This window comes from Neobacillus niacini NBRC 15566, from assembly GCF_001591505.1.
Taxonomy (GTDB): Bacteria; Bacillota; Bacilli; order Bacillales; family Cytobacillaceae; genus Neobacillus; species Neobacillus niacini.
The window spans coordinates 57672-115342 of record NZ_BCVA01000010.1 but is presented as its reverse complement, the minus strand read 5'-3'; the positions used below and the strand labels follow the sequence as shown (position 1 = coordinate 115342).

Below are 57671 nucleotides of genomic sequence, written 5' to 3'. Positions count from 1 at the left end.
TGGCACCGTCTCTCGTTCATGCTCTCCATGATCGTTTTGGAATTGGTCTGGTTCAAGCGTACGGGATGACCGAAATGGGACCAGCGATCACCTTCCTATCAGAGAAAGATCAGTTAAGAAAAGCAGGATCTGCAGGGCAGGCTGCTATTAATCATGATATCCGTGTGGTTCGTACAAGAGAGAATGGACCGTCTGATCCGGATGATGTCGTTCCAGTTGGAGAAACAGGAGAAATTATTGTCAAAGGTCCTTGCATGATGATTGGCTACTTTAATCGAGAAGAAGCGACTGAAAAATCGATGTATAAAGGCTGGTATCATTCTGGTGACATTGGTTATCTAGACGATGAGGGCTTCCTCTATGTCAATGACCGAGTCGATGACATGATTATCAGCGGTGGGGAAAATATTTATCCACGTGAAGTCGAAGATGTTTTGCATGCACATGAGGGAGTATTAGATGTTGCGGTTGTCGGCCAGCCAGATGACCGCTGGGGTGAAACTGTGACTGCTTTTGTCGTAAGAAAAGATCCTAAGTTGACGGAAGAAGATTTAGAAGACTATTGTAAAAAAAGTGATAGTCTCGCAAATTACAAGCGGCCGCGCAAATATCTATTCTGTGAAGCCCTGCCGCGTAACGCGAGTGGGAAAATCCAAAAATTCGTATTGCGGAAGCAATTGGAGGAACTTTTTACACAGGGATAATAAAGTGAAAGGCCGCTGAGTCTGACTCAGCGGCCTTTCACTTTATGACCTAGCTGCATATTGCATAGGTTTACTTGCGAATAGCGATAAATTACTCTCGGATAGCCGAATTTACTCTCAGATTGACCAAAAAAGAGTTATAATGATAAAAGACTAAATAGCAGAAGGGGGAGAATTATTTGTTGTTTGAAAAAGCTCAACAGTTACTGGAATCTCATTTTGGTTATTCATCCTTTCGAAATGGACAGGAGCGCGCTATCCAATCCGTTTTAGCTGGAGAAAATACAATTTGTGTTATGCCAACTGGCGGAGGAAAATCAATTTGTTATCAAATTCCTGCACTTGTTTTACCAGGTACCACGATTGTAATATCCCCGTTAATCTCACTCATGAAGGATCAAGTCGATGCCCTCGTTCAAGTAGGAATTCCAGCAGCTTTTATCAATAGCTCACTAAGTTACAATGAAGCAAATGAACGAATGTGGGAAGCAAAACAAGGAATGTACAAGCTCCTATATATAGCCCCCGAGAGATTAGAATCCCGTGAATTTATCGAGGATTTAAAACAAATGGATATTCCATTGGTTGCAGTTGATGAAGCCCATTGTATTTCACAATGGGGACATGATTTTCGTCCAAGCTACCGTCATATCCAGAAAATGGTCGATAGTCTGCCACAAAAACCTAATGTATTAGCGCTGACTGCAACCGCTACACCAAGGGTTCGGGAAGATATTTGCGAAACACTCGATATCGACGAAGAGAATTCAATCATAACAGGTTTTGAACGCGAGAATCTTACTTTTGCTGTGATTAAAGGACAAGACAGGCTTCACTTTATAAGAGATTACTTAAAAAAGAATGAAAAAGAAGCAGGTATCATCTATGCAGCAACTCGGAAAAACGTGGATCAACTTTACGAAAGACTCAAAAAGGGGAATATCAATGTTGCCCGGTATCATGCAGGAATGGGAGACGCTGAGCGCATACGTGAGCAGGACCGATTCTTGAAAGATGAAGCCTCCGTTATGGTTGCAACATCAGCTTTTGGGATGGGAATTGATAAGTCCAACATTAGATATGTCCTCCATTTTCAACTGCCAAAAAATATGGAGAGCTATTATCAAGAGGCTGGCCGTGCGGGACGAGACGGACTTGATAGTGAATGTATCCTGCTTTATTCCTCCCAGGATGTGCAGGTTCAGCGCTTCTTAATTGATCAATCCAGTGATCGATCACGTATTCATGCGGAATTGGAGAAGCTGCAGCAGATGGTGGATTATTGCCATACAGAAAACTGTTTACAAGAGTTTATTTTAAAGTATTTTGGTGAAACAGAAACGGAGTCATGCAGACGCTGCGGTAATTGCCTTGATTCCCGTTCCAGCATTGATGTAACGAAGGAAGCGCAAATGGTAATGTCTTGTCTAATCAGGATGGGGCAGCGATTTGGAAAAACACTTATAGCCCAAGTTTTAACCGGTTCTAGAAATAAAAAAGTTATTGAACTGGGCTTTGATAAGTTAACCACGTATGGAATCATGAAGGAAAAAGGAACGAAAGATGTCAGTGATTTTATTGAGTTCTTAATCTCACAAGAATTAATTGCCATTGAACAAGGTCAATTTCCAACCTTATTTGTCTCTCCTAAAGGAAAAGATGTCTTGCTGGGGAATACCAATGTCCATCGCAGAGAAACCGTTAAAGTCAGAGAAATTTCAAAGGATGATCCATTATTTGAAGCTTTACGCGAGGTAAGAAGAGCAATAGCCGAAGCTGAAAATGTGCCGCCTTTTGTAATATTTTCTGATGCTGCGCTTAAAGATATGTGTACCAAACTGCCAATGACAAATGAAGAATTCCTAACGGTAAGCGGTGTTGGGGAACATAAGTTAAAAAAATATGGACTTGATTTTATCCAAGCCATTCGCACATTTTGCGAAGCAAACCCTGAGCGAAAGCCAGAGAGAATGATAGCCGCTGCTCCCAAAAAGCCCTCAAAAAAGGCAGTTGGCGATTCTCACTTAGAGACATTTCAGTTGCACCTGCAAAACTTATCCATGGAAGAGATTGCAGAAAAAAGAGAGTTGGCACTAAGCACCGTTGAGAGCCATTTAATTCAATGTGCTCAACAAGGAATGGAAGTAAATTTCACTGTGCTTATCCCTGCAGAGTATATTCCGCTACTGGAAGAAGCGGTTAAACAGGTTGGCAGAGACCGTTTAAAACCGCTTAAAGAACACTTACCTGAAGAAGTTAGTTATTTTATGATTAAGAGTTATTTATATTTTTTAAGTAAAAGACAATAGAATGAATTTATTTTTAGAATATTCGAAAATCAATTGTCGTCTGCCGTGTTAATTTGTTGATATTTCCCGGGAATTTGTCGATAAAGAAACAGCCGTATGAAAATAATACGGCTGTTATTGTTCTTTATACTCATCTAAAAAAGGCTTATTAACAAAATGATACATCCAGGCCATTAATATGCCTCCGCCAATCAAGTTACCAATAGTTACTGGTATTAGATTATGGAAAACTCCGCCCCATGAGATTGTTCCCGGATGGTTTAGCACTAAAGCAATGGCAAATGTACACATATTGGCAATGCTATGTTCATAGCCGGAAATAAAAAAGCAGAACACAAAAAGCATCATCGAAAACATCTTTGGTCCGTCACCTTTTAGACCCATTGGAATAAAGAAAGCTAGACAAACGAGCCAATTACATAGAATTCCTCGAAAGAACAATTCCATTGTTGGAACCTGCATTTTCTTTTCCACAACACTCAATAAAAACCCATTAACCGATGATTCTTCATAAAGACCTGTTGTGAAAATTAATAGTGCGAATACTGCTGCTCCTAAAATATTTCCAATGTAGCTGCTAACCCAGAGCTGGGTTACTTCTAACCAAGCCATTTTTCTTCTGAGGGCTGCATAGGTGTAATAAAAAGTATTACCAGTAAACAAATCTCCTCCGCCGTAAGCGATTAAAATAATTGCTGACCCAAAAGTGAGAGCAGCCATCGGGTAGGCAAAAGGAGAATGTTCCAAATAAAAGTAGTTTCCAGTCTTAAATGCAACAATTACACCAAAACCGATAAACATACTTGCAAGCATTGCTCTTAAAATATATCGTAACAGGCTTTGTCTAAAGATTTTTACCTTCTTTAAAGCCAGTTTTTCGACTTCGCTTAAGAGTGACATTTCCATTTTGTACATCACCATCCATAAATAACAAATTCTATCTTTTTAGTCTCAATCATAGTACATTAAATTATGCATGTATAGAATAATAGATAAATTACTAACATAAGGTTTTAAAAAAGCATTAAATTATCCATAAAAACCATCTATCAGCTATAATGAAGTGATTTTTCTAATACTGATTTAAGGAGTTTACTATGTCTCAATTGAAAAAAATAACCCCTGAGTATGATCCCTGGGAAGCTTATAATGATATAAAGCAATACGGAAAACCGATGCTTACCAATATTGAATTCACGACAACTCACCTTTGTAATATGCGCTGTGAGCATTGTGCAGTAGGTTATACCCTTCAAACAAAAGACCCCGAAGCAATTCCACTGGATTTGCTATTAAATAGGTTAGATGAAATTCCAACCCTTCGGTCCCTTAGTATTACAGGCGGCGAGCCGATGCTTTCGCTGTCCTCTATAAAAAATTACGTAGTGCCAATCTTAAAATATGCTCATGAACATGGTGTTCGGACTCAGATTAATTCCAATTTAACACTTGAATTAGCGCGTTATGAATTGATTATTCCTTATTTAGATGTTTTACATATCTCGCATAACTGGGGAACAGTGGATGATTTTGTTGAGGGTGGATTTGCCAGGATGGCAAACAAGCCTAATTACAAACAACGTGAAAAGTATTTTGCTAGAATGGTAGAAAACAGTAGGGAGTTAGTGAAGGCCGGTGTAATGGTATCTGCTGAAACCATGCTAAACAAACGTACCTTGCCGCATTTGGAGAAGATACACCGCCAAATTGTTGACGAAATGCTCTGTCAGCGTCATGAGATTCACCCAATGTATCCGAGTGATTTTGCTAGTAATCTAGAGACGTTGTCACTGAATGAAATAAGGGAAGCTATTCATCATCTTTTAGATATTCGTGATGAAAACGTATGGATGCTTTTTGGGACACTGCCTTTTTATGCTTGCAGTCATAAGACAGAGGATTTAGAGCTTTTATCCAGACTTTATAAAAGCCGAAAGGTAACGGTCAGAAATGACCCTGATGGCAGGTCCCGTCTAAATGTTAACATCTTTAATGGTGATATAATCGTTACGGATTTTGGTGATACGCCGGCATTAGGGAATGTGCTAAATACCAAGCTCACCGACGCGTATGAAAACTGGCAATCCTCTGTAATCTCTAAGGAATTGAGTTGTCATTGTCCAGCTGTATCCTGTTTGGGTCCTAATATTTTAGTTAAAAATAGTTATTATCAGGATTTGGATTTTTCCATTCTCCAAAACAATATAAGCAAATAAAAAAAGCAGGAGCTCCTGCTTTTTTCTATGCTGTATGTTTCACAAGGTTTGGGTGTTTATGCATTGAGATAGATAATATAATTCCGCTTATGATTAATAAAGCACTCGTGCTGATAAATACAGCAGAAAATCCTAAATAACCTGAAATAAATCCGCCCAACATTGGACCAACGATATTTCCAAGGAACCTTAAACTAGTGTTATAACCTAGAACTTCACCCTGCATGGCGATGGGTGCCTCTTGTCGTATATACGCAATACGGACGGGAATAATTCCGCCAATAGCGATTCCAAGAATAAAACGAATGATTACTAATTGCCAATAATCGGTGACGATTGCTGCAGGAAGATAGATAACTCCAGATACAAAAAGCAGAATCACAAGAATCTTAATATATCCGTGTTTATCTGCAATTTTTCCCCAATTTCTTGACATCAGCAAATTACCTAACCCAGCGGCTGAAAAAGCCATACCCGAGTAAAAGGCTATATCTGTGTGCCCGTGGAGTTCTGTAACAAATAAAGATAAAATGGGCTGAATGCTAAAATGGGCAATCTGAACTAATGCAGAAATGAGTAAAACAGTTAATAATACTGGATTTCTAATTATATGTAATATTACTTCCTTGCTACTATAATGTGATTTTGCACCCTTCTTCGGTTCAATTTTGTACTCCTTTGTTGTAAAAACCAGCAGACCCGAGACAAAAATAGCAATAGATGTCCACTTAAAAGTCAAGGAGTATCCGAGTGAATCCGCTAATACGCCGCCAAGCATCGGCCCGAGAAGGGATCCTGTGATACTGCCTGTTTGTAATGTACCAAGTACCCTTCCTGCTATTTCCTTCGGGGTTTGGGTAGAAATAAATGCTTGTGACATGGGAATAAAGCCTGTAAAGAATCCCATCAACAGCCTTAAGAGGAATAGCTGCCAAACGGTTTGCACATAGCCCATTAGAAATATCGAAAACGCCATTCCGATGCCTGAAATTATCAAAACCTTTTTTCTTCCGAAACGGTCGCCGATTTTCCCCCATATGGGAGAAAAAATAAAGGCGGATACAAATGTAACGGCAAAGGTTATTCCTGACCAGTGTTGAACATATTTTTCAGAAAAATCTCCGAAGGTCTCTATGTACAACGAAATAAAGGGCAGAACCATCGTCATACTGCCGGCAACAAAGAAGTTTGCGAACCACATGATTACAATATTCCGTTTAGCCATTTCTGAATTAGTCATGTCCGTCCACTTCTTTCTGAAAAATATTTCGCTTTCCTAAATATAATAATAGCGAATTTTTAAAATAATGACAGTAATAAGGCCTGTTGTGCAACATCTTGTACTTGCAAAAGTATTATAATATGGCTACAAATTAATTATTCTATTAAAAATATTTAGATAATACTATTGACAAAATGTTAATAGGAGATTAAATTTAGTTTAATACTTTAAACAAGTAAATAATACGTTCTCTTATCAAGAGTGGCAGAGGGACTGGCCCGATGACGCCCAGCAACCGTTCCGTTGGAATTGGTGCTAAATCCTGCAGAACAAGTAATTGTTTTGAGAGATAAGAGAGGAGTAGTCCTTCTTTTTGTGATGAAACCTCTCTTTTCTGGAGAGGTTTTTTGTTTTATTACAGAAACCCTCCTAGGAGCAACGTTGGTAGGAATGCACGTAAAACAAAAAAGGGGAGCTTTTAACATGAAAAAGAATTTATTTAAGAGCACGTTTGTATCTGCGATTGCAGCCACACTATTGCTTACAGGCTGTGCTTCTGGGGGAGAAACAAAGCAGGCGACCGGAAATACAAAAATTGAGGGAGTTCCAGAAGTTTTCTCAAATGGTGAGCAGCCAAAAATTAAGGTAATTCGAAAAATCGGCGGGGACGATCATACAGCTCAATTCTTAGCTGGTGCTAAACAAGAGGGTGAAGCGCTGGGTTTCAAAGTAGATGTGTTTACTGCCAATGGAGATACAGCAAAATTTCATGATGCCATTAATCAAGCGTTAAATCAAAACTATGATGGATTTATTATTTCTCATGGTGATGATGATGCTACGATCAATGATGTTAAAAAAATCGTGGAAGCCGGAAAAAGTGTTGTGGCATTTGACTCTAATGCAAACCTAACAACGGTGGATGGAGTTACGCTAACATCACAAGATGATGAAGCGCTTGCGACGCTGGCACTTGATCAATTAGTGAAAGAAACAAATGGTGAAGCGAATATTGCTTATTTATGGGTGGATGGATTCCCGCCAATGGTTCGTAGAAATAAAGTTTACCAAGATGTCTTAGAAAAGAACCCAGGAATCAAGGAAGTGGAGCGGTTTGGTGTGGCTTCTGCTGACACAAGCACTCAAACACAGAATGCAGTTGCGGCTATGTTGAACAAATATCCAAAAGGTAAATTGGATGCCATTTTTGCAACATGGGATGCTTTTGCGATCGGCGCTGCGCGTGCACTTAAAGAAGCTGGAAGAGAAGAAGTTAAGCTATATGGAATTGATGTCTCAAATGCGGATTTACAAGAAATCCAAAGAGATGGCAGTGCTTGGAAATATACAGCAGCGGTTGATCCAAAGTTAATCGGAGCTGTTAACATGAGATTATTAGCCAAGAAACTTGCAGGAGAAGAAACTCCACAAACGTTCGATCTCGAAGCATCATTGATCTCACAAGAAGATCTTCAAAAATCAAAAGAACCTGTTAATATGGTGAACCTGGCTGATATTATTCCGGGCTGGGGTCAATCTGCTGCCTTTGAAGAGGAATGGATGAAGAAGTTAAAAGAACATTATAAAAAATAACCTATTATGACGCCTGCCTATACGGTTGGCGTCTATTTTATTGATAAACAGAAAGTTTTTGATTAAACTTAGGAAATCATATTAAGAAAGAGTAATAGTGGTGAAGGCTTGATGGAAAATGAAAAAACACGTACATATGAAATAATGGAAGTTTGTTTGCTTGCGGGGAAAATTATGCTGCAAAGCGGAGGGGAAACCTATCGAGTTGAGGATACGATGATGAGAATGGCCGCTGCTTTTGGGATTGAGAACTCACACAGTTATGTAACACCGACAGGAATTATTTTTTCTGCAGAAGGTGCCGAGCCGACCAAAACGAAGTTGATTCGAATATTAACAAGATCAACTGACTTGAAAAAGGTGGCCATGGTAAATAGTATTTCACGAAGGATTAGTAGTGGTGAATTAGATCTAGAATCAGCTCTAACACTTCTAAAAGAGCTTGATTCATTAAATGTGACCTTTCCATTTATGGTTCAGGTTGCGGCAGCCTCGATTGCAAGCGGCTGTTTTATGATTATGTTTAGGGGTGAGTGGATCGATTTTATCCCAGCCATGTTAACTGGAGGAGTAGGGTATTTCGGTTTTTTATACTTTCACCGATATATACCAATAAAATTTTTCTCTGAATTTTTGGCCTCATTCATCATTGGTTTACTGTCGTTTTTTCTTGTAAAAATAGGGGCAGGACAGCAGTTAGATAAAATTATTATCGGGTCCGTCATGACGTTAGTTCCAGGACTTTTAGTCACGAATGCTGTAAGAGATTTAATGGCTGGGCATTTAGTGTCGGGATTATCTAAAGGTGCAGAAGCATTCTTAACTGCTTTTGCTATTGGATCAGGAATTGCGGTAGTATTATCTTTTTTGTAAATGGAGGCTTAATGTGGACATCATTGGACAATTAGTCACAAGCTTTATTGCCACAGCCGCTTTTGGCGTAATTTTTAATGCACCGAAGGAGACGTTAGTAAAATGCGGATTTGTTGGAATGGGTGGATGGATTATCTATTATATAGCGGAAAAGTATTCAGGAGATTCCGTTTTAGCTACACTAGGAGCCACTCTTTTTGTTGGGATTGTTAGTCAAGAGTTAGCTAAATTTTATAAGACGCCTGTTATAATTTTTAGTGTTGCAGGAATCATACCTTTAGTTCCTGGCGGTTTGGCGTATGATACAATGAGGAATTTTGTCGAGGACGATTACTATCAAGCTTTGGCTTTAGGTGCAAAAGTAACGTTACTCTCAGGTTCAATCGCTTTTGGTCTTGTATTTTCAGAAGTTATCAATCAGGTAGTACGTAGAATAAAAAGAGCAAATCTCTAAAAACACATAATTTTGATTAAAGCAGAGGGCAGCCTTTGCTTTTTTTCGTTGTTGCCTAGATGATTGTACCTTGTGCCAGTGCTTAGGTGAAAGTTGGATTTGATTGCATATCCTTCCATATAAAGATGCAAACTAACCTATCTTATTCCATAATAGGTGGGTTTTCTTTATGCTTTTTTTTCGAAACTATCGTAATAAACAGAGACAGCAAAGTTCATTCAAAATGCAGAACAATGACCTCACCGAAAAAGTGATAAGTCCTCTATTATTGGAGAATTTGGCTGAAATACAGAAGATTTTTAGTGAGACTACCGATTTGATTGTGAAGAACTTTGTTATAAAACAAACAAAATGCCCAGCTGCTCTTGTTTATTTAAGCGGGCTCACCGATACAAAGACGGTTAATAATCATGTCTTGCGCCCATTGTTATTCGAAGCGAATAAGGAGGAGCAAGACTTTGAAGTACAGGTATCGCTGGGGTTGGTAAAAGAGAATAGTACTTGGCAGGAAATAGAAAATGCAATTTTACAAGGAAATAGTGTTTTATTTATTGATCAGCGGCATATAGCATTCATCTTTGATACACAGGGATGGCCGCAAAGAGGAATTGAGGATACGAACATTGAGTCTTCTTTAAGAGGTGAACATTTAGGGTTCACAGAAACAGGAAGTAACAATATTGCGATGATCCGCCGGCATATTCCAAACCGAGAATTGAAAATGAAGGAAATGACCGTTGGTGCAAGAGGGAACTTGAAGCTTACGATATTGTATTTAGCAGATGTTGCAAATCCTGATGTATTGAAGGAGCTTGTAGACCGAATAAACAAACTCGAAGTCGATGGTATTTTAAATGCCGCTTCTTTAACGGAATATATTGAGGACAACCCCTATTCTCCTTTTCCACAACTATTTTTAACAGAACGTCCTGATTTTGCTGCTGGAGAAATTTTACAGGGGAGAATTGTGACAGTAGTAGATCGATCTCCAAATGTCCTAATTGGACCAGCAACGTTTGAAATTTTTTTCAAGAGTATGGATGATTATGGTGCACGTTGGATAGTGGCATCCTTCATTCGCCTCATGAGATATTTTGGATTTTTTATTGCCATATTTCTACCGGCCACCTATATTGCTGTCATTGCCTTTCACTTTGAAATCGTCCCTTTAAAGCTGCTTTTATCCATTGGTGCATCACGAGAACGAGTTCCATTTCCACCTTTTATAGAAGCAATCATTATGGAAATAACATTAGAAATGCTGCGTGAAGCAGGTATACGTCTTCCTGCAAAAATTGGTCAAACAGTTGGTATCGTTGGCGGTATTGTCATAGGGCAAGCGGCTGTACAAGCAGGAATCGTAAGTAATATCATGGTGATTGTCGTTGCCTTAACTGCAATTGCTTCTTTTATTATTCCAAATTATGATATGGGCGCAGCCATTCGGCTGCTTCGATTTCCAATGATGATTGCAGCAGCAATATTCGGATTTGTGGGACTCGCAGTTGGATTAATGACATTAATTGCTCATGTTATTGCACTCGAATCTTTAGGTACACCTTATGGCAGTCCATTCGCTCCATTACGTTTTCCAGATTGGAAGGATCTATTTATACGGTTTCCAGAATGGTCGATTGTCAAGCGCCCTGAAAGCACTAGAGCTATTCAAAGGAAAAGAGCTAATTCAAATCGTCCAAAGGGTGACGAACATTGATGAAATATACACAAAATCCAATTACGTTCATGCAATATATCTTTTTAATTCATGGTGTCCAGGTTGGGGTCGGTCTTTTAACATTGCCGCGTGAATTAGCTGAAAAAGCAGGGACAGATGGCTGGATCGCTCTTATTATTGGCTGGTTATTTTCTACACTAGCGAGTTTAATCATTATACAAGTGATGAAGAATTATCCTAATGGAACGATTATTGATCTAATCACCCATTATTTCGGAAAATGGTGTGGAAAAATCGCGGCTGTTATTTTTATTTTGTATTACGCTTTTATAGGCTCTACCATTTTTGTTCGGGAAGGTCTGTTTATCCAATTTTGGATTTTACCGCAAACAAATATGGTTATCTTACTATTGCTCTTATCCATTCCCAGCTACCTGATTGTTCGAAATAATATAACGATAGTAGGCAGGTATGCTGAATTGGTTTTTTTTATGACGATATGGATGTTCTTCTTTTATTTCAATCCATTAAAAGAGGCTCACTGGCTTCACCTGCTTCCTATTATAAAAGAAGGATGGTTTCCGATACTTAAAGCAGTAAAAACAACGATTTTTTCCTTTTTAGGATTTGAAATTGCTTTTTTCCTGTATCCTTTTTTGCAACAAAAACATAAAGCATCCATCGGAATAGTCATTGCTAATACACTTACATTGATTGTATTTTTAATTGTAACGATCGTTGCTTTTACATTTTATAGTCCAGATGAAATTACCCAGTATAAAGAACCAACCATAAATCTGTTAAAAATTGTTGAATTCAAATTTTTGGAACGGTTAGAAATTGTCTATTTATCTTTCTATATATTTGTCATATCTACGACGGTCCTGCCAATCTTTTTTGTTACTGTGTTTTCTGTCAGTCAATTATTTGGTAAGCAAGATCACAGTAAATATGTAGGATGGTTATTACTTCTTAACCTGGTCTATGTTTTTTTCTTACCTCAATCTTTTGACAGGAATACACATTTTCAAAAAATGGGCGAACCCATTAGTTTCCTACTTGGATATGCTTTTCCGCTATGTTTATGGGTATATCTCCTGCTTTATTCTCACCTCAAAAGGAGGGCGATAAAATGAAACGGTGGTTATATGCGACTCTTTTTATTTTCCTTATCGTCATCCTTTCTAGCTGCGGCAAGAAAGCTCCTTTAGAGGATTTGACGCTTGCTTTAATCCTTGGTATTGATCTAGATGATAAAAATAACCTTGTCTTTTATGAAATTAATCCAGTTTTTAGTAAAGAAGCAAAGAAAGGAACTGAATCTTATGAGGTAAAGGCGAAAACAATACGAGATTCAAGAAGACTTTTTGATGCTTTGACAACAGGAGAGGTAACTGCTGGGAAAATTCAAGTATTATTAGTGGGAAAACGTGTCCTGCAACATGAAGATTGGTTTCCAATATTGGATACTGTTTATCGAAACCCTACATTTTCCATGAGTACAAGAGTAGTGACGGTTGATGGTCCTGTTTCAAAAGTTGTTGTTCATAATCCAGAAGAGAAACCACAATTATCTTTACATCTGAAAGCTTTGATCGATAAGAACTATGATCGAACGAGAGCGGTAAAAGGTACACTTCAAGAACTGCATAGGGAGATTTACGAGAAGGGTATGACCCCTTTTATTTCGGAAGTGAAAAAAGAAAAAAATATCGAGCTGGCAGGAATATCTCTTCTTGATAATAAAGGGAAATATGCTCAATTTCTTAATGTGCCTGAATCCACTCTACTATTGATGTTACAAAATAAAAAGAGGCATGAAATCACTCTAACGATTCCCGTTCTTCCTAATAAAGATGAGAAAAACATCTTCCATAAAAATGTGATAAGTTTTGCCGTTAACAAAGTAAAAACCAGGATAAAACCTGGATATAAGCAGAATAAATTTCAATTTAATATTAGCATTACATTGACCATCAATATTGTAGAACGTTTATTTCCGGAAGAGAAACTAAACAATGATCAATTAACGGCGGCGATTGAAAAAGTGTTAAAAAAACAAATCGAGGACCTCATAAAGAAAATCCAAAAAAAGAAAATAGACCCTATTGGGCTTGGCCTTTACGCCCGTGCGTACCAATATACTCATTATAAAAAAGTAGAAAATAAATGGGGAGAAGCTTTGGCCGAATCGGATGTCAATGTATCTGTAAAAATAGACATAAATTCGAATGGAGCTGTCATTCAAAAATAAAACACTATAAAATTGGACGAAGGCAGAGGATTTAATTCCTCTGCCTTCTTTTGCTTTTGATCCTAGAGGATCACTATAGTAACTTGTGAATGGTTGTTTCGATGATCAGCCATCGCAAGGTAAAAATTTATATATAATAAATGGTATTAAAAGACCAATTTGCCGCGGTTACTCTTCCACCTGATGGTTTTATACCTAAACGACGTAAGCCCTACCTCTCTTACATCCTAACGGCTCCGAAGCCGATCCAGTGTGAATAAGTTTTACTTTTAAAACATAAGCAGAATGCCAGAATAAAATTCTTACATTGCGTTATCTCGTCTATTACAAGTTACATAAATGCTAAGCACAATTAATAATAATACATCAAAAAATATTGTGTGTCAACAATATATTTTGAGAGAGTGTTTATACTCTTAAAGGAATAAATGAATAATTAATAGAAATATAAATAAAAAAGGATTAAGTAAGGAGGGGAAGAATGCTTTTTTTTCGTAAATTGTTTCTAACAGCTTCACGATACCGTTATCGAACCGTAATTCTGTTTACCATGCTTTTTATTATTGTAAATGCAGTAATCATTCGATTCTTAGAGCCGAAGACCTTTGAAAGCAGCTTACATGCAGTGTGGTGGATTCTCACGACAATGACGACAGTAGGTTATGGAGATGTATACCCTACTACGGACGCAGGAAGAACCTGGGCGATGATTGTCGTTTATACATTAGGGATAGGCTTATTTGGAACAGTTATTGGGGTGATTGTAGATAGTGTTTCACAATATAAAAAGCGGAAGGAGGAGGGGAAATTGTTATATAAAGGTGAGAATCATTTTGTCATTATTGGCTGGACTGCCAAAAGTAAGAGTACTACTAAGGAACTATTATTATGTGATGAGAAAACGGATATCGTATTGATAGACGAATTTGAAAAGACACCATTTGAACATGAACGATTTCATTATATTCAGGGGAGTCCGACAGATGTTGAGACATTGAGAAAAGCTAAAATTGAAAATTCCCAAGCTGTTTTGTTATTCGCAGCCGAAGGGATAGCAAATCCTGATTTAGTAGATGGCAAGACACTGTTAACTGCTTCCTCGATAGAACGCTATGACGAAGGGACGGAAAAGAATATTTATACGATTGCAGAGATCATCAATGAAAAACATGTTGATAATTTTAAGCATGTTAAGATTGATGAGTTTATTTTATCAAATGGGTCCGTGTCGAATCTAATGGCGAAATCTGCACAAATGAAAGGAGCCAGTCATCTATTTACACAATTGTTAAGCAGGCAGGATGGAGATGGAGGAAGTGATCTGTGGGAAGTAAATATTAAGCCAGAGTGGAAAACATACGGTGCTGCTTACGAATACCTAAAGGAGAAAGGGGCTCAGCTTATTGCTGACCGACATGATTTGAACATACTAAATAAATGGAATGAACCTATCCCAAAGGAAGCTAGATTATTTGTCATATGTGATAAATATACATATCAAACTCTATAAAAAAACCAATCATAACGATGCGTCAGATTGTCGAGAAGAGTATCTTTCTTGGAAGTGGTTTTTTACTATTTTGTGATTTGAGGACGTATTACATGAGCAGCGAGCAAGGATTTGTCCTTTATACAGGATCTTGAGGACAAATCGAGTGAGCACCAAGCAAGGATTTGTCCTCAATACAGGGTCTTGAGGACAAATCGTACGGGTCCCTTTTTAATCATAGTCAAAATAAAGGCTGTCGAGACTTTCTCGACAGCCTGACGCATCATAACGATGCGTTTTTCTCAATAGGTTAAACATCCTGCAATAACAATCCCGATAGAAACGGAAAGTAAAAGTAGAAATAGACCAACAGCACGGTTATCGTCTTCAATACTTTGGCTGATGTTAAACCGGGGTGTAAGTAATTCGGCAAGATAAAACACGATAATCTGTGCTACAATTCCAATTGCTCCCCATATCACCATATCTAATAGAGAGATGGAATTAGCTAGGGCTGAATATAAGACAATGGCAAGCCCCAGCAGTCTGCCTCCTAATACATAACTTGCGGCTTTGTTTCCCTTTGCCATTAAAGAAAATTCCTTTACCTTTGTGGTGATTTCCATTAAAAAGAGTCCAACGATTAATAATGCAATAGAAACACCTAAATATATCAAGAAATCTAACAATTAAACCCCTCCTTTTTTATTCCTACCGGTAAGAAATAAGACTCATTCCCTGTGATTTTACCTCCTGCTCGAATCCCAATACTGCTTGGTTTCCCAGCAATCAGGAAGGAACCAAATACTATAGATAATTCTTCGATACCTTTTTCTGTCTCAAGTGAAACAATTGGAAGTGGAACATAAGATTGGTAGACAGGCAGTTCCTTATGGTAGGTTTGAAAGGAATTTTGAGCGTCTATTTCGCTGTGTTGATCCCATATGGTAATGGTATCTCCTTCCCTGCCGAAGGATGGTTTCTGGACAAAGGCAGTGGTACCTGCAAATTCATCTGCCTCAAGAAAGGTAGGCAGCATGTATGTGTTTATCCAATCCCGTTCTTCCTTTGTATAAAATTGTTCATTTTCTGCCAATCCCCAAATCAAACATTGAATGGATTTAGGTTGAAGCAGAAATGCTGAAACTGGATTTACAATGGATAATTTCCGGTCTTTAGCAAGCTGTAATAAGTCAACTCCTACGAGATCCCCTGTATTTGGATCACGGTCCTCAAGTAAATGTTCAAGAGGGTAGGTCTGGCGATATAATACATCAATGGGTACACCATTTGAATCTAAAAGTGCATCATCGGTAAGCCGCAGTTCTGAAAGAGGGAGGATTTGATTAGGAACCTTACATAACTGACTTAAATATACCGTGGTATTCCAATCCTCCATATGGTCACGGTGAGCTGTGAACACAACATTTGGTGATATATAGCCCTTTGAGGATTCAAGGACAGCCTTAGTGATACCAGAAGCGAGGAGCCGTTCTTGGTTCTCATTCGGGTTAACAAAGCCAAATTTTGAACAAGCTTTCCCGTTGATTTGGAAGCATTCAACGATAAAGGTAGGAGTGTCAGCATTAAACTCAAGCATTTTTATCCCGGTGTTCGTCAAAGCAAAATCAAATCGAGAGATGACGGATTCAGGAAAAGGACTTTTCATCCGAAGAAATGGAAGACTTGCTGCAGGGAAACCTAGTTCAAGTAGCTGTTCGTCTTCAAGACTGCGAAGGAGACCTGCAGTTTTGAAAAATACCCTGCCCATTCTTTCTGTGGCTTCCTTCAACAGGGTGTGTGTCTGCTCTGTAATACTATAAACATGATATAAACTGTATTCACTTCCATATAAATTCGACCAAAAGTCAGGAAATTCGGAGTAAAATTCCTCTCGTTTATTTGCGTATGTGGTCATGTGCAATTAACCTCCAAATCCACCTTTCGATCCGCTCCCAAAACCTCCTTTGAAGCTTGAGGAAGACTTGTAAGATTTGGAAGACCTGTAGGACTTGTAGGCGGAAGAATTTAAAAGTGCCGACCTGCTATGGAAAAACATTCCGCCGTAAAAGAAGTGGCCATAGTGACTCGAGCGATTATCGTCACATTGCCAAACTCCTTCATCATCATCCCATTCCCAATCAGCACAGTCTGTATCTTCTGGTACTGGGGGTAAGTCCTGTGCCTGGGAACAACCGGCAAGGGTAGTTCCAGCCATAAGAGAAGTAAGAACGCCAGAGATTAACCATTGGGTTTTCTTCACCTTCCCACGCTCCTTTTGTGAGTTATAATATTTATTATAAAAGTAAATTTCAGGAAAACAATGGTAAGATAAAAAGAAAACGAAAAGAGGGATGGATAATGAGGTTGGAATATCGACTTGATGACAATATAAAACAATATCCTGCCTTGTGGAATTATCAAAATATTACTCCTGTTGAGGCAGTGGCAAGAATGACCTGCGAATATTTCGTAAAAGAAGGAGAGACATACGCGGTAAGCGCCACAGCTATGGACCCAGATGGAACAGCTGTTTTGTATGTAACAAAAGAAAGTTACATCAACGATTCCGCCGATACCATCTATTCTCACATTGGTTTTGAAGTGAGGGAACTGAATGGTACGACATCTAAATTAGTAGAAGGAAAAGATGTTTGGGACCATGAAGAGATTTTGTCGACGCTTCATTCCGATTTCATCTACCTTCAAAAGGATGGTAAGTTTATGGAGTTTGAACTTGATTCACGGGAGATAGATGAGGACCGAAGATGTTACATCTTTTACGGAACATTTTCTGGTAAAAATCGATAAAAAATCGCAAAAGAAAAGCTAGCCACTTAATTGTGGTAGCTTTTTTTTGTGACAAAAGAACTATCCAGGGTGAATAAATATTTTTTGAATGTAGCTTTTGTAGGAGTGAAACTACTTGTAAATATTGGTTATGATGGTCCGATTTGGAGTGAATATAATTATATATATATATTTCTTAGAAAAATAAAGCAAATCATTACAAAATGATGTTTAAAAAGGCTTGGGGTATTCAAATGCTTTTACGCACCCAAGTTTTTTGTCGAATATCATCGAATTCCAAAAAAAAACAACAGGATTTTTCTTGGAAAGGTGGTAGAATGGTAGGAGACAATTTGTATTAGATTGTAAAGGAATATCTAAGGGAGTACCACCTATGAAAGAAGATAACATAGTTCATAAATTATTTTATGAAGAAACGAAAGCAACAAACTTATTTTTGTGGTTATTTTATATTTTTTATATTGCTTTTGAATTAATTTATTATTATCTATTTCCCAATTTGTATAGAGATGGGGGGATTAGTAAATATAAAGAAGGCTTAGGAATATGGTACTACTTCTTTATTTTCGGCTTATTCCCTCTTGCCATTTACTATTTTAAAAAAGGGAATCCCTACATTATTAAGTATCTCTATATTTATACCTTTATAGTTATCGACACTGTCCATAACTTAATCATTTATTTAGGAACGGACAAACAATTTGCTGCAGGAAGTATCGTTGAAGTTGTATTTATTCTTTTCTCTCCTATTTTTGTTAATAAAAAATATTATTGGACAGTTTCTTTAGGGATGGTGTTAAAGTATGGTCTAATTGGATTCATTATTCATGATGTACAGGTTGTAGCTCCTATGATCATATACATGATCCTTTCAGCCATTGCTTTGATTATTTTAATACGTTTTAAGTCCTATTTACATTCCTTAACGAAAGCTCATGAAGAGCTTCGAAGGAAAGAAAAACTTGCTGTTATAGGTCAAATGGCGGCTGCTATTGCTCATGAAATACGAAATCCACTTTCATCCTTAAAAGGTTTTACACAACTGCAGCAAGAAAGATATCCAAATACAAATGATTTTTATCCGATTATGATCCAAGAAATTGATCGGATTAATTCAATTGTGGAGGATTTAATGACACTTGGAAAACCTAAGGAAATCAAATTTTCAAAAGCAAGTATAGAAGAAATCATTGCCTACACTCTATCAATTACGCAACAAGAGGCAGAGAGACAGGGTGTTTCGGTCGAAACAACGATGACTGGACCTTTACCTCCACTCGATTGTGACAGTAAGCAGTTAAAGCAGGTTTTTATTAATTTAATAAAAAATGCAATTGAATCTATGTCTGAGGGCGGAAAAGTAAAAGTTAATGTGAAGGTTTTAGATGGGACTAAGATGAATATATCGATTCAAGATGAAGGATCCGGAATAGATGAGGAAAGTATTCCAAATCTAGGTGAACCATTCTTTACAACTAAAGCTGATGGAACAGGCCTTGGATTAATGGTTTCAAACCAAATTATTCAAGACCATCAAGGGAAAATTACGATTAAGAGCAGTCTTGGAAAAGGCACAACGGTTAATGTAATGCTACCAATTTCCCAGATATATAGGAAAAATTAATTCTATAATTATACAAAAACTATCAATATAATATGTTACAACGTTATCTCCAATAAGATATAATGTAGAGGAATACAGAATTACAGAGGTTTTTGTTGGAAAATGGAAATAAATATAGGTTTAAAAATACTTATATCTTTTCTAATCCTAACGAATTATATAACATACATGTGTGAGAAATACGGAGGATTCTATGATACCACATGAAGAAAAACAAACCGTAAAATGGTATTTATTAATATCATATATTTTAATAATTGGCTGGGATGTATTTTACTACTACTTTAATCCTAAGTATATTGAAAAGCATGAAGTGATTGGGCTTCCTGATTTGTGGAAACTTAACTATATCGTGTTATTGCTCATACTGTTTATTGCCTATTATTTTAATAAGGTGAAAAAACAGAACTGGATTAAATATGTATTTATTATCAGTTATTTAAGTGTATCTTGTCTTGTTGATATCGTTACCTTTCACGGAGATAATGACGGATATACGAGCGGGAATGTGGTGGAGATATTCCTAATCCTTTCCTTGCCTATTTTCTTAAATACCAAATACTTTTGGTTAGTTACACTTGGAGTAACCCTAAAATACATCGCAACGGGAATACTATTAAAAACATCCCTAGTAGTTGTACCAATTGTATTAATTGCAATTTTATCGGGATTATCCTTCTTTTTATTAGTCCGCTTCCAAGGGTATGTCCGTGCGCTTAGCAGTTCCTATGATGACCAATTGGAGGGAATTGTAAAAGGAGTGATTGCTACTCTCGAATTAAAAGACCCGTATACTAGAGGCCATAGTGAGCGTGTTGCCAAATATGCATTAATGTTTGCGAATGAAGTCGGAAAGTTCTCAAAGGAAGAACAAAAATCTTTCTACTATGCTTGTTTACTCCATGATATTGGTAAAGTAAATATTCCCGATCAAATTCTGATGAAGCCTGGTAAACTTACCAATGAAGAATTTGAGATCATAAAGTCTCATCCTGTAGTTGGTGCTGAAGCGGTTAAGAATGTGGAAGGAATAAAGAATAGTATTTATGTGATCCGTTCTCACCATGAACGTTGGGATGGTAAAGGGTATCCTGATCAATTAAAGGGGGAAGAAATACCTTTACTAGCTAGAGTTTCTGCCATTGCCGATGCATTTGATGCCATGACTTCATCTAGGTCATATCGCGATGCATTGCCATATGAAGAAGCGTATAACCGAATAATTCAAGGGCAGGGTTCACAATTTGATCCTATGCTTGTGGAAAAATTTAAAAAGATTTTCCCGGCATGGATTAAATTTCATCAAAATTATCCTTGGTCAGAAAAATGGGAATTACTTAGGGAGGTGGAGGAATGAAAATCCGCAAGCTTAAAAAGGTAAAAACAACATGCTGGTGGTGTATTTACGTAGGTAAATAATGAAGTAGGATGCAAGCGAAAGCTATGCATCCTTTATTTATAATAATTTTGTGGAGGAGCGGCTTTTTAAATGAACATCACACTCCATTCGCGTATTTCCATCGTTCCGATCGATATTCACAAGGATAAAAAGCATTATATAGTCGAAGATAAGCTTACTGGTGAGTTTTATGAAATGCCAGAAATATGTATTGAAGCAATTAATAGGATAAATCAGGGGTTTCCGCTAGGCGAAATCGAATCAACACTTATGGAGAAATTCCCAAAAGGAGAGGTGAATCTAGTCGATTTTGCCAATCAGCTATTAGAGCTGGAATTGATTGACCAGATTGATGGTGTAACGATTGAAAAAAAACAAATTTCAAACGAGCAATCTGGGATGCTGTGGGTTTCTCCTAGAATGGGTAAATTCTTTTTTAATAAGTTTACTGTCCTATTATATAGTGTAATATTTCTATTAAACATAGCGCTGTTTATTGGGTTTCCTTCTTTATTTCCCCACCGTGATGATATTTTCGTTTTTGATATTATGTTTGTAAATGTAATTGTTTGGATGTCGTTAAGCTTTCTTTTTGTGTTAATTCACGAATTTGGTCATGTTCTTGCTATTAGAGCGCACAATCTTCCAACGAAAATGGAAATTGGCCATCGAATGTTATTTGTCGTTTTATTAACAGATATGTCTGCAATCTGGAAATTGCCGCCTAAGGATCGAAATATACTTTTCTTGGGAGGTCTGTATTTTGATTCAGTTCTGCTTTTTATAGCGCTAATTGTTCAGTTATTGTTTCCGAATGGTTCCAATTTTATTATTGGGTTAATGCACTTTGCCGCTTTTGATATTGTATTGAGAATGATATTTCAATGTTGTATTTATATGAAAACAGATTTGTACTTTTTGTTTGAGAACGTCTCTGGCTGTTACAACTTGATGGAAAATGCCAAACATGCCATTAAAAAACGGCTATCTTTTTTAAACTTAAAATCAATAGACGAGGTTGTTTTTGCTGGTGAAAAAAGAGTGGTTTCTACTTATACGATTTTCTACTTTTTAGGATTTGTCGTAACCATTGTCCTATACTTTTTGTATTTTATTCCACAAGTGATTCAGATGGGAAAACAGCTTCTCCCCGGTTTTCTTAAACCTCCAACAAGCTTACTGTTTTGGGATGCCCTCATTTTTTCATTACAGGTCAGCATATTTATTATCTTGCTTCTATATTCATGGCGAAAAAAATACCTTCTTCACAAAGTGTGACAAAACTTTGTCTAAAACAAAAATTCTAAGGGTTTTTTCCCCGACAGATGGGGGAGTTCCCCTATATAGATAACACTAACGAATTTCTTACAATAAGAGTAAGAAAAATCGTTAGTGTTATTTTTTTAGGAGGAGCTTATATGCAGACAAATACTTCAATAAATAAAAAAGCTGGACGCTCGATCAATGATGCCTTTGCATCCAAGTTTGCTAAATCTATGTTTTTAACCGTTACTGCAATTGTCATTCTATCTTTTATTGCAACTAGAATGTTTACCCATGTTGATTTAAATCTATATGGATATATGGTTGGAACTGTAGTCTTTATCGGAGGTTTTTTCTACCGTTTTATCGCTTGGGGTGAAAGACCGCCAACCAAAATTTTCATTAAAAAAGGGTTAAAACTTTTAAAGAGAAAAAGCACCCCGAAAACGGCCGTTAATCATTTAGCCATCTATGATTTTATTAAAAACCGTGGCTTGTACCGCTGGGTTCAGCATATTTTAATCGGCTGGGGCTGTGTTCTTGCATGTATGGTTACCTTCCCGCTCGTGTTTGGCTGGATGTACTTCACGATGGATGATAACGGCTACTATACGATTGTCTTAATGGGAATGAATTTAATGGAGGTAAAAGCTGATGGCATCATCGCTTGGTTCTCCTATAATGCATTAAACATTGCAGCTATTATGGTGACAGCTGGTGTATGTATGGCTTTACGCAGACGCTTAAAAAACATGCAGGCAAGAGCAGAACAAAAGTTCATCTATGACTTCCTGCCACTTTATTTATTGTTATTTATTTCAATCACAGGTCTTTTATTAACCGTTCAAAACGTATTTTTAAATGGCTGGATGCAGCCGCAAATGTCATTGATACACCAATTTTCCGTTATTGTTACTTTAATTTATTTACCATTTGGAAAGCTCGCTCATATACCTTTCCGTCCGGTAAGTGTTTTTGCAAGAAACTATCGTGAACACTACGCCGAGAAGGAAGAGAAAAAGTGTAAAGTATGCGGTGACCATTTCGTATCGGTTGAACAATCAAATGATGTCATTCAAGTATTAGGAGTAAATGCGATTGAATTCAATATGGAAGATGGCTTTAATCTTGCTGAACTATGCCTCCCATGCCGTAGAAAATATCGTATTTCAAGATTCTCAGGATTTGCAACGCATCAAGTGAAGGTCAAGGAGGCTAACCAAAATGCAAAGGGATAAGTTTTTTAAAGAAATTGAAAATCTCCGTCATCCAAATGAAACGCTTGTAAAAACACATTGCAGCTACTGTGGTATGCAATGTGGGATGAATTTACGAGTAAATACAGAGACCAATAAGATTATCGGGGTTGAGCCTCGTTATGATTGGCCAGTAACAGTTGGAAAAATGTGTCCGAAAGGGGTTACGGCTTATCAGCAGACAAACCATGATGATCGTATCCTAAAACCTTTAATTCGTGATGACGCTTCATTAAAAGGAACGAAAGAAGGTTTCCGTGAAGCGACATGGGATGAAGCATATGACTTAATCGTGAAAAATTTTCAACAGCTTCAACGTGATTATGGCAAGGATTCACTAAGTGTTTATAGCGGTGTATCGATGACCAATGAAAAGTGTTATTTAACTGGAAAATTTGCACGTGTAGGTTTGCAGACACGTTACATTGATTACAATGGCCGTTTTTGTATGGCGAGTGCCGCTGGCGGATTTATGAGGTCATTTGGAGTTGACCGTGGTTCTACCCTTCCATGGACAGATCTTCATGAAACAGATTGTTTGTTTATTGCGGGAAGCAATACAGCGGAATGTCACCCAACATCCATGTTCCGCGTATGGGCCGTTCAAGAACGAGGCGGGTATTTAATTGTTGCAGATCCTCGTGAAACACCAATTGCTAGAAGAGCGGATGTTCACTTAGATTTAAGACCAGGCACGGACCTTGCATTGGCTAACGGAATCTTAAATTTATTAATCCAAAACGGCTATGCAGATGAAGAATTCGTTAATAACCATACAAACGGTTTTGAAGAAACCAAGGAACTAGTGAAAGAATTTACACCTGAATATACGAGTGAGCTTACAGGAGTTGCTCCAGAAAAGATTATTCGTGCTGCAGAAATTTACGGAAAAGCTCCAAATGCCATTGTCATGTTTGCACGCGGAATTGAGCAGCAAGTTAAAGGTGTAGATAATGTTTCTGGATACACAAACATGGCATTAGTGACTGGGAAAATTGGCCGCCCTAAAGCAGGTGTTGCTACTTTTACAGGTCAAGGTAATGGTCAAGGTGGCCGTGAACATGGTCAAAAAGCCGACGCACTTCCTGGGTACCGAAAGATTAATAATCCCGAGCACGTAAAGGCAGTGGCTAAGGTTTGGGGGATTGAACCAGAAGAAATGCCTAAAGAGGGTGTTTCTGCATATGAAATGTTTGGATTAATGGAGCAAAAGGTCATTCGAGGATTGTACTTATTGTGCTCTAATCCAGCTGTTTCAGCACCAAACTTAAATTATGTACGTGAGCAGTTAAAAAATCTAGATTTCATGGTTTGTTCTGATTTTTACTTATCAGAATCAGCAGAATTTGCAGATGTAATTCTACCAACCACCACTTGGTCTGAGGATGAAGGAACCGTTACAAATCTAGAAGGACGTTGTATAAAAATTAACAAAGCTCAAGATCCGCTTGGTGAATCGAAACCAGATTGGCAAATTCATGTTGAGTTATGTGAGCGTTTAGGCAGAGGTAAATACTTCTCTCATTTAAAGACTGCTAAAGATGTTGGTGATGAGTTCCGCTTAGCTTCAAAAGGCGGTTATGCAGATTACTACGGAATTACATGGGATAAAATCGAAAAGCAAGATGGTGTATTCTGGCCATGTAAAGATGAGAATGACCCTGGGACACCACATATGTTCTTAGATAAAAAATTCTATCATCCAGATGGAAAAGCAAAAATTTGTGCCCTTCCTTACCGTCCGCCAGCAGAAGAGCCGGATGAAGAATATCCGTTGCGCTTAACAACTGGACGTGTCGTTTATCATTATCTATCTGGAAATCAAACAAGAAGAATCAACTTCTTACGCGATATGTGTCCTGAGCCATATGTAGAAGTACATCCAGAAACAGCAGAACAATATAACATTAAACATGAAGAATTTGTCCGCCTCTATACTCGCAGGGGAGAAGCTGAATATAAAGTAAAAATCACGGAAGCGATCCGTAAAGATACGGTATTTGTGCCTTACCATTTTGGCCATGATAAATCTATTAATCTATTAACAATTGGCGCACTTGATCCAATGTCACGGATGCCGGAATTCAAAGCGTGCGCAGCACAGATTGAAAAACTAGAACTAAAGAAGGTGCAGTAAATGAAAAAGAGGCTATATTTAGAACTTGAAAACTGTATAGGCTGCCGCTCTTGTTTGGCAGCTTGTACACAGTGCGGCGGTCATGAGGAGCGCAACCGTAACTATGTCTACGATGTTAACCCGCTTGTTAACCGTCAGACAATGCCTCTAATGTGCCTTCACTGCGTGAATCCAGCATGTGCTAGAAGCTGTCCGGCGCAAGCAATTCAAATTCATGAAACAGGAGCTGTTCTTTCGGCTCTTGTTGAAAAGTGTATTGGATGTCAAAATTGTACGATTGCTTGTCCATATGGAATTCCGAAGTTTGATACAGAACAAAATTTGATGTACAAGTGCGACCTATGTATTGACCGTACAAAAGACGGCATTCCTCCAATGTGTGCCAGTGTATGTCCATCCAATACATTGCAATGGTTAACAGATGAAGAAATTGAAGCAAAACAAAAGCAATTTAATTTAGATAATGGTAAATGGGTTACCAGCATGCCTTATTTAGAAGGCGAAACCAATGTTAGAGTGAATCTCCCTGGTATCCTCCAGGGTGTCACGAAATTGTTTTAGGAGGGATTAACCATGACAGATAAAAATAATAAAATCCCGTTTAATGAAGATAACTATACTCATAATATAAACCGTAATAATGAAAGAAAACTAGACCGCCGTGGGTTTATGAAAACATTAGTTGGAGCAGCAGGAGTATTCGCTGTTTCCTCACTTCCGTGGGGAGCAGTAGCAGCAAAAGAACTTATTGGTTTAGGAGATAAGAAATATCCAAAGCAAAAAATTACTGACGTAACCGCAATACCTGTCGGTGACGCAGTTGATTTTCATTTTCCGGGTGAGCATGATAGTGCAATTTTAATTAGGCTCTCCGAAAATAAATATGTGGCCTATCAAAATGCCTGTACACATCTCCGCTGCCCAGTGTTCTGGCAAAAGGAAGAAGGAGATTTACTTTGCCCTTGCCATCACGGGAAATTTGATGTTGAAACAGGTGCACCGACTGCAGGACCGCCAAGACGTCCACTGCCCGAAATTTATGTAAAGGTTGAAAACGGCGCAGTTTATGCTGTGGGGGTGAAACGATATGAAGCGTAGTTACCTTCCTGTTGCACTCCTTCTTGCTGTGTTAATGCTGAATATCATTGTTACACAATATATGGTCCATCAATATTTTTATCAGAATTATGTCAATACAATTGTTGCTGGGGTCATGAATGTCGTATTATTTCCACTCGCTTTCATCATCTATAAAAAAGGTGTGAATGTTAATGACTAGTGAAACGTATCTTGATTTTTGTTTTATGCGAGGACAATCAGGTGGATTTTCCGTTGAAATTGAAGAAATATTAAAGGAAACATTTGGGAAGAAACGTTTAAATTGGTTTCTAGAGGAAAAGACAATGGATGGTGCTGAAATGGTGATTGCCGAGGTAAAGGGGATGAGTGATTGGAATTCAGAAGAAGAAACAATCACTTTCCTTGAAGAGAATGCCGGCGAAAAGTTTTGGGAGTATCTTCAAGGCTATAAAATGTTCATCTACCCCGTAAAGAGAGGGTGTAATAGCTGTGGAACCCATTAACCTAGAGGAACTGAGAGGATTGGTCAGGGCTTCCGTTGAAATCACAGTTCATGATCAACAGGGCAGCGATCAAGCGCCAGCTATAAATAAGAAAATAGAAAAAATAGAGTACTGCCCTGACAAAACGCATATCCGCTTCTATGTTGATCATTTCAATTTTATAGCTGTCCCACTTGCGAGTAATATGGCGCATTCTGAAACAATGTTCTCAGCGTCCGATACTGAGAGTGGATTAACCTATACATTTAGAAAAGTTTAATTAAATAAGGGTAAAGGAGGGAAAGTAATGGAATACTCTGCAACAAGAAATCAAATGAGTTCCTATATCATTCAAGCCCAAGAGGAGGAAATTAAAAGAATCTCCTTAGAACTTCATGAAGGTGTAGGACAAAACTTATTCAGCATTTTAACGGGTTTAAAAGTAGTGGAATCCGGGATAAAAGAGGATCATGTTAAAAATCATTTACATGAAATGACTCAGTTGATTGAAAAAACAATGCAGGAAATTCGATTACTTTCCGTTGAACTATACCCCCCTGCACTTACCGCTCTTGGATTACTTCCAGCTATTAAGAGTTATATTAAGGTGTACACTTCTACTTTTGGAATTGTAGTTGAGCTTTCCTCCATAGGAGAAGAAAAGCCCATCCTAGAGCAAAATAGTATTGCAGTGTTTCGAGTTTGTCAGGAGGCACTTACAAATATTGCTAAATATGCCGATACATCAAATGTTAGGATAGATTTGAAGTGGAGTAATAGCAAACTAAAAATATCTATTTTTGATTTTGGAAGGGGCTTCCAGATAGAAGATCTAGAAAAGAACCCTTATTCACTCGGAATTGCTACAATGAAGGAGAGAATGCTTCTAACTGGCGGACAATGTGAAATATCCTCTAAAATAGGAGAAGGTACGTCTATTGAAATATCTCTTCCTATTTAGGAAGTAAAGGGGGGGGGAACATTTGATTAAAATTTTATTAGTTGATGACCATGCAGTGGTAAGAAGCGGCTTAAAAATGCTTTTAAACACAAATCCTGAGATGGAAGTAGTCGGTGAAGCTTCTGAGGGAAATGAAGGAATCAAAAAAGCGTTGAAGCTTAAACCGAATGTTGTTGTCATGGATTTAAGCATGCCGCATGGAAAAGATGGATTATCGGCGACCGGCGAATTAAAAAAGCAAATGCCTGAAGTGAATATACTCATTTTAACGATGCATGATGATGAAGAATACTTATTTCGAGCGGTTCAAGCAGGGGCATCTGGCTGTATTTTAAAAAGTGCACCGCACGATGAGTTAATGTCTGCGATTGAATCCGTGGCAAATGGAAATGCCTATCTCCATCCTGCGGCTACGAAGCGATTAATGGAAGAATACCTTGGAAGCCTTAAACATGGCAGTAATGATACCTACCAACTATTATCAGATCGTGAAAAAGAGGTTCTTACACTAATTGCAAAAGGATATTCCAATAAGGAAATTGCTGAACAGTTAGTGATAAGTGTAAAAACTGTAGAAACTCACAAAGGAAATCTAATGGAGAAACTTCAGATGAAAACCAGACCAGAATTGGTTGAATTCGCCGTAAAAAAGGGGTTATTAGGTTATGGTATTTAAGGAGTTTTTTCGCGGATGACCGAGATTAAGGGGATATCACAGGTAAATGAGGTTTGTGAAGGATTAAAGAAAAGAATTGGCTGTGAATTTGTTGCTTTAGCCCTTCAAAATGAGGTAGGACCAGATGTACGCTGGCATTATGCTTCAGGGAATTTAAATGATAAATATAAAAGAATTACTGTCCGGTTTGGAAAAGGAATCGCTGGAAAAATAATTTCGAGCGGCAGTCCTATGATGTTGATTGACTTCCCAAATGATATATATGGAAAGGTAACAGACCATCCTATTATGCTTGCTGAGAAACTTGTTTCCTGTTATGCAGTGCCGATATTTTTCAATTCTTCACCAAAAGGTGTTCTGCTAGTTGGAAAAAGAGAAAAATATACATTCTCCGAAGATGACCAAGAAATGGTTCAGGATGCTGCCTTGGAATTAGAGCAGATATTACAAAACCAGATATTAGGCTTAGGGGGATATGTATGAACAGAGACCGGCAGCAGCTTGAGTTTGCAAACCTTGAGTTAGAATTAAAAAAATCAATGCAGGAATTAATCGATATAAAGTTTGCCCTTGATGAATCTTCTATTGTGGCAATAACCGATTCAAGAGGTACGATTACATATATTAATGATCAATTTAGCCAAATTTCCAAGTATCCACAAGAAGAACTTCTAGGCCAGGATCATCGAATATTAAATTCGGGATACCACCCAGCTAGTTTTTTTAAAGAAATGTGGAAAACAATTGGTTCGGGGAAGGTATGGAAGGGCGAAATACGCAACCGTGCAAAAGATGGAACATTTTACTGGGTTGATACTACGATTGTTCCGTTTATGAACGATAATGGAAAACCCTATCAATATTTAGCAATCCGCTACGAAATTACCGAACGAAAACGGGTTGAACAAGAATTACAGAAAATGATGACAACAATCATCGATGTTCAGGAAGAAGAACGAAAGCGTTTATCTCGAAATTTACATGACGGAATCGGGCAGAATTTATATAGTCACCTCATTACCATCAATCGTCTGCTTTCTGAAATGAATCATCCTCTGCTAGTGCAAATGCAAACTGAAGCAACCCAGCTAATAGAGGAAATCCGAGATATTTCATGGGAACTGCGTCCTTCCGTATTAGATGATCTTGGACTTGTTCCTGCGATTCGTTCGTTTCTATCTCGTTTTTCAGAAAACTATCATATCGATGTTTATTTTGAGTGTGTACTAAATCGCCGCTTAGACATTAGCGTCGAACTAACGATTTATCGGATCACGCAAGAAGCCTTAACGAATATCAGGAAGTATGCAGAAGTTTCCGAGGCAGCTGTTACAATTAGAGAAATAGATGACGTTATTAGAGTAATGATCGAGGATAAAGGAAAAGGATTTGAACTGGATTCCCAATCCCGTGGTGTTGGTCTGTTTAGTATGGATGAACGGGCAAGGGCTGTTGGTGGAGAGCTTACCATCAATTCTTCACCAGGTAAAGGAACAAAAATTATCCTAGAGGTCCCAGCAAAGCCAAAACGATAAAAATAGAACCAAGCATTTTTGCTTGGTTCTATTTTTATAGTCTAGCTTTACTATATTTTAAAAGAACTTTTTAAGGAAACGATTCGGTTAAAGACGAGCTTATCAACGGTGGTATGCTTTGGATCAACATTGAAATATCCATGTCTAAAGAACTGGAATTTATCGTGCGGCATGCTTTCTCTCATATTCGGCTCTACAAATCCCTGTAATACTACCAATGAATCAGGATTCACATTGTCAAGGAAAGACTTTTCTTCTTCTTCCGTTCCATCTTCTGTTTTATCGAGGATTAGTGGCTCGTATAGACGAAACTCTGCTGGAACGGAATTGGTTGCTTCCACCCAATGAATAGTTCCTTTTACTTTACGGCCTGTAAACCCAGTACCACTTTTCGTTAACGGATCATAGGTACAACGCAATTCAATGACTTCTCCGTTAATATCCTTAATTACTTCTTCACACTTAATGAAATAAGCATGTTTCAGACGAACTTCATTGCCTGGGAAGAGGCGGAAATATTTACTCGGAGGATTTTCCATGAAATCGTCTTTTTCAATATAAATTTCACGAGAGAATGGAATTTTCCGCATGCCCATTTCAGGAACCTCAGGATTAATCTCTGCGTCAAGTAACTCAATTTGACCTTCCGGATAGTTCGTAATGACAACTTTTAAAGGATTTAAAATGCCCATTGTCCGCGGGGCCTTCAACTTTAAGTCTTCTCTAACAAAGTGTTCGAGCATTTGCGAATCAACCGCACCGGAACCTTTTGATACGCCTGTTTCACGAACAAAATTACGAATGGATTCAGGGGTAAACCCTTTGCGCCTCATTCCAGAAATAGTCGGCATCCGCGGGTCATCCCATCCATCCACAAATCCTTCGTCAACGAGCTGCTTCAATTTACGCTTGCTCATTACAGTGTTAGTCACATTTAAGCGACCGAACTCAATTTGCTGCGGTGTACTTTCCATTTCACATTGTTCCACTACCCAGTTATAAAGTGGGCGTTGATCTTCAAATTCAACGGTACAAATCGAATGCGTCACGTCTTCAATGGCGTCCTCTAGCGGATGTGCAAATGCATACATTGGATAGATACACCACTTATCACCAGTGTTATGGTGTGTAGTGTGAGAAATTCGATAAATGACAGGGTCGCGTAAATTGATATTAGGAGACTTCATATCAATTTTGGCGCGGAGAACTTTTTTCCCATTTTCAAATTCTCCGTTTCGCATCCGCTCAAATAAGTCGAGGTTTTCCTCAACTGAACGATCACGATAAGGACTTTCTTTACCAGGAGAAGTCAATGTCCCGCGGTATTCACGAATTTCCTCAGCAGATAGGTCATCCACGTAGGCAAGTCCTTTTTTGATTAATAGAACCGCACGTTTGTACATTTCTTCAAAATAATCAGAAGCAAAGAATAAGTTATCCCACTCAAATCCAAGCCATTTCACATCTTCTTTAATCGAGTTTACATATTCGATATCTTCCTTTAACGGATTGGTGTCATCAAATCGTAAATTAGTTTTTCCGTTAAATTCATCCGCTAATCCAAAGTTAATGATAATGGATTTAGCATGACCGATATGTAAATATCCGTTTGGCTCTGGAGGGAAACGAGTGATAATTTTATCATGCTTACCGGATTCCAAATCCTTAATCATAACATCTTTTATAAAATTAGAACCTAGATTGTCCACTCTATTCAACCTCTTTCTTTCATCTATTACTTATAAATAACATAAATTATGATATTTTTCCATTGTACCCAACAATTCATTAGAAAAATAGTTAAATTGGCAAAAAGAATGAAAAAAAGCTACAATATAAGCTTGAAGAAGTAATGGGAAGGGGATATTTTATGATTAAGCTAGGCACAGTCGGAACAGGATGGATTACATCCTCCTTTATTGAAGCAGCAAAGCAAAGCGGGAAACTAGAATTAACCGGTGTTTATTCAAGGACAGTCGATAAGGCGAAGGAACTTGCCTATACATATAACGCAGCACATTATTTTACCGATTTGGAGGAAATGGCTAAAAGTCCTGAAGTTCAGGTGGTCTATATTGCTTCGCCCAATTCAGTCCATTTTGAGCAGGCACTTACCTTTTTAAAAAATAAAAAGCATGTCATTTGTGAAAAACCAATCTTTTCTAATACGGCTGAACTGGAAGAAGCCTATCAAATGGCTGAGGATAATGGAGTTTATTTATTTGAAGCGATACGAAATATTCACACCCCGAACTTTCGTATACTTAAGGAAAAAATTCAAATGGCAGGAAATCTAAGAAGTGCTATGCTTCCCTATATACAGTATTCTTCTAGGTATGATTCGTTTTTGAGAGGGGAAAACCCAAATATCTTTTCAAGTACTTTTTCTGGGGGTGCCTTGGTTGATTTAGGTGTGTATCCACTTTATTTAGCAGTGGGCCTATTCGGAGAACCAAAGAAAGTTAGCTATCATCCAGTTATCTTATCAAGCGGTGTTGATGGCAGCGGTACCCTTGTATTGGAGTATAAAGAGTTTATCTGTACCATTTTATGTTCTAAGATCTCTCATTCGGTAATGCCATGTGAAATTCATGGAGAGAAGGGAACCTTCGTCCTTGAAGATGCGGCACCGATTTCCGAGATAAAATTCATCGACAGTCACACAAAAGAGAGTGAAATCTTTAGTGTTGCTCAAGAAGATAAAGACATGGCCTATGAATGCATGAAATTTGCTGAAATCATTAAAAAAAATGATGACCACGAATATAAGAAGTTACAAGAAATGAGTATGATTGTTCTGCGAGTAACGGAAGAAGCGCGGAAACAGAATAATATTGTGTTTGGAGTAGAACACAAGGGGAATTTGTAGATTGTTTTAACACTGGCTTAACGTTTATCAGCTATTGCCCAATTTTGTCTGATATAAGTATACGGTTGTGAAATCTTTATGAAAACGATATTTTCGATGACTTTTATCACACCCCCAATTTTGCTTCGTTCCTTATATTTAAGAAGAAGAAGATTGGAGGAGTCATAATGAAGTCAAAGAACTGGTATAAGATGCAGTTGAAGAGAAAGCCGGTTCAAATAACGAGGTACGTCGTACAAGCGGTATTCCTGTTGTTTTTACTATATGTTGGTGTTCGCTTTTATCAATTTTATATGCATTTTGAGACCCTCGGAGAAACACCTTTTGTTAAGAGACCGGCCGCGGTTGAAGGATTTTTGCCGATTAGTGCCCTAATGGCATTAAAGGTTTGGCTTGCCACTGGAGACTTCGACTTAATTCATCCAGCTGGACTGGTATTGCTAAGCTTTTTTGTAGGTGGTGCCATTATTTTCCGAAGATCATTTTGCAGCTGGATCTGTCCAATTGGAACAGTGAGTGAATGGATTTCAAGATTAGGAAAAAAGCTGTTTAAACGTAATTTTGAAGTACCCACGTGGCTCGTTTGGCTGCTAACCCCCATTAAATATTTATTATTGCTGTTCTTCTTGGGGATGGTTATTGTAATGCCTACCTATGGGGCGATTGCCTTTCTAAATGAACCATATAACAAAATCTCTGATGTGAAAATGCTGACATTTTTCTTAGATATTAGCGGTTTTGGCTTAGGAGTTCTTATCGTAATGTTTATGCTATCCTTATTTTTTAGGAACTTCTGGTGCCGATTCCTTTGCCCATATGGAGCGTTCATTGGGCTTGGCTCGATATTTAGAATTTCCAAAATCAGCAGAAATGAAGAATCGTGTACCAATTGTGAAATGTGTACAAAGGTTTGTCCGTCCAGAGTAAAAGTGCACAAAGTAGAAACCGTAAATAACCTGAACTGTACGGCTTGTATGGCCTGTGTGGAAGCATGCCCTGTAAAGGACACCTTAAATATGACGGTAGTTAATAAGAAGGTAAGTAAATGGTTTATACCAGTGACATTTTTAGTGGCCTTCTTTATTATTATTGGCTTTGCCAAACTAACAGGTCACTGGGAAACCATCATAAGTTATGAAGAATGGAAAATCCTCATTCCTGAAGCAAAATATATAGATTAATAGATCAGTAACCTGTTTAAATAAACAGGTTATTTTTTTTATTCAAATTATTTTATAAAATGTGGTTGAAAAACCCAATATTGTCCAATATAATAAGATTATAAATTTCCAAATAAACAATAACATTTCCTATTTAGAAATCTAAGGGAGGTAAACATCATAAAAAAGGCTAATATTCTCTTGAAGCTAGAAAAAAGTGGTGTGATTGCAGTACTAAGATCAGACACCAAGGAAGAATCATTAAAAACGATTGAGGCGCTCGTAAACGGCGGGATTACCGGCTTAGAAGTAACCTTTACTACTCCGCAAGCAGACGAGGTTATTCGTGAAACAGCAGCAAAATATAAAGATAACTCTACTATCGTTGTCGGTGCAGGAACTGTTCTTGACGCAATGACAGCAAGAATCGCAATTATGGCGGGAGCTGAATTTGTCGTAAGCCCAATGTTTGATTCTAAAATTGCGGAGATTTGTAATCTTTATCATGTACCATATTTGCCAGGTTGTATGACGATAACCGAAATGAAAACAGCCCTTCGTTCAGGTGTAGATATTATTAAACTATTCCCTGCAAGTACATATGAACCTAGTTTTGTGGATGCCGTAAAAGCACCGCTTCCACAAATTAATATCATGCCAACAGGCGGAGTGAATTTAGATAACATGGCCGAGTGGATAAATAAAGGCTGTGTAGCGGTTGGTGTAGGCGGGAACTTATTAGCTCCTGCTAAAACAGGAAACTACGATCAAATTACGAAACTAGCTAAGCAATATATAGATAGGTACCATGAAATTAAGATGGTGAGCGTATGAGCAGCATTCTAACTTTTGGCGAAATTATGTTAAGGCTTTCAACTTTAACTGGAACACATTTTAGCAATGCTGCAAGCTTTCAGGCCCATTATGGCGGAGCAGAAGCAAATGTCGCGGTGAACTTGGCTAATTTAGAGCATGACGTTGCTTTTGCAAGCAAAGTACCCGACAATGCTTTAGGTCTTGCTGTAAAAAGACACCTCCAAAAGTATGGAGTTAAGACAAAAGAGTTGCATTTTGGCGGCAATCGTCTTGGAACCTATTATCTTGATAGTGGTGTAGGCGAGCGTTCTTCCGCCGTTATCTATGACAGAGCGAATTCCAGCTTTGCTTCATTGCAGGAATGGGAATGGGATTACGAACAGCTTTTTGAAAACGCAAACATTCTTCATGTTTCTGGCATAACACCAGCACTTTCGGAAAAGTTAGCGGAAATTACTCTGGATTTAGTAAAAGAAGCTAAAAAGCGGGATATTAAAGTGAGTTTCGATATTAATTTCCGTTCTAAGCTCTGGAATCATGACCAAGCGTCTAAGGCTCTATCAAAAATCCTGCCATATGTGGATTATTGCTCTGCAGGAAAAATGGATGCGCTTTATTTGTTAGGCATTCCTGAAAATCAATCAGGTCAAGATGATACAGACTACTACTATCAAAAAATGAATGAGAAATATAGCAATATTGAAATCTTTTATTCTACCAAGCGCGAAGTCCACTCCGCTACCTCTAATTCCTTACAAGGTACGCTTTGGAAAGATGGAAAAACCTATGTATCTAAAGTTCATAAGCTGGAACCAATCGTCGATCGGGTTGGCGGCGGAGACGCTTTCTCAGCAGGTATACTGCATGGATTAGTTACAGGTGCAGACCTAAACTATACGGTCTCCTTTGCAACCGCATACTCTAGCTTGAAACATACCATTTATGGTGATTGTAATCCATTTACGATAAAAGAAGTAGAAAATCTTATGGAAAATGGCAGTGCAAAAATAAATCGATAACAGGAGTGAATAAAATGGAAACTCGCTATACACATAGCCCAGAGGATATTCGTCATTATTCAACAGAACAACTACGCAAGGAATTTTTAGTAGAAAGTATTTTTGTTCCAGGAGAAGTTAGATTAACGTATACCCATAACGATCGTATGATTTTTGGCGGTGTAACACCAACAGATCAACCGTTAACAATAGAACTTTCTACAGAATTAGGAGTTACCTATTTCTTAGAACGCCGTGAACTAGGTGTTATTAATATTGGCGGGCCAGGATCAATCGTTATTGAAGGTACAGAAGAGCCAATGAAAAAGCAAGATGGCTTCTACATTGGAAAAGAAACAAAGGATCTCCAATTTAAATCAGATGATCCGTCTAATCCAGCAAAATTCTATACAGTGTCTGTACCGGCACATCACAAATATCCAAATGTAAAAATTAGTATTGATAAAATCGAACCAATGGTCACAGGTGATTCAGCAACATTAAATCACCGCTCCATCTATCAATATATTCATCCAAACGTTTGTGAAAGCTGTCAGCTTCAATTAGGCTACACAATCCTAACTCCAGGAAGCGCTTGGAATACAATGCCATGTCACACACACGAACGCCGTATGGAAACATACCTTTATTTCGATATGAAAGAAGATACACGTGTATTCCATTTCATGGGCAAACCGGATGAAACAAAACACTTAGTGATTGCCAATGAGCAAGCTGCCATTTCTCCGAGCTGGTCAATCCATACTGGAGTTGGAACAAGTGACTACACGTTCATATGGGCAATGTGCGGCGAGAACATTACTTATAATGATATGGACATGGTTCCAATGAAGGATTTAAAATAAACCAACATTACGGAGGTTTTCAGAAATGACGAATGACTTGCAGCAATTCTCACTAGATTATTTTAAATTAGATGGTAAAGTTGCGATTGTGACAGGCGGTAATACGGGCCTTGGACAAGGATTTGCGGTAGCTTTAGCAAAGGCTGGTGCTGACCTTTTTGTTGTCACGCACGGGAATAATTGGGATGAAACAAGAGAACTCATTGAAAAAGTAGGTCGTCGTGTAGAGTTTTTTCAAGGCGATTTAACAAATAAACAAGTTTCTAAAGATATTATTGCTAAATGCTTAGAAACCTATGGAAGAGTAGATATTTTAGTTAATAACGCTGGTACGATCCGACGTTCTCCATTACTAGAATATAAGGAAGAAGATTGGGACGCTGTAATGGATATTAATTTAAACGCCGTTTACTTATTAAGCCAAGAGGCAGCGAAAGTAATGGTCGAACAAGGCAGCGGAAAAATCATTAATGTGGCTTCCATGCTTTCTTTCCAAGGTGGTAAATTTGTACCATCCTATACAGCCAGCAAACATGGTGTAGCAGGGTTAACAAAGGCCTTTGCTAATGAATTAGCGATAAATAACGTACAAATTAATGCCATTGCACCGGGTTATGTTGAAACTAAAAACACGGCGCCAATTCGTGAGGATGAAGTGCGTCATGCGGAAATTACCTCTCGTATTCCAGCTGGCCGTTGGGCAACACCTGCGGATCTGCAAAGTGTAGTAGTCTTCCTAGCAAGCAAAGCTTCGGATTATATGAATGGAGCCATTATTCCAGTTGATGGCGGCTGGTTAGTTCGCTAGAAAAAACAGTTTATAGTATAAATTACTAAGAATATAGCTATTTTCTATATAGCTATATTCTTTTTCATTATCTGGGGGAAAACACCATGCACTACTCTACTATAGCAATAAATAATCGTAGAAAAGAGATTGTAAGCTTAGCAGCTAATAAAGCACTGGACCTTCCTTTAATAGAAAGTGGATACTGGTTTCATAATGATATAAGAGATAATTTTTATTATGCTATTCATTTATTTGCTTATTGCGCAGATAAGGATTTTGAATGTGATTGGAACGAAGAACAAAGTAAAAAGGCTAAAGATATAGCCCTTACTATAATTCAGAAGGTCCTATCGCTTCAGGTGAAAAATCCTCAGGATCCCATGTACGGTCATTGGCCATTGAATTTAGGAGTCGACCCTTCTAAAGCAAAAGCCAATCCTCTTCCTGTTGAATTGATGGGCTGTATACTTATATTGTTCTACAACAAATATCAGAATGATCTGCCCACTAATGTAAAAAATGATTGCTATCAAGCAATAGCACATATATACGAAAGTAATGTTTATAACCATCCTTTGATTTATATGTATCACCATGAGGCTAAACATACCTCTTTAAAAATCTTACTAGGGGATTTCTTTAAAAACAAAGAGTTAGTAAAACAGGGCCACCAATTTGCAAAACAGCAATTAAACCATATAAGAAGATATGGATTTAAAGAATATGGAGCACTTCCTTGGTTCTGGCATTGGGTACAATCCTTTACATGTGTTTGGGAGATTGTTGAGGATTTGGAGATAAAAAGGACTATGAACGAACTCTTAGACTATTTATGGGGGCTGCGGGCGGATTACTATTTAAAGGGAGCCTGGGTAGGACCGCATTCACGTCAGTGGCCGCATGATGCTCCGAAGGATACGAATACACTATTGGATTATATCCAATTTGGTGATTTTCCTTTACCAACTGAAACAGTTAGATTGGAAGGGACTGGACTATTTACGTATGAACTTTCTGAAGATATGGTTAGGAGAGTTACCAATCGTACACAACCTGTCGAGATAAAACGAAAAATCCAATTTTCCAATGCTGATGATATCGTGTCAGAAGAAGCTCATACCTATGTCTATGTAACGCCCGAATATGCAGTTGGTGGTATTTGGGAAAGAATAAATGAATACGATAATGAACAGCATCGTTGGGATATCACTCTGCCAGTGACACAATCTGAAAGTGTGAATCAGGCGTATTTTTTTCATCCAGGTGTAAATTATGTCCCTGATGATGGTCGCCATGCGAGTACTTTTGGTGAAGTAATGTTTTACAAGGACACTGTGATTCAAATTTGGAATGTCCCTCTTGATGAAAAGGAGGCAATTCCATATATTATTGGCTGTCTCCCAAAAGGAGAGTGGCAGTTTAATAAACATAGGGGATATGGTAAAATTGGAGATACCTTTTTACAATTCCATTTAATGAACGAATTTAATTTGGAAGAAAAAGAGGATAGAATCTCTATTACGAGCCCGCTTTCTTCTAATTTGAATGGAATTATTATGGAGATAGTCTCTTCTAAAGATGCGGATGGATTAGGCATAAATGATCTGGAATCATTTATAACTGCTATGAATAATAAGAATAAAAATTGTTTTACAGGTGATATTTCAAATGGGAAAATAACTTTGTCCTATGTAACAAGGAGAAATGAATTGTTACATATCAGTTTGGACAATCAAGGAAATAGTATACGATCCGTAAATAATCTGGAACATTCATTTGAAGATTATCAAATTAATTAAAATATTTATAAAAAAGATAGGATGAAGGGAGGTAATACAATGGAGAATGCCAAACAACCTTATGGTACGGTTCTAATAAAGGCTGCGAGTATCCTAGATGTACTCTCCGCAAAGAAAGAACCACAATCCTTAAATATAATTGCGCAGGAAACAGGTCTAACAAGTTCAACTGCTTTGAAGATCTTAGATACACTTCTTCTAATTGGTTATGTGAAAAAACATCCTGAAACAAAAAAATTCGAACTTGGTAGTGCCTTGATAAAATACGCAAATAAATATCTTGCTAATCTGGACATCTCAAAAATTTCTTATCCCTATTTAAAAGAACTGCAAAATAATTTAGATGAAACGATACACTTAGGTGTTTTAGAAGGCGATGAGATTTTAACGGTTAACAAGCTGGAAACGAATAAGCCAATTGTCTGTTTGAATTCTAGAATTGGTCTATCGAAGCCTCTTTACTGCTCTGCAATGGGTAAAGCTGTACTAGCAGAAATGCCAGAAAATAAAGTAGCAGCTTATTTAAGCCGAGTGGAATTAAAAGCCATAACGGAAACGACGATTACAGATTCAGAGACTTTGTTAAGACAGTTAGAGGATATAAGAAGAAATGGGTATGCTGTAGATGACAGTGAAGGTGAGAAAGATGTCTATTGTCTAGGTGTATCATTAGTAATGAATAACCAAACCTATGGAGCTTTTAGTGTCAGCGTACCTGCCTATCGCATTTCACCTGAGGTAAAAGACCAAATCGTTCAAGCTATATTGAAGACAAAAGAGAATATCCTTAGAGAATTACAGCAAAATTATGTTTTTATATAACTAATCAAAAAGAATCTATTTAAAAGCCTTTGTGCAAAAATAGATTCTTTTTGTTTGTGATTAAAGATAAGCTTCATTCCGCCCATTTTTTCATATATATAATAAAAAATAAAATGGGGTAGTACGGATGTCTAGAAGAAATATAGAACAGGGAAATTGGATTTCCTACTTGCTTACCTTATCCAGAATGGTTTACCTTTTTCCTGCAGAAGTCAAAGAAATTGGCGGAGGTAAGTGGGGATATATCAATGGTAAGGGGAATTTTGTTCTTCCTCCCAAATATGAAATGGCACATGAGTTTCAGGAAAGTGGCTTAGCTATCATTCAATTAAATAATCTTACAGGTATTATCAACAACGAGGGATATTTCATTGTAAAACCAAAATATGACACAATCAGTCCATTTTCCGAAGGTCGTGCCACTGCGATTGATGACAGAGGTTTTAACGTTTTGGATGAAGCTGGGAAGGAAATTGGCCCGAAGTCATATTCCTTTATTGGAGATTATAAGGAAGGCAGAGCAGTAGTTGCCAATATGAACGAAAATGGTCAGTATTTATATGGATATTTAAACAGAAGAGGAAATGAGGTCATTCCGTTGACCTATGAATCTGCTAGTGACTTTCACGACGGTAAAGCCCTTGTTAAAGTGAAAGAGGGCAACTATGCACTCATTGATCTAACAGGAAACGTATTAAATTCTTACTCTTATCCATTTGTCGACAATTATGGAGAGGGTATGCTGGCATTTCGTAAAAGTAATGAAGGAAAATGGGGGTATATGGACGAATCAGGCAGGGTAGTGATTGAACCTCAGTTTATCGAAACACAGCATTTCGTTGAAGGTCGTGCGATTGTTAACGTGGAAAATCAACAAAATGGATATGGCTTAATTAATAAGCAGGGGAAGTTTATCATAAAACCTCAGTATTCCAGTTTGATATACCTTGGGGAAAATCAATATGCTCTGGGAAAATCGGTTAATCCCGGGAAGCCGTATCTTCCTAAAAAATATGCAATAGCCGATTCTAATGGTCACATTTTTACTGGGTTCATCTACAATGGTGTGTCCAATTACTTGGATGGCCTGGCATCTGCTTATAATGATGAAATGACGTTCTTTATTGATAAGCGTGGTCAAAGATTGAATTACCTCCCAAAGGTGCAAGGCAGCGGTTCATTAGCATTTGATAAATCTTTAATTAAGGGGGATATCGATCTCCGGATTCTCTATTTCGATAAGAAAGGCAAGTTGATTTGGAAACAAAATACAATCATTCCTTTAAAGAATGATTATTCTGTTATTGAAAAAAAATTCAAACCCAATAAAGATTATTTAGTCTACTATCCACAGTTAAAAGGTGTTGCAAATCCGGAGAGTGTTAATCAGACATTGAAGGACATGTCTGGAGTGAAGCCAACGGTTGCACATACGCAATTGGACTCAAGCTACACAGGGGATTTCGATGTACGCTTTTATCAGAAAAACCTGGTAGTTATTGAGATAAATGGATATGATTATCCTTTTGGTGCGGCACACGGGATGCCTATAAAGAAATATGCCCATATTGACCTAAAAACGGGAAGGTTTTATCAACTTAAGGATTTGTTTAGGAAAGGGGCAGATTATGTAAAAGAACTCAGTGAAATGATTAGGGAACAAATCAAAAGTGATGAACAATATTCCTATGTTTTCCCGAATTCCTATAAAGGGATAAAGGCAGACCATCCTTACTATATTAGCAAAGGGACGTTGAATGTTTATTATGAACCATACGAGATTGCTCCATATGCTGCTGGCTTTCCAACCTTTAGGATCCCGTTTCATGATTTAAGCAGCATAATCGATCACGAGGGAGACTTTTGGCGTTCCTTTCATTAGTTGACAACACCAGGACGGCGATATATTTTTAACATAGACTCAAAAATGCTGCCCTAGGGAGTGGTTGAATGAAAATAATTGATATTTCCAGAAGGATTGAAAATGGAATGCCAGTTTGGCCTGGGGATACACCCTTTCATTATGAGGTGTCATGGTCAATAGCAGAAAGCGGCTCTGTAAACGTAGGGAGCCTTTCAATGAGCACCCATACGGGCACACATGTGGATGCCCCTTTTCATTTTGATGATGGTGGAAAAAAGATCATTGAATTGGATCTCGAATTATATATGGGACCTGTAAGAGTCGTCGATATGTCCGGGAAGGTTAGTATAGGAGCTAAGGATCTAGCCGATGTAGATTTAGAAGGTATGAAAAGAGTGCTGTTTCGGACACGATCATGGCAAAATGAATCAGAATTTCCAGAAAAAATCCCCCATTTGGAAGCAAACCTTGGTCCATACCTAGCGGAGAGGGGAATTAGGCTGATTGGGGTAGATGTTCCATCGGTCGATCCTATTGACAGCAAAGACCTGCATGCTCATCATAGTTTAAATGAAAATGGAATTCATATCCTTGAATCCATCCTTTTAGATGAGGTAGAGCCGGGTGATTATGAATTAATTGCTTTGCCGCTGCCATTGGTTGAAGGGGATGGGAGTCCGGTAAGAGCGGTATTACGTTCACTTTACAATTAATTTTCGAGAAAAGACTTACTCTCTTTTAGTTAAGATGTGTGTCCTTAATCGAGTAACCCGCAAAAGTAAAATAAGCGTAGATTTCCGATTAAATGCAGAATGGAGCTCACTACGGGGGAAATAAGCGGAGGTTTTCCACTTAATCAAAGCAAAATCTCCCGTTTTCCAATTTTACGAGCCAATAGGCGGAATTTCTCAGTCTATTTAAGCCAATTTTAATACTAATTACGATATAAGCAGAATTTCTCCGCCTATTTGTCAGCTCGGGTGCTTACCCTGATCCCCCAACTGAGAAAGCTTGATAAATAAAGAAAAAAACGTATGCCAATGCATACGTCCAATAAGGGAATGCTATGAAATGCTTAACATAAACCCTATATAGCCTGAAACAATAAATAGTAAACTCATTATGAGCGCCAAAGCTTTTGGTGCTCTTTTTATGAAAGTTACAATAACTAGCGCTAGGAAAAGAATAGCCATTAGAAATAGGATTATGGAAACAATCCCAGGGGAAAAATCGATAGGGAAATTTATCTCACCTGGATGAAACAAGGAAAATAGCTTAGAAGCACCTTCTGCTCTAATCATCGCACTAAGTTCATGGGGTGGTGAAACTTGTCCCAGTGCACCAGTAATAGAAAAAATAATCAAAACGATAATACTTTCCAGCTTAGCCCATGGAAGCGGATTATAAGAAGGATCATTTTTGAGTTTCTTCCGAATCAAAAAGCTATTGATAAAGGCAAAAGCTAATAATGGCAAAATGGCAATATGTTTGATTAATAATGCCTGCCCATAGGAAATAGACGTTACACTAACATAATTGGACAAATCCATATGAAAGGTCATTAATGATATCCCTGTTATGGTTGTAGTAACGAAACATAACATAGCAACAGGTGAAAACCACTTTAAAAATTTAAGCCAATGATCATGGTTCTGTGAAAACCAACTTACCACCAATAGTATTCCAACCCATGTTGTTATCGCCAAAAAGTGAGCGCTGTGCGTAAGGAAACCCGCCATTTTAGATAATGAAGCTGCGTGACTTGACCATCCAAGGGAAGCGATTAAGATTAGTGTAAAGGCAAGACCAGTTAAAGAGAATAACGGTTTTTGTTCCAGTTTAATTGGAATTAGATATACAAATAGAATTAACGAAATAATCCCCGTACTAACCCAAGTCTTACCTACCTCGAAATTCGTTAACACAGACTCAAGGGTATAGCCTAAACCTAAGTCCTCATATAAATATAGAACTATTTTTAATACCGGTAAGAATGAAAATAGAGCGATTCCTAACGCGGCACCTAATAGTATGATTTTGGGTATCTTTATTTCTGGTCGAACTGATTTGGGAACCAGATTAACAATAAAGCTTCCTAATAACAACGAAAAACAACTATAAAGTAATGCCTCACTTACAATGCCTGCAATAAACATCTAGACTTGTTTCCTCCTAAAAATCAACCAATAGCTTGCAAACCCTAAAACAATAATCAAACCAATAATAGCTGGGAGTACATAATTCATGATTTTAGGTTCATTTAAAGCATCCTCTTTTACTCCTGCTGCTTGATCTTTCAGTACCGTATCTGTGACTGCGGCAGATGTTACCTCGGCAGTAGTCGCATCAGCAACAGATGATTGTGTCTCACTTTGTTCTGGAGAGGCAGCATTTATAGGTAGCTCGGTGGTGAAAGGGATATCCCCTTCAAGTGGATGACCGTCTTCTCCAATGATTTTCCAATGTATCGTATACGCTCCATTTACAAGGTTGCCCTCTACATTGGCGACTAATTGATTACCACTAATTGTAACAGTAGAAAGTGGAATAGAGTCATTTTTTTCATTCAGTAATGTAAAAGAGCTAGTGGGTTCTAGGGCTGTTTCAAAAGTTAGTGTGATTGCTTTAAGTGATTCGGATACAATCTCTCCATTTTTAGGAGTAGAATCTTCCAAATGGGAATGAGCAAATACATTTGCTCCAAAAATAAAAAACAAAAACGTGGACAGTAGAGCAATTTTATTTAACATCATTTTCAACTCCGATATATTGTTATCTGGCTGTTTCTCATTTTACCACTAAATAAGAGGGGTTAACGTACATTCAAGATAATGTTCACAATACGTTCAAAAATAGCTTTTTACTATCCCTAAGGTAGTTATCAGCCGAAGTCTATGAAAAACAATTTATGAGCGTGATTTAAATCAATTCTATAAAGTGAAAACAATGCTACACTGGAAAAAATCGTAGTCATGGGAGATGAGATTATGAGCAGTTTTCAGATAGAAGGAAAAAAAGCCGTTATAGATATTCGTGAGAGGGTCTTAAAGGGAGAACATCCACGCAGGGAAATCTTAAATTTTGTAAAAACGGCACCAGTTGGGACGATATTTGAAATTCATTTACCCCACCGTGGGGAGCCATTGGTTGCTACTTTTCAATCGATGGGCATGAATGCAATCGTCAGCGAAGTAGAACCTCAGCACTTCCGATTGATGGCTATTAAAATGCATGAAATTTAGCTAATATACTGTTAGAATTGCCATTTTAGAAAGGGGATATTCAAAGTGAGTATAATTCAGTTATCTCTAAATGATGTTGCCTGTTCGGGATGTATTGGAAAAATAAAAAGGAAAATAAAAAGATATAACGGGATTGAAAAGGTAAAGATATTAGCTGGAAGTGGAAAAATTGAAATTAACTATAATGAAGCAATTATAGAATCTGAAGAAATAAACTCAACCATTCATAAATTGGCTATCCGAACATTTGATTAATAGATGAATTGAAACATGACCCATTCCGTGTCTTAGGAATGGGTTTTTTATGGACACAATTTAGTAAATAGGATAGTATCAAAGTCATGTGTGGATATAATATGAAGAAATGAGATAGATAAAGGAGTCCAATATGTTAAATACCTTAAGCCCTTTTTTACAGGAAAACTGGGAAAAATCAGGATTTCAACAACCTACTTCCATTCAGGATACAGCCATTCCTCTGATTCTTAATGGAAAAGATGTAATTGCAGAATCGCCAACTGGTACGGGTAAGACACTTGCTTATTTATTACCATTATTAAATAAAGTTGAACCTAATTCACAATCATTACAAGCTGTAGTTTTAGCGTCATCACAGGAATTGGTTATGCAGGTTTATCAAGAATTTCAAAAGTGGTCCGAAGGAAGTGCGATTAGAGGCACATCCATCATTGGCGGAGCCAACGTAAAACGTCAACTCGAAAAGTTAAAAAAGCGCCCTCATGTTATTTTTGCGACACCAGGCCGATTATTTGAACTGATCAAACAGAAAAAAGTAAAGATGCACGAAGTGAAGCTGGTAGTCTTAGATGAGGGAGATCAGCTTTTAATTCCTGAGCATTTAAACACAGTCCAAAATATTGTCAAATCGACGATGGGCGACCGACAAGTTGTGTTGTTCTCAGCAACGATGAAAGCTGGAACGGAGAAATTGGCAAAGGAAATAACGAAGGAGCCCGAAATACTTCGAATAGAAAAGGATGAGCTGGCGTCCTCTGGAGAGGTTGAGCATATCTATTTTACTGCCGAGCCTAGAGATAAGATTAAGCTTCTTGAAAAAATTGTGCGGTTAGATCATATCAAAGCCTTAGCATTTATTAATGATATTGGGGAAATCCAAGTTTTTAAAGAAAAGTTCAATTTCAAAGAGTTATCAACAGGAATTCTACATAGTGATATGAAGAAATTAGAACGGCAGGCGGAGCTCAAGGCTTTCCGTGATGGCAAAACAAAAATGCTGATTGCTACGGATGTCGCTGCAAGGGGATTGGATATTCAAGGAGTCACTCATGTTGTCCATGTCGATTTCCCTAGGGATATTGCTCAGTACGTTCACAGAGCTGGCAGAACAGGAAGAATGGGAGCAAATGGCACCGTTATTTCATTAGTAACCGAAAGAGAAGAGAGAGAATTAAAAAAGTATTGTCAAGAACTTAACGTCACTCCAAATAAGAGGATTTTTTATAAAGGGCAAATTGCTGAGCCCGAACAAAAAGTACGGCGTTAAACAAAGACAGTGGGACTTTCCTGCTGTCTTTTATTATTGCAGGAATACCCATTTTCTTATAGAATTTTATCAACGGGAGGGGAAAAAATGGAAAGTGAAAAATTAAATAAATATCTCGATCATTGGATTGAGGAAGCGACCATCACCCAAATGCAGGAAAAAATGTCTAGCGGAGAGCTAACATCCAAAGAACTTGTGTTGATGTATCTACATAGAATTTCTGTTTATGATAAAAGTATCCACTCAATCCTTGAGGTCAACCCAGATGCGCTGCATATTGCCTCTGCACTTGATGCTGAACGGAAGGAAACGGGGCCGCGCAGTGCGTTGCACGGTATTCCCATTTTGATAAAAGACAATATTGATACTGCTGATAAAATGCATACCAGCGCTGGGTCTTTGGCTTTAAAGGATTCCATTGCGTTAAGAGATTCTCATGTGGCAGAACAGCTTCGTGCCGCAGGAGCAGTCATTCTTGGGAAAACGAATATGACGGAATGGGCAAACTTTATGGCCTATGGCATGAAAAGCGGGTATAGCTCCCGTGGCGGTCAAGTATTAAATCCTTATGGACCTGGACAATTTGATGTCGGCGGCTCAAGTTCTGGTTCTGGTGCGGCTATTGCTGCGAATTTAGCGGCTGCAGCGATAGGAACAGAAACGTCTGGATCCATTTTGAATCCCTCCTGCCAAAATTCATTAGTCGGTATCAAACCAACAGTCGGTTTAATCAGTAGAAGAGGTATTATACCAATTGCTCATACACAGGATACAGCGGGACCAATGACAAGGACTGTTAGAGATGCGGCCATTCTCTTGAATGCATTGAAAGGAAAAGATGAAGAAGATCCAATAACGAAAACAAATCCACTAGCTGAGAAGGACTTTACCGAACATTTACGTAAAGACGGACTCAAGGGAAAACGGATTGGCATTGCCTTAGATGGATTCACTGAACATTTAAGTGAAGAGACGCTAAAGATTTTCCATGACGCAGTTGCTGTTTTAGAGGCAGCTGGTGCGGAGATTATTGAACATATCGACTTTCCATCTGCGAATGCAAAATGGCGGTATGACGTATTAACCTATGAATTTAAACCAGACTTAAACGCATATTTAAACGGACTTCATCCATCTATACCCATTAGAACATTGAATGATTTAATTCAATTTAATAAGGAAAATGAAGAAACAATGCTTAAGTATGGACAGGAGGTCCTAATTCAATCCAATGCAACTAGTGGTTCTTTAACGGAAGCAGATTATGTAAATTCGTTGGAATTTGATTTTTATCATTCCACCAAACAAGGAATTGATTATGCGCTCGAGAAGTATCAATTAGACGTAATTCTGTTTCCTAGTGAAGAGGCCTCACACATTAGTGCGAAGGCTGGTTATCCGACCATTGCAGTACCTGCTGGTTATACATCTATCGGAGAACCTGTTGGAATTACTTTTGCCGGAAGCGCCTATAGTGAGCCTATCTTGATTGAAGCCGCTTTTGCGTTTGAACAATTAACAAAGTTCCGTAAAGCACCAGTTCTTAGGGGAGAATAACTTCAATTATTTTCACTCATACTATATGTATTCTCTAAAAAGGAGATGATAGTATGGGTAGACAAAAGCTCGGTAACGCCAATGCCCAGCGAAATAATAATCGTAAAAAGGCAATGAGAACGCCTGAAGAACTCGTTGAATTTGAAACGGGAGAAAAACTAAAACGCAACCGTCCACATGGCAAATAAAGAAAGCGCCTCCTGTTTAGGGAGGCGTTTCATTTTTATGAATTTACGGCATTATACTCCGCCAACATTCTTTAATGCCTTTTTCGCTGGTCCTTCAATGACTTCTCCATTATATGCAAACCGCGAGCCGTGACATGGGCAATCCCATGATTTTTCTGCACGGTTCCATTCACATTCACAGCCTAAATGTGTACAAGTCGTATCCACAATGTAAAGCTTTCCGTTTTCATCCTTATATGCGCCAGCACGTTGTCCATTGTGCATGACAACAGAACCTTCTCCATTAACTAAATCCCCAGGGTCCTTTGGCACAAACTCAAGTTTTCCTTTAATTAAATGCTTCGCCACATCCGCATTGGTTGAAATAATCGACTTAATATCCGGGTCCGCGTCAAAACGAGATGGAGAATATAATTCCTTATATGGATTTTCACGGTTTAAAACATAATCAGTAAGAAGATGGGCAGCAAGAATACCTGTAGTCATTCCCCACTTTTTATAGCCGGTTGCCACTAAGATATGCTCTTTGTCTTGTGTTAGCGGACCAATATAAGGCACCTTGTCCAGTGTTACCAAATCCTGTGCAGACCAGCGGTAGTGATACTCAGAAAGGTCGAACACATCTTTTGCAAACGACTCTAGTGCAACATAGTGGCTAAGCGTATCAACACCCTGACCTGTTTTATGATTTTCGCCTCCAAGAATAAGAAGATTCCCTCCATCAATTGGTGTATAGCGAATGGAACGTGACGGACTATCAGCACTGATATACATTCCGCCAGGATATTCCTGATTGGTTTTAATCCCGATGGCGTAAGATCTTTCCGCGTACATTCTTGCAAAATAAAGGCCTGGTTTATCATAAAATGGGAAATGGGAGGCAATGATCACTTGTTTACATGCCACTTTAGGCCCGCCCTTTATCTTAACCTTTGGCTGGGCAGTTTCAACATCTTCAATCCCAGCTGCAACTGAATTTTCATAAACCTTACACCCAGCTTTGATCGCCTCTTCTAACAGCCCTTTTAAAAATTTAAGTGGATGATATTGTGCCTGATTACGCATTAATAGTGCAGATTTTATTTGAATATCAAATGGAATATTGCCTACCAGGTCACCATCAATTCCGAGCCTTTGATAGGCAGACATTTCGGTTTCAAGTTTCCTATCATACTGATCAGTGGTTGCATAAACAAAAGCATCTTGTTTGCTAAAATCACAATCGATTCCTTTTTCGTTCGAGGTATTCTCAACAAATTTAATCGCATTTGATGCGGATTCGAAATATAACTTAGCCTTTTCCTCGCCAAAATGGCTGATTAATTCATCGTATATCAATCCATGTTGAGCAGTCAGCTTTGCGGTGGTATGTCCTGTTGTTCCGTTTAACACTCCGCCCGCTTCAATAATGGCGACCTTTACACCTTCTTTTGCAAGCAAATAAGCAGCAGTAATACCTGTTATACCTGCACCAACAATGGCAACGTCAACTGTAGTATCCTCATTCAAGGTTTCAAACGTTGGCAACTCTATTTCACGCCAATAGGTTCTAGGGAAATGGTGGGTACTTTCTGATGAACTCATATGTCTTCCTCCAGTACTGTATTCATATGATTAATTTTTCCAACTTTGTTGATATCATGTAACGATAATTTATAAAAAAATATTATTTGAAAATAGATTTGATTGACGAAAAGAGCCTGTCCGCATTTCAGCCATACATGGAGACATCAATATAAAGAAAGAACCCTGAATTCCAGGGTTCTAAACGTTATTTTACAAGATTAGTCCGTTTCTTTTTTAATCGGGTCAACACGGGTGGAGTCTTCGGAGTTAAGCGTTCCTCTTAAAAAGTAAACCATTGTACCCCCAACTAAACCAAGACAAATGATAAAACCAATGGTAGTTACCCACCATGCAGCCATTCAAATCCCCCCTTTCCTAATGTTTATGCGAAAGGGGGAGATTTCTGTATTATTTTTTCTTCTCTAATTCTGCATAATAATCGACTTTCTTAATATTTACTCCGACAAACGTTTCAATGATGGATTGACCTCCTGCAATGGAAAAAATCAAGATGATCACAAACGTTACCCGGGGAAATAGTAAATATCCGCCTCCAAGAAATATGGCACTCCAAACTCCTGCGCACCAATAACATTTCAATAAATAACCGAACATGCCTTTTGGTACTTCCTTTGTTTCAATTCCATGATTGGTTTCTACTTTCACTTTCTTCATAAAAGGCCTGCGTATAAACTCGGTAATTTTATCAAAAACAATTAAATGGGTTAATCGATAACTAGCTAGAACTAACATCACATAGGTAATCCATGAAATATCTCTCACTATTTCTCCTCCACAAAGATTCAGTTAAAAAATATATTATTTCCATCTGTATATTTTGAGCCTTAAATCAAAAATATATATATCGGAGGAGGCGTAAAATGAAAAAATCATTTTGGTTTAGTTTGATGTTTTTACTATCACTTATTAGCATTCCAAATGTATCCTTTGCCCAGCAAATATATACTGTTCAGCCAGGGGATACACTTTGGAAAATCGCAGTTCGTTACCAAGTTGGGATATCTGAAATCATCTCTGCAAATCCCCAATTTAGGAACCCAAACCTGATTTATCCAGGAAATAAAGTTACCATTCCTAATTATGATGCAACGAAAAGCATTGAAAGCCAAGTCGTTCAATTAACCAATCAAGAACGAGCAAAAAATGGATTGAGAGCCCTAACTCCAGATTGGGAACTTTCAAGAGTGGCGCGTTATAAGTCTATAGACATGAGGGATAAAAACTATTTCAGCCATGATAGTCCGACTTACGGCAGTCCATTTACCATGATGAAGAATTTTGGGATTTCTTATCGTTCGGCAGGCGAAAATATTGCTGCAGGGCAAACAACGGCACAGGAAGTTGTTCGAGCTTGGATGAACAGCCCGGGCCACCGTGCAAATATACTAAGCGGAAATTACACGCATATAGGTGTTGGGTACGCAAAAGGCGGATCACAAAGACATTATTGGACACAAATGTTTATTTCAAAATAATCAATGGAAGGGTCAGTTCCTGAAAGGGGACTGACCCTTTCTACGTCTCAAGACCGAGATGAAAATAAAGCGCTGGTTCGTTATGAGAAATTTGGAATAGAGGTAAGATGAAATCAAGATAAAGAAAGGAGGAATACAAAATGAAAAAATTTGGTTTACTTTTAGTTGGAGGAATTGCAGCGATCATCTTACTATCAACTATTGGTCCGCTGGTAGGGTTACTAGTTGGTCTTGGGATCCTATACTTCATCTTCAAGCAATTTTTAAAGGCTGATTCGACGGGAAGCAAGATTGTTCTTGGGATTATCGGATTCTTTGTCCTAATGGCTTCCATTCATAATGCTCCTGCTATTATTGGTGTTGTTGCTGCATATGTACTTTATCTTGTTTACAAAAACTGGAGTAAAAGCAAAAATACGGTGGTAAAAGAGGATCATGATCCATTTATAAATTTTGAAAAGCAATGGAATGAACTAAACAAAAACTAATTAGGAGAGATAAAATATGACGAACCTATTAACACGAATTAAAGATACGATTATGGCAGATTTACATGCTGCTGTTGACCAAAAAGAAAAGAAAAATCCAATTGCGCTTCTGAACCAATATCTTCGTCAATGTGAGCAAGAAACTGAAAAGGTAAGGAAACTTGTCGAACGCCAATATGCACTAAAAGATGAATTTACAAGAGAATATTCTCAAGCTGTAGAATTGGCAGAGAAAAGAAAGTATCAGGCCCAAATCGCTTCTAAAGCGGGTGAAACCGAGCTGTATGAGTTTGCGGCAGCAGAACATCAGCAATACTCAAGCCGTGTTGAACGACTTTCTAATTCACTAGAACAAGTAAAAAGTCAGCTAGGTGAATTAGAAAGAAAATATGAGGAAATGAAACATAAATTAAAAGATATGCAAATCCGACGATTGGAATTGATGGGTCGTGAAAATGTAACCCGTGCCAATCATCGTATGAATCAAGTTTTGGACTCAAACCTGACATCTAACAATACAAACACACGTTTTCAAGAAATTGATACTTACTTAGATCGTTTAGATCATCAAGTAAAAAGTGAATATTACCGTGATACCATTGACGCTAGAATTGCACAATTGGAAAAAGAAATGAAATTAGAAGAAAGCAAGTCCATTTAATAACCAAAACATGGTATTCTATAAAGGTGCAGCCATTGCACCTTTTTGGCCATATCATGGATACGAAAACCAACAAGGGAGGGATAGGCCAAATGTTAAAAAATGCAAAAAATGATTATACGGGATGGCTGGTCGTTATGGGGGTTGTCGTACTGCTGCTAGAAATTCTATTTTTTAACAGTGGTCTAATTTTCTCTCTTATATTTTCTGGCGGACTCATTTATATAGGAAGAAGAAAAGCGGGGAAGAAGAGTGGTAAGGTTCTTTTCCTAGCAGGAATCATTTTCCTTTTAATTAGTGTGTTTAGCATGATGACCTTTAGATTTTTATTGCTGGCGATTCTCCTTCATTTTATCATTCAATATTCTAGCTCTAAAAAAAATCCAAATAAAATTACATTAGATATCAAAGAATCCGAGCAGGCTCAGCAAAAAGAGACGCTGATCAAGACAAAGCCGCTCTTTGAAAATATATTTTTCGGACAACAAAAAACACCAAGCAGTGTTTATGAATGGAATGACATTAACATCCAATCTGGAATTGGAGATACAATCATAGATTTAAGCTATACGGTTTTGCCGAAGGGTGAAACGATTATCTTTATCCGAAATGTCATTGGCAATATCCAAATCCAAATACCTTATGAAATAGAAGTAAGTGTACATCACACGTCCGTTGTTGGCACCACTAAGGTTTTTGAGAATCGTCAGGCTCAGGTTTTTAACCAAGCATTTCACCTTAGGACAGCAGACTATGACCAGGCAGAGCAAAAGGTGAAAATCTTTACCTCCTTGTTGGTAGGCAATTTAGAGGTGAGCCGGATATGAGCACAATACAAAGGCAGGTTATTTGGAATATCGCTTCTTCTGTGATGATTGCACTCGTTATTACGGCAACCTTTATCATGGTTTTTCCAATTTCAGAATGGTCAGAACTATGGAATCGGCATTTTATGGATATCCCATTTGTAATATTTATTCCCGCATTTAGTATTGCTCTAGGTATCCTATTGGGCATTTTTTCTGGTATTTACTGGAGAAGACAGTTTCAGGCTGTTGAGCATTCACTGCACCATTTAGAGCAGGGAAAACAAATTGTCACGGATGGAAAGCAAGCCACTTCAGAAATGCAAGGTATAGCTGAACAGATTGATAGAATAGGCAGGCAAATGTCGGAACAAGCCAAGCTTTCACAACGATTGGCTACAGAAAAGGTGGAAGATCAGGAAGCGAGGATCCAAGAAATCATTGAACAAGAACGAAACCGTCTCGCCCGTGAATTACATGATTCCGTCAGTCAGCAATTATTCGCTGCTTCGATGATGATGTCAGCCATTAATACAACCAGGCAAGGTGTGAATGAAGAGGATAGGGAAGCAAAGCAGTTGAAAATGGTGGAAGAAATGATTCATCAGTCACAACTTGAAATGCGTGCCCTGCTTCTTCATTTGCGTCCGGTTGCCTTGAAAAATAAAACGCTGCAAGAAGGAATTGAAGAGTTATTAATCGAATTATCACAGAAAGTAACAATGGAAATTAAATGGAAGGTAGAAGCCTTTCCACTTGATAAAGGAATTGAGGATCATCTTTTCCGTATCCTTCAGGAATCTGTATCCAACACGCTTCGGCATTCAAAGGCGAACGAACTAGAAGTTTTATTGATAAAGCGGGAAGACCTTGTCATTTTAAGAATTGTCGATGATGGGATCGGTTTTGAAGTTGATAACATGAAGGCAGGGTCATACGGAATGCAGAATATGCATGAGAGGGCACTTGAGGTTGGAGGAACTTTAAAGGTAATAAGTGTGAAAAGTAAAGGTACAAGACTGGAAGTAAAGGTACCGGTTTGATAAATGGAGATGGTGTAAATGATTAGAGTCGTATTTGTTGATGATCATGAGATGGTGAGAATAGGCGTTTCTGCTTATTTATCAGCACAGCCAGATATTGAAGTTGTAGGTGAGGCAGCTGATGGTAAAAGGGGAGTGGAGCTGGCACTTGAGCTCAGACCTGATATCATTTTAATGGATTTAGTCATGAAGGAAATGGACGGGATTGAAGCAACTAGACAAATTATTGAAAACTGGCCAGAAGCAAAAGTTATTATCGTTACTAGCTTCCTGGACGATGAAAAGGTGTATCCCGCACTAGAAGCCGGTGCCACTAGCTATATGTTAAAAACATCAAAGGCAGATGAAATTGCTAATGCCGTTCGTGCTACATACCATGGACAGTCTGTCCTTGAGCCCGAAGTAACAGGAAAAATGATGGTGAAAATGCGCCAGAAACAGCAGCATCTGCCCCACGAAGAACTCACCACCCGCGAAATGGAAATATTAATGTTAATGGCAGATGGAAAAACCAACCAAGACATTGCTGACGAATTATATATTGCATTGAAAACAGTAAAAACTCATGTAAGTAATATACTGAGTAAACTAAACGTCCAAGACCGAACACAAGCAGTCATTTACGCATTTAAACACTCTTTAAAAAAATAACTCCAGAAAAACTTTCCAATCTGAATAGTTGGAAAGTTTTTTATTTACTATTGAAAAATATTATCAATTGCTGTTATGATACTAACGAGAATGATTATCATTATTATCGGTGATGGGGGATATATATATATGAAATTACTAAAGGTTTCAGGAAGTTTATTATTGTCTAGCAGTCTATTATTTGGTTGTGCTAATTCAGATGAAAATTCAGCGAAAGAGACGGTGAAAGAAACAAAGAATACAGTATCAGATTCATTTTCTGTAGTAACGGATGAATACCGAAAGTATGCTATAGGAGAAATTGAAGAATTTGTAAAGGCAACGGAGGCATTTACGACTGCAGTAAAAAATGGAGATGTTGACCAAGCTAAAGCACTATATGCCACGTCAAGAGTGCACTATGAGCGTGCAGAACCGATAGCTGAAGTATTCGGAGATCTTGATCCAAAAATCGACGCCCGTGAAGGAGATGTCCCAGAGGCTGAATGGGGAGGCTACCATCGTATTGAAAAGGGGTTATGGGTCGAAAACACAACTATTGGCTATGAACAATATGCCGAGCAGTTGATGAAGGATGTAAATCTTTTACGAGCAAAGGTGGATACAGTCGAAGTTACGCCTGACCTATTAATTACGGGGGCGGTAGACCTCTTAAATGAGGTATCTACTTCAAAAGTAACGGGGGAAGAGGATCGATATTCTCATACTGATTTATTTGATTTTGCTGCAAATGTAGAAGGTGCGGACAAAATTTTTCAACTTTTAAACCCTGCTTTAAAGGAAAAGGATGAAGAACTTTCAAAGGAAATTCAAATCCGCTTCGATGACGTTTTTAGCTTATTAAATAAGCACAAAAACGATGAAGGATACAAGGTCTATACGGATTTGACGGAACCTGAGATAAAGGAACTTAGTCAAGCCATTGATGCGCTTGCAGAACCACTTTCGGAAATCGGAATTGTAACGGAGGCATTATAAATGTCTAAGAATGAGTACATCATTGAAGGGGAATCTCCTGGAGTGAAGAAAATTTCACGAAGGGATATTTTGAAAACAGCTGGAGTTGGCGGTGCTGGGATTCTAATTGGTGCATCTGGAATAGGAGGCTTGTTGTCTGTTACAGAAGGGAAGGCATCCAGTGTGAAGGTGAGTGACGTTGTCCCATTTTATGGAAGGCACCAAAGTGGAATTACGACAAAAGCACAAAACCATGTTTATTTTGCTGCCTTGGATGTGACAACTACTAGAAAAGAAGATTTAATCATGCTTTTTAAAGAATGGACGCAGGCAGCAGCATTAATGTCTGAGGGGAAACCGATCGGAGAACTCTCTAGTAATGAATTTCTTCCGCCAAAAGATACGGGAGAGGCGGAGGGATTATCAGCCTCTAATTTAACGATTACTTTTGGGGTCGGTCCTAGTCTTTTCGTAAAGGAGAACCAAGATCGTTTTGGATTAAAAAGTAAGCAGCCTAAGGAGTTAAAAGACCTTCCCGCATTTTCATTAGATGCATTAGAAGAGGAATGGACTGGAGGAGATTTATGTATTCAGGCCTGTGCGGATGATATGCAAGTAGCATTTCATGCGGTAAGAAACCTTATTCGAATTGCGAGGGGAAAGGCTGTTTTAAGATGGGCACAGCCGGGATTTCAGCGAACGAAGCAGGCTGATGCAAAAGAAGGAACACCTAGGAACCTGTTTGGCTTCAAGGATGGAAGTGTCAATCCTGATGTAAAAAGTGAAAAACAGATGAATGAACACGTATGGGTTCAGCCGGGTGATGGTCCGAATTGGCTACAGAACGGCAGTTATCTTGTTGTTCGAAGGATTCAAATGTTTATAGAAGTCTGGGATCGTACCAATTTAAAGGAACAGGAAAATACCTTTGGAAGATATCGTGACAGTGGTGCACCCTTTGGGCAAAAAAATGAATTTGACAAACTAGATTTAAATCACAAACAAGCAGACGGAGAGGATACAATCCCTGTAGATTCGCATGTTCGGTTATCACATGGAGATGGATCGCAGCAAATTCTCCGCAGAGGATATTCTTACTCGAATGGAATGGATCTGAAGACGGGGAGCTTTGACGCAGGTCTTCTTTTCTTAAGTTTTCAACGTTCACCAAGTAAACAATTCATTCCCATCCAAAAGAGACTTTCAAAAATGGATAAGTTGAATGAGTATATTTCACATCGAGGCAGCGCCCTTTTCGCCTGTTTACCAGGAACGAAACAGGGAGGTTTTATAGGGGAGACACTCTTTATGTAATGTTTTTCCTATTAAAGAGGAGAGAGATAGATAGATGCAAATGTTATGGAAGCCCTTTATATTATTTTTATCTTTATTCATTATTTTTCAAACTGCCCATCACGTGGCGGCAGCAGAAAACCATGACGAACTGTTTGTACTAATCGGTGATAGTTTAATGAAAGCTAAATCAGGTGATAA

60 protein-coding genes and 1 riboswitch (2 of these 61 cut by a window edge) are annotated in these 57671 nt (G+C 38.1%); of the genes, 49 read left to right on the top strand and 11 right to left on the bottom strand.

The genetic code is table 11. The features are described 5' to 3' along the window. Together BANA01_RS11050 and recQ are read left to right on the top strand one after the other, a co-directional pair. Nucleotides 1-704, top strand: the 3' portion of a protein-coding gene (locus tag BANA01_RS11050) for a fatty acid--CoA ligase (RefSeq protein ID WP_034677369.1). Its footprint begins 859 nt before the window's first position; the window shows 704 of its 1563 coding nt (coding positions 860-1563); its start codon lies beyond the left edge, outside the window; its stop codon occupies nt 702-704. 182 nt (nt 705-886) lie between these two features. Further along, entirely contained in the window at nt 887-3013 is a 2127-nt protein-coding gene (gene recQ / locus BANA01_RS11045; protein ID WP_034677437.1) for a DNA helicase RecQ, read from the top strand. Between the two features lie 114 nt (nt 3014-3127). Here the strand turns inward: recQ and BANA01_RS11040 are convergent, their stop codons facing one another. Beyond that, complete coding sequence (locus tag BANA01_RS11040; protein ID WP_034677366.1) at nt 3128-3919, bottom strand: formate/nitrite transporter family protein; 792 nt, start codon at nt 3917-3919, stop codon at nt 3128-3130. Between the two features lie 191 nt (nt 3920-4110). On the opposite strand from BANA01_RS11040, the gene yfkAB reads away from it, so the two are divergent. Then, nucleotides 4111-5229, top strand: a complete 1119-nt coding sequence (gene yfkAB / locus BANA01_RS11035; RefSeq protein ID WP_034677364.1) for a radical SAM/CxCxxxxC motif protein YfkAB — start codon at nt 4111-4113, stop codon at nt 5227-5229. Nucleotides 5230-5254: 25 nt separating this feature from the next. On the opposite strand, the gene BANA01_RS11030 is transcribed toward yfkAB, so the two are convergent. Beyond that, nucleotides 5255-6469 carry an MFS transporter gene (locus tag BANA01_RS11030; RefSeq protein WP_034677362.1) on the bottom strand — a complete coding sequence of 405 codons (1215 nt, stop codon included), beginning with the start codon at nt 6467-6469 and terminating at the stop codon, nt 5255-5257. A gap of 231 nt (nt 6470-6700) precedes the next feature. Further along, a riboswitch (SAM riboswitch) is annotated at nt 6701-6807 on the top strand. A 127-nt stretch (nt 6808-6934) separates the two neighbouring features. Here BANA01_RS11030 and BANA01_RS11025 point away from each other — a divergent pair. From BANA01_RS11025 to BANA01_RS10995, 7 genes are all read left to right on the top strand, one after another. After that, on the top strand, nt 6935-8044 hold the full coding sequence (locus BANA01_RS11025; protein WP_034677436.1) for a sugar ABC transporter substrate-binding protein: 1110 nt from the start codon (nt 6935-6937) through the stop codon (nt 8042-8044). A gap of 111 nt (nt 8045-8155) precedes the next feature. Further along, on the top strand, nt 8156-8917 hold the full coding sequence (locus tag BANA01_RS11020; protein WP_034677360.1) for a threonine/serine exporter family protein: 762 nt from the start codon (nt 8156-8158) through the stop codon (nt 8915-8917). A gap of 13 nt (nt 8918-8930) precedes the next feature. Next, nucleotides 8931-9371: a threonine/serine exporter family protein gene (locus tag BANA01_RS11015; RefSeq protein ID WP_174524416.1), complete on the top strand. Its 441-nt coding sequence runs from the start codon at nt 8931-8933 to the stop codon at nt 9369-9371. A 169-nt stretch (nt 9372-9540) separates the two neighbouring features. Further along, the gene (locus BANA01_RS11010) at nt 9541-11085 is read left to right on the top strand and encodes a spore germination protein (RefSeq protein ID WP_034677358.1); all 1545 of its coding nucleotides are present in this window, start codon (nt 9541-9543) and stop codon (nt 11083-11085) included. Continuing rightward, complete coding sequence (locus BANA01_RS11005) at nt 11085-12182, top strand: GerAB/ArcD/ProY family transporter (protein WP_235847110.1); 1098 nt, start codon at nt 11085-11087, stop codon at nt 12180-12182. Before BANA01_RS11010 ends, BANA01_RS11005 begins: the two co-directional genes overlap by 1 nt. Beyond that, a complete protein-coding gene (locus BANA01_RS11000; RefSeq protein WP_034677352.1) occupies nt 12179-13300 on the top strand; it encodes a Ger(x)C family spore germination protein in 1122 nt (373 codons plus the stop codon). Before BANA01_RS11005 ends, BANA01_RS11000 begins: the two co-directional genes overlap by 4 nt. Nucleotides 13301-13781: 481 nt before the next feature. Beyond that, on the top strand, nt 13782-14810 hold the full coding sequence (locus BANA01_RS10995; RefSeq protein WP_034677349.1) for an ion channel: 1029 nt from the start codon (nt 13782-13784) through the stop codon (nt 14808-14810). Nucleotides 14811-15091: 281 nt separating this feature from the next. On the opposite strand, the gene BANA01_RS10990 is transcribed toward BANA01_RS10995, so the two are convergent. The 3 genes from BANA01_RS10990 to BANA01_RS10980 are packed head-to-tail and all read right to left on the bottom strand — an operon-like array spanning nt 15092 to nt 17007. Then, nucleotides 15092-15478, bottom strand: a complete 387-nt coding sequence (locus BANA01_RS10990) for a DUF350 domain-containing protein (RefSeq protein ID WP_034677346.1) — start codon at nt 15476-15478, stop codon at nt 15092-15094. Continuing rightward, nucleotides 15472-16707: a glutathionylspermidine synthase family protein gene (locus BANA01_RS10985; protein ID WP_034677344.1), complete on the bottom strand. Its 1236-nt coding sequence runs from the start codon at nt 16705-16707 to the stop codon at nt 15472-15474. Before BANA01_RS10985 ends, BANA01_RS10990 begins: the two co-directional genes overlap by 7 nt. A gap of 6 nt (nt 16708-16713) precedes the next feature. Beyond that, nucleotides 16714-17007 carry a hypothetical protein gene (locus BANA01_RS10980; RefSeq protein WP_411834014.1) on the bottom strand — a complete coding sequence of 98 codons (294 nt, stop codon included), beginning with the start codon at nt 17005-17007 and terminating at the stop codon, nt 16714-16716. 143 nt (nt 17008-17150) lie between these two features. Here BANA01_RS10980 and BANA01_RS10975 point away from each other — a divergent pair, with 143 nt between their 5' ends. The 15 genes from BANA01_RS10975 (at nt 17151) to BANA01_RS10905 (ending at nt 30013) form a co-directional block, all read left to right on the top strand. Next, nucleotides 17151-17600: a hypothetical protein gene (locus BANA01_RS10975; protein WP_034677340.1), complete on the top strand. Its 450-nt coding sequence runs from the start codon at nt 17151-17153 to the stop codon at nt 17598-17600. Nucleotides 17601-17973: 373 nt separating this feature from the next. Beyond that, nucleotides 17974-19224, top strand: a complete 1251-nt coding sequence (locus BANA01_RS10970) for an ATP-binding protein (protein ID WP_034677338.1) — start codon at nt 17974-17976, stop codon at nt 19222-19224. A gap of 193 nt (nt 19225-19417) precedes the next feature. Continuing rightward, nucleotides 19418-20581, top strand: coding sequence for an HD-GYP domain-containing protein (locus BANA01_RS10965; protein WP_034677336.1), 1164 nt, complete (start codon nt 19418-19420; stop codon nt 20579-20581). 132 nt (nt 20582-20713) lie between these two features. After that, nucleotides 20714-21901 carry a hypothetical protein gene (locus tag BANA01_RS10960; RefSeq protein WP_063253159.1) on the top strand — a complete coding sequence of 396 codons (1188 nt, stop codon included), beginning with the start codon at nt 20714-20716 and terminating at the stop codon, nt 21899-21901. A gap of 140 nt (nt 21902-22041) precedes the next feature. Continuing rightward, nucleotides 22042-23124: a hypothetical protein gene (locus tag BANA01_RS10955; protein WP_063253158.1), complete on the top strand. Its 1083-nt coding sequence runs from the start codon at nt 22042-22044 to the stop codon at nt 23122-23124. Then, nucleotides 23111-25279, top strand: a complete 2169-nt coding sequence (locus tag BANA01_RS10950) for a molybdopterin oxidoreductase family protein (RefSeq protein ID WP_063253157.1) — start codon at nt 23111-23113, stop codon at nt 25277-25279. Before BANA01_RS10955 ends, BANA01_RS10950 begins: the two co-directional genes overlap by 14 nt. Continuing rightward, the gene (locus BANA01_RS10945) at nt 25280-25840 is read left to right on the top strand and encodes a 4Fe-4S dicluster domain-containing protein (RefSeq protein WP_063253156.1); all 561 of its coding nucleotides are present in this window, start codon (nt 25280-25282) and stop codon (nt 25838-25840) included. It abuts the gene before it with no gap. Between the two features lie 12 nt (nt 25841-25852). Then, the gene (locus BANA01_RS10940) at nt 25853-26377 is read left to right on the top strand and encodes a QcrA and Rieske domain-containing protein (protein ID WP_063253155.1); all 525 of its coding nucleotides are present in this window, start codon (nt 25853-25855) and stop codon (nt 26375-26377) included. Beyond that, nucleotides 26367-26558, top strand: a complete 192-nt coding sequence (locus tag BANA01_RS10935) for a hypothetical protein (protein ID WP_063253154.1) — start codon at nt 26367-26369, stop codon at nt 26556-26558. Before BANA01_RS10940 ends, BANA01_RS10935 begins: the two co-directional genes overlap by 11 nt. Then, nucleotides 26551-26862, top strand: a complete 312-nt coding sequence (locus BANA01_RS10930) for a hypothetical protein (RefSeq protein ID WP_063253153.1) — start codon at nt 26551-26553, stop codon at nt 26860-26862. Before BANA01_RS10935 ends, BANA01_RS10930 begins: the two co-directional genes overlap by 8 nt. After that, on the top strand, nt 26849-27121 hold the full coding sequence (locus tag BANA01_RS10925; protein WP_063253152.1) for a hypothetical protein: 273 nt from the start codon (nt 26849-26851) through the stop codon (nt 27119-27121). Before BANA01_RS10930 ends, BANA01_RS10925 begins: the two co-directional genes overlap by 14 nt. Nucleotides 27122-27148: 27 nt before the next feature. Continuing rightward, complete coding sequence (locus BANA01_RS10920; protein WP_063253151.1) at nt 27149-27802, top strand: sensor histidine kinase; 654 nt, start codon at nt 27149-27151, stop codon at nt 27800-27802. A gap of 22 nt (nt 27803-27824) precedes the next feature. Next, nucleotides 27825-28478, top strand: a complete 654-nt coding sequence (locus BANA01_RS10915) for a response regulator (protein ID WP_063253150.1) — start codon at nt 27825-27827, stop codon at nt 28476-28478. A gap of 15 nt (nt 28479-28493) precedes the next feature. Further along, on the top strand, nt 28494-28961 hold the full coding sequence (locus BANA01_RS10910; protein ID WP_063253149.1) for a GAF domain-containing protein: 468 nt from the start codon (nt 28494-28496) through the stop codon (nt 28959-28961). Beyond that, nucleotides 28958-30013, top strand: coding sequence for a sensor histidine kinase (locus tag BANA01_RS10905; RefSeq protein ID WP_082799485.1), 1056 nt, complete (start codon nt 28958-28960; stop codon nt 30011-30013). Before BANA01_RS10910 ends, BANA01_RS10905 begins: the two co-directional genes overlap by 4 nt. A 50-nt stretch (nt 30014-30063) precedes the next feature. On the opposite strand, the gene BANA01_RS10900 is transcribed toward BANA01_RS10905, so the two are convergent. Continuing rightward, nucleotides 30064-31722 (bottom strand): glutamine--tRNA ligase/YqeY domain fusion protein, encoded by a 1659-nt coding sequence (locus BANA01_RS10900; RefSeq protein WP_063253148.1) that lies wholly within the window; start codon nt 31720-31722, stop codon nt 30064-30066. Nucleotides 31723-31886: 164 nt separating this feature from the next. Between BANA01_RS10900 and BANA01_RS10895 the strand changes: the two genes are divergently transcribed. From BANA01_RS10895 to kynB, 10 genes are all read left to right on the top strand, one after another. After that, complete coding sequence (locus BANA01_RS10895; RefSeq protein WP_063253164.1) at nt 31887-32882, top strand: Gfo/Idh/MocA family protein; 996 nt, start codon at nt 31887-31889, stop codon at nt 32880-32882. A 167-nt stretch (nt 32883-33049) separates the two neighbouring features. Beyond that, nucleotides 33050-34063 carry a 4Fe-4S binding protein gene (locus BANA01_RS10890; protein ID WP_063253147.1) on the top strand — a complete coding sequence of 338 codons (1014 nt, stop codon included), beginning with the start codon at nt 33050-33052 and terminating at the stop codon, nt 34061-34063. 159 nt (nt 34064-34222) lie between these two features. After that, nucleotides 34223-34876 carry a bifunctional 4-hydroxy-2-oxoglutarate aldolase/2-dehydro-3-deoxy-phosphogluconate aldolase gene (locus BANA01_RS10885; protein ID WP_063253146.1) on the top strand — a complete coding sequence of 218 codons (654 nt, stop codon included), beginning with the start codon at nt 34223-34225 and terminating at the stop codon, nt 34874-34876. Then, nucleotides 34873-35877, top strand: a complete 1005-nt coding sequence (locus tag BANA01_RS10880) for a sugar kinase (protein WP_063253145.1) — start codon at nt 34873-34875, stop codon at nt 35875-35877. Before BANA01_RS10885 ends, BANA01_RS10880 begins: the two co-directional genes overlap by 4 nt. 14 nt (nt 35878-35891) lie before the next feature. After that, nucleotides 35892-36722, top strand: coding sequence for a 5-dehydro-4-deoxy-D-glucuronate isomerase (gene kduI, locus BANA01_RS10875; RefSeq protein WP_157411761.1), 831 nt, complete (start codon nt 35892-35894; stop codon nt 36720-36722). A gap of 25 nt (nt 36723-36747) precedes the next feature. Next, a complete protein-coding gene (gene kduD, locus BANA01_RS10870; RefSeq protein WP_063253143.1) occupies nt 36748-37530 on the top strand; it encodes a 2-dehydro-3-deoxy-D-gluconate 5-dehydrogenase KduD in 783 nt (260 codons plus the stop codon). An 86-nt stretch (nt 37531-37616) separates the two neighbouring features. Beyond that, nucleotides 37617-39311 (top strand): hypothetical protein, encoded by a 1695-nt coding sequence (locus BANA01_RS10865; protein WP_063253142.1) that lies wholly within the window; start codon nt 37617-37619, stop codon nt 39309-39311. Between the two features lie 39 nt (nt 39312-39350). Further along, nucleotides 39351-40133 carry an IclR family transcriptional regulator gene (locus tag BANA01_RS10860; protein WP_063253141.1) on the top strand — a complete coding sequence of 261 codons (783 nt, stop codon included), beginning with the start codon at nt 39351-39353 and terminating at the stop codon, nt 40131-40133. Between the two features lie 127 nt (nt 40134-40260). Continuing rightward, nucleotides 40261-42015, top strand: a complete 1755-nt coding sequence (locus tag BANA01_RS10855) for a WG repeat-containing protein (RefSeq protein WP_157411760.1) — start codon at nt 40261-40263, stop codon at nt 42013-42015. 68 nt (nt 42016-42083) lie between these two features. Further along, a complete protein-coding gene (kynB, locus tag BANA01_RS10850) occupies nt 42084-42710 on the top strand; it encodes an arylformamidase (protein WP_063253140.1) in 627 nt (208 codons plus the stop codon). A 351-nt stretch (nt 42711-43061) separates the two neighbouring features. Here the strand turns inward: kynB and BANA01_RS10845 are convergent, their stop codons facing one another. Both BANA01_RS10845 and BANA01_RS10840 read right to left on the bottom strand, forming a co-directional pair. Then, on the bottom strand, nt 43062-44153 hold the full coding sequence (locus BANA01_RS10845; RefSeq protein WP_063253139.1) for a copper resistance D family protein: 1092 nt from the start codon (nt 44151-44153) through the stop codon (nt 43062-43064). Then, the gene (locus tag BANA01_RS10840; RefSeq protein ID WP_082799484.1) at nt 44154-44750 is read right to left on the bottom strand and encodes a copper resistance CopC family protein; all 597 of its coding nucleotides are present in this window, start codon (nt 44748-44750) and stop codon (nt 44154-44156) included. Between the two features lie 234 nt (nt 44751-44984). Between BANA01_RS10840 and BANA01_RS10835 the strand changes: the two genes are divergently transcribed. From BANA01_RS10835 to BANA01_RS30570, 5 genes are all read left to right on the top strand, one after another. Next, nucleotides 44985-45239, top strand: coding sequence for a hypothetical protein (locus BANA01_RS10835; protein ID WP_063253137.1), 255 nt, complete (start codon nt 44985-44987; stop codon nt 45237-45239). Between the two features lie 45 nt (nt 45240-45284). Continuing rightward, nucleotides 45285-45494 carry a heavy-metal-associated domain-containing protein gene (locus tag BANA01_RS10830; protein WP_063253136.1) on the top strand — a complete coding sequence of 70 codons (210 nt, stop codon included), beginning with the start codon at nt 45285-45287 and terminating at the stop codon, nt 45492-45494. Nucleotides 45495-45627: 133 nt separating this feature from the next. Then, nucleotides 45628-46764: a DEAD/DEAH box helicase gene (locus BANA01_RS10825; RefSeq protein WP_063253135.1), complete on the top strand. Its 1137-nt coding sequence runs from the start codon at nt 45628-45630 to the stop codon at nt 46762-46764. Nucleotides 46765-46851: 87 nt separating this feature from the next. Next, on the top strand, nt 46852-48321 hold the full coding sequence (locus BANA01_RS10820; RefSeq protein WP_063253134.1) for an amidase family protein: 1470 nt from the start codon (nt 46852-46854) through the stop codon (nt 48319-48321). Nucleotides 48322-48374: 53 nt separating this feature from the next. After that, on the top strand, nt 48375-48509 hold the full coding sequence (locus BANA01_RS30570; protein WP_257029373.1) for a hypothetical protein: 135 nt from the start codon (nt 48375-48377) through the stop codon (nt 48507-48509). A 51-nt stretch (nt 48510-48560) separates the two neighbouring features. On the opposite strand, the gene BANA01_RS10815 is transcribed toward BANA01_RS30570, so the two are convergent. The 3 genes from BANA01_RS10815 to BANA01_RS10810 form a co-directional block, all read right to left on the bottom strand. Next, entirely contained in the window at nt 48561-50093 is a 1533-nt protein-coding gene (locus tag BANA01_RS10815; protein WP_063253133.1) for an FAD-dependent oxidoreductase, read from the bottom strand. Between the two features lie 200 nt (nt 50094-50293). Beyond that, nucleotides 50294-50434, bottom strand: a complete 141-nt coding sequence (locus BANA01_RS29900; protein WP_169803682.1) for a hypothetical protein — start codon at nt 50432-50434, stop codon at nt 50294-50296. A gap of 49 nt (nt 50435-50483) precedes the next feature. Beyond that, nucleotides 50484-50858: a DUF1360 domain-containing protein gene (locus BANA01_RS10810; RefSeq protein ID WP_157411759.1), complete on the bottom strand. Its 375-nt coding sequence runs from the start codon at nt 50856-50858 to the stop codon at nt 50484-50486. A gap of 98 nt (nt 50859-50956) precedes the next feature. Here BANA01_RS10810 and safA point away from each other — a divergent pair, with 98 nt between their 5' ends. The 9 genes from safA to BANA01_RS10765 form a co-directional block, all read left to right on the top strand. Then, complete coding sequence (safA, locus tag BANA01_RS10805) at nt 50957-51571, top strand: SafA/ExsA family spore coat assembly protein (protein ID WP_063253131.1); 615 nt, start codon at nt 50957-50959, stop codon at nt 51569-51571. Nucleotides 51572-51711: 140 nt separating this feature from the next. Next, nucleotides 51712-52059 carry a lmo0954 family membrane protein gene (locus tag BANA01_RS10800; protein WP_063253130.1) on the top strand — a complete coding sequence of 116 codons (348 nt, stop codon included), beginning with the start codon at nt 51712-51714 and terminating at the stop codon, nt 52057-52059. Nucleotides 52060-52075: 16 nt separating this feature from the next. Next, the gene (locus BANA01_RS10795; protein WP_063253129.1) at nt 52076-52720 is read left to right on the top strand and encodes a PspA/IM30 family protein; all 645 of its coding nucleotides are present in this window, start codon (nt 52076-52078) and stop codon (nt 52718-52720) included. A 92-nt stretch (nt 52721-52812) separates the two neighbouring features. Next, the gene (gene liaF, locus BANA01_RS10790; protein WP_063253128.1) at nt 52813-53547 is read left to right on the top strand and encodes a cell wall-active antibiotics response protein LiaF; all 735 of its coding nucleotides are present in this window, start codon (nt 52813-52815) and stop codon (nt 53545-53547) included. Further along, a complete protein-coding gene (locus tag BANA01_RS10785; protein ID WP_063253127.1) occupies nt 53544-54569 on the top strand; it encodes a sensor histidine kinase in 1026 nt (341 codons plus the stop codon). Before liaF ends, BANA01_RS10785 begins: the two co-directional genes overlap by 4 nt. A gap of 18 nt (nt 54570-54587) precedes the next feature. Further along, nucleotides 54588-55220: a response regulator transcription factor gene (locus BANA01_RS10780; protein ID WP_063253126.1), complete on the top strand. Its 633-nt coding sequence runs from the start codon at nt 54588-54590 to the stop codon at nt 55218-55220. Nucleotides 55221-55349: 129 nt separating this feature from the next. Next, complete coding sequence (gene efeO, locus BANA01_RS10775) at nt 55350-56198, top strand: iron uptake system protein EfeO (RefSeq protein WP_063253125.1); 849 nt, start codon at nt 55350-55352, stop codon at nt 56196-56198. Next, nucleotides 56199-57491 (top strand): iron uptake transporter deferrochelatase/peroxidase subunit, encoded by a 1293-nt coding sequence (gene efeB / locus BANA01_RS10770; protein ID WP_063253124.1) that lies wholly within the window; start codon nt 56199-56201, stop codon nt 57489-57491. A gap of 34 nt (nt 57492-57525) precedes the next feature. Further along, on the top strand, nt 57526-57671 hold the 5' end (the start) of the coding sequence (locus BANA01_RS10765) for an FTR1 family iron permease (protein WP_063253123.1). The gene runs 1600 nt beyond the window's last position; the window shows 146 of its 1746 coding nt (coding positions 1-146); it begins with the start codon at nt 57526-57528; its stop codon lies off the right edge, out of view.

Excerpts from the sequence above, each read along its gene's own strand:
- safA (WP_063253131.1), top strand. The coding sequence starts at position 50,957 with ATGAAAAAATCATTTTGGTTTAGTTTGATGTTTTTACTATCACTTATT.
- BANA01_RS10935 (WP_063253154.1), top strand. The coding sequence starts at position 26,367 with ATGAAGCGTAGTTACCTTCCTGTTGCACTCCTTCTTGCTGTGTTAATG.
- BANA01_RS11010 (WP_034677358.1), top strand. The coding sequence starts at position 9,541 with ATGCTTTTTTTTCGAAACTATCGTAATAAACAGAGACAGCAAAGTTCA.
- BANA01_RS11000 (WP_034677352.1), top strand. The coding sequence starts at position 12,179 with ATGAAACGGTGGTTATATGCGACTCTTTTTATTTTCCTTATCGTCATC.
- BANA01_RS10940 (WP_063253155.1), top strand. The coding sequence starts at position 25,853 with ATGACAGATAAAAATAATAAAATCCCGTTTAATGAAGATAACTATACT.
- BANA01_RS10860 (WP_063253141.1), top strand. The coding sequence starts at position 39,351 with ATGGAGAATGCCAAACAACCTTATGGTACGGTTCTAATAAAGGCTGCG.
- yfkAB (WP_034677364.1), top strand. The coding sequence starts at position 4,111 with ATGTCTCAATTGAAAAAAATAACCCCTGAGTATGATCCCTGGGAAGCT.
- BANA01_RS11040 (WP_034677366.1), bottom strand. The coding sequence starts at position 3,919 with ATGGAAATGTCACTCTTAAGCGAAGTCGAAAAACTGGCTTTAAAGAAG.
- BANA01_RS10800 (WP_063253130.1), top strand. The coding sequence starts at position 51,712 with ATGAAAAAATTTGGTTTACTTTTAGTTGGAGGAATTGCAGCGATCATC.
- BANA01_RS11005 (WP_235847110.1), top strand. The coding sequence starts at position 11,085 with ATGAAATATACACAAAATCCAATTACGTTCATGCAATATATCTTTTTA.
- BANA01_RS29900 (WP_169803682.1), bottom strand. The coding sequence starts at position 50,434 with ATGGCTGCATGGTGGGTAACTACCATTGGTTTTATCATTTGTCTTGGT.
- BANA01_RS11020 (WP_034677360.1), top strand. The coding sequence starts at position 8,156 with ATGGAAAATGAAAAAACACGTACATATGAAATAATGGAAGTTTGTTTG.
- BANA01_RS30570 (WP_257029373.1), top strand. The coding sequence starts at position 48,375 with ATGGGTAGACAAAAGCTCGGTAACGCCAATGCCCAGCGAAATAATAAT.
- BANA01_RS11030 (WP_034677362.1), bottom strand. The coding sequence starts at position 6,469 with ATGACTAATTCAGAAATGGCTAAACGGAATATTGTAATCATGTGGTTC.
- efeB (WP_063253124.1), top strand. The coding sequence starts at position 56,199 with ATGTCTAAGAATGAGTACATCATTGAAGGGGAATCTCCTGGAGTGAAG.
- BANA01_RS10965 (WP_034677336.1), top strand. The coding sequence starts at position 19,418 with ATGATACCACATGAAGAAAAACAAACCGTAAAATGGTATTTATTAATA.
- BANA01_RS10910 (WP_063253149.1), top strand. The coding sequence starts at position 28,494 with ATGACCGAGATTAAGGGGATATCACAGGTAAATGAGGTTTGTGAAGGA.
- efeO (WP_063253125.1), top strand. The coding sequence starts at position 55,350 with ATGAAATTACTAAAGGTTTCAGGAAGTTTATTATTGTCTAGCAGTCTA.
- kynB (WP_063253140.1), top strand. The coding sequence starts at position 42,084 with ATGAAAATAATTGATATTTCCAGAAGGATTGAAAATGGAATGCCAGTT.
- BANA01_RS10865 (WP_063253142.1), top strand. The coding sequence starts at position 37,617 with ATGCACTACTCTACTATAGCAATAAATAATCGTAGAAAAGAGATTGTA.
- BANA01_RS10985 (WP_034677344.1), bottom strand. The coding sequence starts at position 16,707 with ATGACCACATACGCAAATAAACGAGAGGAATTTTACTCCGAATTTCCT.
- BANA01_RS10950 (WP_063253157.1), top strand. The coding sequence starts at position 23,111 with ATGCAAAGGGATAAGTTTTTTAAAGAAATTGAAAATCTCCGTCATCCA.
- kduI (WP_157411761.1), top strand. The coding sequence starts at position 35,892 with ATGGAAACTCGCTATACACATAGCCCAGAGGATATTCGTCATTATTCA.
- BANA01_RS10980 (WP_411834014.1), bottom strand. The coding sequence starts at position 17,007 with ATGGCTGGAACTACCCTTGCCGGTTGTTCCCAGGCACAGGACTTACCC.
- BANA01_RS10780 (WP_063253126.1), top strand. The coding sequence starts at position 54,588 with ATGATTAGAGTCGTATTTGTTGATGATCATGAGATGGTGAGAATAGGC.
- BANA01_RS10785 (WP_063253127.1), top strand. The coding sequence starts at position 53,544 with ATGAGCACAATACAAAGGCAGGTTATTTGGAATATCGCTTCTTCTGTG.
- BANA01_RS10955 (WP_063253158.1), top strand. The coding sequence starts at position 22,042 with ATGCAGACAAATACTTCAATAAATAAAAAAGCTGGACGCTCGATCAAT.
- BANA01_RS10845 (WP_063253139.1), bottom strand. The coding sequence starts at position 44,153 with ATGTTTATTGCAGGCATTGTAAGTGAGGCATTACTTTATAGTTGTTTT.
- BANA01_RS10835 (WP_063253137.1), top strand. The coding sequence starts at position 44,985 with ATGAGCAGTTTTCAGATAGAAGGAAAAAAAGCCGTTATAGATATTCGT.
- BANA01_RS10975 (WP_034677340.1), top strand. The coding sequence starts at position 17,151 with ATGAGGTTGGAATATCGACTTGATGACAATATAAAACAATATCCTGCC.
- BANA01_RS10995 (WP_034677349.1), top strand. The coding sequence starts at position 13,782 with ATGCTTTTTTTTCGTAAATTGTTTCTAACAGCTTCACGATACCGTTAT.
- BANA01_RS10815 (WP_063253133.1), bottom strand. The coding sequence starts at position 50,093 with ATGAGTTCATCAGAAAGTACCCACCATTTCCCTAGAACCTATTGGCGT.
- kduD (WP_063253143.1), top strand. The coding sequence starts at position 36,748 with ATGACGAATGACTTGCAGCAATTCTCACTAGATTATTTTAAATTAGAT.
- BANA01_RS10945 (WP_063253156.1), top strand. The coding sequence starts at position 25,280 with ATGAAAAAGAGGCTATATTTAGAACTTGAAAACTGTATAGGCTGCCGC.
- BANA01_RS11025 (WP_034677436.1), top strand. The coding sequence starts at position 6,935 with ATGAAAAAGAATTTATTTAAGAGCACGTTTGTATCTGCGATTGCAGCC.
- BANA01_RS10795 (WP_063253129.1), top strand. The coding sequence starts at position 52,076 with ATGACGAACCTATTAACACGAATTAAAGATACGATTATGGCAGATTTA.
- BANA01_RS10970 (WP_034677338.1), top strand. The coding sequence starts at position 17,974 with ATGAAAGAAGATAACATAGTTCATAAATTATTTTATGAAGAAACGAAA.
- BANA01_RS10820 (WP_063253134.1), top strand. The coding sequence starts at position 46,852 with ATGGAAAGTGAAAAATTAAATAAATATCTCGATCATTGGATTGAGGAA.
- BANA01_RS10840 (WP_082799484.1), bottom strand. The coding sequence starts at position 44,750 with ATGATGTTAAATAAAATTGCTCTACTGTCCACGTTTTTGTTTTTTATT.
- BANA01_RS10890 (WP_063253147.1), top strand. The coding sequence starts at position 33,050 with ATGAAGTCAAAGAACTGGTATAAGATGCAGTTGAAGAGAAAGCCGGTT.
- BANA01_RS10855 (WP_157411760.1), top strand. The coding sequence starts at position 40,261 with ATGTCTAGAAGAAATATAGAACAGGGAAATTGGATTTCCTACTTGCTT.
- BANA01_RS10825 (WP_063253135.1), top strand. The coding sequence starts at position 45,628 with ATGTTAAATACCTTAAGCCCTTTTTTACAGGAAAACTGGGAAAAATCA.
- BANA01_RS10960 (WP_063253159.1), top strand. The coding sequence starts at position 20,714 with ATGAACATCACACTCCATTCGCGTATTTCCATCGTTCCGATCGATATT.
- liaF (WP_063253128.1), top strand. The coding sequence starts at position 52,813 with ATGTTAAAAAATGCAAAAAATGATTATACGGGATGGCTGGTCGTTATG.
- BANA01_RS10880 (WP_063253145.1), top strand. The coding sequence starts at position 34,873 with ATGAGCAGCATTCTAACTTTTGGCGAAATTATGTTAAGGCTTTCAACT.
- BANA01_RS10930 (WP_063253153.1), top strand. The coding sequence starts at position 26,551 with ATGACTAGTGAAACGTATCTTGATTTTTGTTTTATGCGAGGACAATCA.
- BANA01_RS10920 (WP_063253151.1), top strand. The coding sequence starts at position 27,149 with ATGGAATACTCTGCAACAAGAAATCAAATGAGTTCCTATATCATTCAA.
- BANA01_RS10905 (WP_082799485.1), top strand. The coding sequence starts at position 28,958 with ATGAACAGAGACCGGCAGCAGCTTGAGTTTGCAAACCTTGAGTTAGAA.